General features: G+C 62.3%; 58 protein-coding genes (2 of these 58 running past the window's edge). 38 read left to right on the top strand and 20 right to left on the bottom strand.

Translation table 11 applies throughout. From position 1 onward, the window contains the following. The 7 genes in view from trbJ to GVM20_RS06930 are tightly spaced (at most 5 nt apart) and all read left to right on the top strand, a layout consistent with a single transcriptional unit that may run on beyond the window. Positions 1-387, top strand: the 3' portion of a protein-coding gene (gene trbJ, locus GVM20_RS06960) for a P-type conjugative transfer protein TrbJ (RefSeq protein WP_166546504.1). Its footprint begins 372 nt before the window's first position; only the last 387 of its 759 coding nucleotides appear in the window; its start codon lies beyond the left edge, outside the window; its stop codon occupies positions 385-387. A 4-nt stretch (positions 388-391) separates the two neighbouring features. After that, complete coding sequence (gene trbK-alt / locus GVM20_RS06955; protein ID WP_166546503.1) at positions 392-718, top strand: putative entry exclusion protein TrbK-alt; 327 nt, start codon at positions 392-394, stop codon at positions 716-718. Position 719: 1 nt separating this feature from the next. After that, entirely contained in the window at positions 720-2,045 is a 1,326-nt protein-coding gene (gene trbL / locus GVM20_RS06950; protein WP_166546502.1) for a P-type conjugative transfer protein TrbL, read from the top strand. A gap of 5 nt (positions 2,046-2,050) precedes the next feature. Beyond that, the gene (gene trbF / locus GVM20_RS06945) at positions 2,051-2,734 is read left to right on the top strand and encodes a conjugal transfer protein TrbF (RefSeq protein WP_137776157.1); all 684 of its coding nucleotides are present in this window, start codon (positions 2,051-2,053) and stop codon (positions 2,732-2,734) included. Beyond that, on the top strand, positions 2,731-3,696 hold the full coding sequence (trbG, locus tag GVM20_RS06940) for a P-type conjugative transfer protein TrbG (RefSeq protein WP_166546501.1): 966 nt from the start codon (positions 2,731-2,733) through the stop codon (positions 3,694-3,696). Before trbF ends, trbG begins: the two co-directional genes overlap by 4 nt. Next, the gene (locus GVM20_RS06935; RefSeq protein WP_166546500.1) at positions 3,693-4,865 is read left to right on the top strand and encodes a TraB/TrbI/VirB10 family type IV secretion system protein; all 1,173 of its coding nucleotides are present in this window, start codon (positions 3,693-3,695) and stop codon (positions 4,863-4,865) included. Before trbG ends, GVM20_RS06935 begins: the two co-directional genes overlap by 4 nt. Then, positions 4,862-5,089 (top strand): DUF2274 domain-containing protein, encoded by a 228-nt coding sequence (locus tag GVM20_RS06930; protein ID WP_166546499.1) that lies wholly within the window; start codon positions 4,862-4,864, stop codon positions 5,087-5,089. The genes GVM20_RS06935 and GVM20_RS06930 overlap by 4 nt, the downstream gene beginning before the upstream one ends. On the opposite strand, the gene GVM20_RS06925 is transcribed toward GVM20_RS06930, so the two are convergent. The 10 genes from GVM20_RS06925 to GVM20_RS06880 form a co-directional block, all read right to left on the bottom strand. Next, positions 5,077-5,970: a LysR family transcriptional regulator gene (locus GVM20_RS06925; RefSeq protein ID WP_166546498.1), complete on the bottom strand. Its 894-nt coding sequence runs from the start codon at positions 5,968-5,970 to the stop codon at positions 5,077-5,079. The genes GVM20_RS06930 and GVM20_RS06925 overlap by 13 nt on opposite strands. Positions 5,971-6,177: 207 nt before the next feature. Further along, positions 6,178-6,705 carry a YybH family protein gene (locus tag GVM20_RS06920; RefSeq protein WP_199799496.1) on the bottom strand — a complete coding sequence of 176 codons (528 nt, stop codon included), beginning with the start codon at positions 6,703-6,705 and terminating at the stop codon, positions 6,178-6,180. Between the two features lie 31 nt (positions 6,706-6,736). Continuing rightward, positions 6,737-7,660 (bottom strand): CopD family protein, encoded by a 924-nt coding sequence (locus GVM20_RS06915; protein WP_166546497.1) that lies wholly within the window; start codon positions 7,658-7,660, stop codon positions 6,737-6,739. 7 nt (positions 7,661-7,667) lie between these two features. Next, positions 7,668-8,057, bottom strand: coding sequence for a copper homeostasis periplasmic binding protein CopC (gene copC, locus GVM20_RS06910; protein WP_166546496.1), 390 nt, complete (start codon positions 8,055-8,057; stop codon positions 7,668-7,670). A 16-nt stretch (positions 8,058-8,073) separates the two neighbouring features. Then, positions 8,074-9,186, bottom strand: coding sequence for a copper resistance protein B (locus tag GVM20_RS06905; RefSeq protein WP_166546495.1), 1,113 nt, complete (start codon positions 9,184-9,186; stop codon positions 8,074-8,076). Next, positions 9,183-11,045, bottom strand: a complete 1,863-nt coding sequence (locus GVM20_RS06900) for a copper resistance system multicopper oxidase (protein ID WP_166546494.1) — start codon at positions 11,043-11,045, stop codon at positions 9,183-9,185. The genes GVM20_RS06905 and GVM20_RS06900 overlap by 4 nt, the downstream gene beginning before the upstream one ends. A gap of 6 nt (positions 11,046-11,051) precedes the next feature. Beyond that, positions 11,052-11,624 (bottom strand): RNA polymerase sigma factor, encoded by a 573-nt coding sequence (locus GVM20_RS06895; protein WP_166546493.1) that lies wholly within the window; start codon positions 11,622-11,624, stop codon positions 11,052-11,054. Next, entirely contained in the window at positions 11,621-12,037 is a 417-nt protein-coding gene (locus tag GVM20_RS06890) for a periplasmic heavy metal sensor (RefSeq protein ID WP_353653119.1), read from the bottom strand. Before GVM20_RS06890 ends, GVM20_RS06895 begins: the two co-directional genes overlap by 4 nt. Before the next feature lie 17 nt (positions 12,038-12,054). Further along, positions 12,055-12,312 carry a hypothetical protein gene (locus tag GVM20_RS06885; protein WP_166546491.1) on the bottom strand — a complete coding sequence of 86 codons (258 nt, stop codon included), beginning with the start codon at positions 12,310-12,312 and terminating at the stop codon, positions 12,055-12,057. A 46-nt stretch (positions 12,313-12,358) separates the two neighbouring features. Further along, complete coding sequence (locus GVM20_RS06880) at positions 12,359-12,766, bottom strand: MerR family transcriptional regulator (RefSeq protein ID WP_166546490.1); 408 nt, start codon at positions 12,764-12,766, stop codon at positions 12,359-12,361. A 73-nt stretch (positions 12,767-12,839) separates the two neighbouring features. Between GVM20_RS06880 and GVM20_RS06875 the strand changes: the two genes are divergently transcribed. Then, on the top strand, positions 12,840-13,577 hold the full coding sequence (locus GVM20_RS06875) for a MauE/DoxX family redox-associated membrane protein (RefSeq protein ID WP_166546489.1): 738 nt from the start codon (positions 12,840-12,842) through the stop codon (positions 13,575-13,577). Between the two features lie 16 nt (positions 13,578-13,593). Here GVM20_RS06875 and GVM20_RS06870 read toward each other — a convergent pair whose 3' ends face one another. The 7 genes from GVM20_RS06870 to GVM20_RS06840 form a co-directional block, all read right to left on the bottom strand. Further along, complete coding sequence (locus tag GVM20_RS06870) at positions 13,594-14,514, bottom strand: cation diffusion facilitator family transporter (protein ID WP_166546488.1); 921 nt, start codon at positions 14,512-14,514, stop codon at positions 13,594-13,596. A 113-nt stretch (positions 14,515-14,627) separates the two neighbouring features. After that, a complete protein-coding gene (locus GVM20_RS06865; protein ID WP_166546487.1) occupies positions 14,628-17,870 on the bottom strand; it encodes an efflux RND transporter permease subunit in 3,243 nt (1,080 codons plus the stop codon). An 11-nt stretch (positions 17,871-17,881) separates the two neighbouring features. Further along, complete coding sequence (locus GVM20_RS06860) at positions 17,882-19,081, bottom strand: efflux RND transporter periplasmic adaptor subunit (RefSeq protein WP_166546486.1); 1,200 nt, start codon at positions 19,079-19,081, stop codon at positions 17,882-17,884. A gap of 2 nt (positions 19,082-19,083) precedes the next feature. Further along, positions 19,084-20,301 (bottom strand): TolC family protein, encoded by a 1,218-nt coding sequence (locus GVM20_RS06855; protein ID WP_166546485.1) that lies wholly within the window; start codon positions 20,299-20,301, stop codon positions 19,084-19,086. A gap of 70 nt (positions 20,302-20,371) precedes the next feature. After that, the gene (locus GVM20_RS06850; RefSeq protein WP_166546484.1) at positions 20,372-20,710 is read right to left on the bottom strand and encodes a hypothetical protein; all 339 of its coding nucleotides are present in this window, start codon (positions 20,708-20,710) and stop codon (positions 20,372-20,374) included. A gap of 52 nt (positions 20,711-20,762) precedes the next feature. Beyond that, complete coding sequence (locus GVM20_RS16300) at positions 20,763-21,563, bottom strand: DUF3703 domain-containing protein (protein WP_234031888.1); 801 nt, start codon at positions 21,561-21,563, stop codon at positions 20,763-20,765. After that, positions 21,560-22,186, bottom strand: a complete 627-nt coding sequence (locus tag GVM20_RS06840; protein ID WP_166546483.1) for a cation efflux transmembrane domain-containing protein — start codon at positions 22,184-22,186, stop codon at positions 21,560-21,562. The genes GVM20_RS16300 and GVM20_RS06840 overlap by 4 nt, the downstream gene beginning before the upstream one ends. Before the next feature lie 83 nt (positions 22,187-22,269). Between GVM20_RS06840 and GVM20_RS06835 the strand changes: the two genes are divergently transcribed. From GVM20_RS06835 to GVM20_RS06820, 4 genes are read left to right on the top strand one after another with little or no spacing between them, the layout of a single operon-like run. Continuing rightward, positions 22,270-22,674 carry a MerR family transcriptional regulator gene (locus GVM20_RS06835; protein ID WP_166546482.1) on the top strand — a complete coding sequence of 135 codons (405 nt, stop codon included), beginning with the start codon at positions 22,270-22,272 and terminating at the stop codon, positions 22,672-22,674. Continuing rightward, complete coding sequence (locus GVM20_RS06830) at positions 22,674-23,024, top strand: DUF3147 family protein (protein ID WP_166546481.1); 351 nt, start codon at positions 22,674-22,676, stop codon at positions 23,022-23,024. The genes GVM20_RS06835 and GVM20_RS06830 overlap by 1 nt, the downstream gene beginning before the upstream one ends. Next, complete coding sequence (locus GVM20_RS06825) at positions 23,021-23,365, top strand: YnfA family protein (RefSeq protein ID WP_166546480.1); 345 nt, start codon at positions 23,021-23,023, stop codon at positions 23,363-23,365. Before GVM20_RS06830 ends, GVM20_RS06825 begins: the two co-directional genes overlap by 4 nt. A 13-nt stretch (positions 23,366-23,378) precedes the next feature. Continuing rightward, positions 23,379-23,996: a class I SAM-dependent methyltransferase gene (locus GVM20_RS06820; protein WP_166546479.1), complete on the top strand. Its 618-nt coding sequence runs from the start codon at positions 23,379-23,381 to the stop codon at positions 23,994-23,996. Between the two features lie 321 nt (positions 23,997-24,317). Here GVM20_RS06820 and GVM20_RS06815 read toward each other — a convergent pair whose 3' ends face one another. After that, positions 24,318-25,562, bottom strand: a complete 1,245-nt coding sequence (locus GVM20_RS06815) for a tyrosine-type recombinase/integrase (protein WP_166546478.1) — start codon at positions 25,560-25,562, stop codon at positions 24,318-24,320. Positions 25,563-26,289: 727 nt separating this feature from the next. On the opposite strand from GVM20_RS06815, the gene GVM20_RS06810 reads away from it, so the two are divergent. The 6 genes from GVM20_RS06810 to GVM20_RS06785 all read left to right on the top strand — a co-directional run bounded on the left by GVM20_RS06810 (position 26,290) and on the right by GVM20_RS06785 (position 36,639). Then, the gene (locus tag GVM20_RS06810; RefSeq protein ID WP_166546536.1) at positions 26,290-27,483 is read left to right on the top strand and encodes a DUF932 domain-containing protein; all 1,194 of its coding nucleotides are present in this window, start codon (positions 26,290-26,292) and stop codon (positions 27,481-27,483) included. 129 nt (positions 27,484-27,612) lie between these two features. Continuing rightward, the gene (locus GVM20_RS06805; RefSeq protein ID WP_166546535.1) at positions 27,613-29,685 is read left to right on the top strand and encodes a ParB/RepB/Spo0J family partition protein; all 2,073 of its coding nucleotides are present in this window, start codon (positions 27,613-27,615) and stop codon (positions 29,683-29,685) included. A 71-nt stretch (positions 29,686-29,756) separates the two neighbouring features. Beyond that, on the top strand, positions 29,757-29,972 hold the full coding sequence (locus GVM20_RS06800) for a DUF6117 family protein (protein ID WP_166546534.1): 216 nt from the start codon (positions 29,757-29,759) through the stop codon (positions 29,970-29,972). A 41-nt stretch (positions 29,973-30,013) separates the two neighbouring features. Further along, on the top strand, positions 30,014-34,357 hold the full coding sequence (locus GVM20_RS06795; RefSeq protein WP_166546533.1) for a strawberry notch family protein: 4,344 nt from the start codon (positions 30,014-30,016) through the stop codon (positions 34,355-34,357). Between the two features lies 1 nt (position 34,358). Then, the gene (locus GVM20_RS06790) at positions 34,359-35,417 is read left to right on the top strand and encodes a DUF7146 domain-containing protein (protein WP_166546574.1); all 1,059 of its coding nucleotides are present in this window, start codon (positions 34,359-34,361) and stop codon (positions 35,415-35,417) included. 304 nt (positions 35,418-35,721) lie between these two features. Further along, entirely contained in the window at positions 35,722-36,639 is a 918-nt protein-coding gene (locus GVM20_RS06785) for a DUF2493 domain-containing protein (RefSeq protein ID WP_066479204.1), read from the top strand. A gap of 54 nt (positions 36,640-36,693) precedes the next feature. On the opposite strand, the gene GVM20_RS06780 is transcribed toward GVM20_RS06785, so the two are convergent. Then, the gene (locus GVM20_RS06780) at positions 36,694-37,194 is read right to left on the bottom strand and encodes a hypothetical protein (RefSeq protein WP_166546532.1); all 501 of its coding nucleotides are present in this window, start codon (positions 37,192-37,194) and stop codon (positions 36,694-36,696) included. Between the two features lie 658 nt (positions 37,195-37,852). Between GVM20_RS06780 and GVM20_RS06775 the strand changes: the two genes are divergently transcribed. The 3 genes from GVM20_RS06775 to GVM20_RS06765 all read left to right on the top strand — a co-directional run bounded on the left by GVM20_RS06775 (position 37,853) and on the right by GVM20_RS06765 (position 39,498). Beyond that, positions 37,853-38,017, top strand: coding sequence for a hypothetical protein (locus tag GVM20_RS06775; RefSeq protein WP_156437709.1), 165 nt, complete (start codon positions 37,853-37,855; stop codon positions 38,015-38,017). A gap of 144 nt (positions 38,018-38,161) precedes the next feature. Further along, entirely contained in the window at positions 38,162-38,566 is a 405-nt protein-coding gene (locus GVM20_RS06770; protein ID WP_166546531.1) for a hypothetical protein, read from the top strand. Positions 38,567-39,177: 611 nt separating this feature from the next. Continuing rightward, positions 39,178-39,498: a DUF736 domain-containing protein gene (locus tag GVM20_RS06765; RefSeq protein ID WP_166546530.1), complete on the top strand. Its 321-nt coding sequence runs from the start codon at positions 39,178-39,180 to the stop codon at positions 39,496-39,498. 48 nt (positions 39,499-39,546) lie between these two features. On the opposite strand, the gene GVM20_RS06760 is transcribed toward GVM20_RS06765, so the two are convergent. Continuing rightward, positions 39,547-39,771 (bottom strand): helix-turn-helix domain-containing protein, encoded by a 225-nt coding sequence (locus GVM20_RS06760; protein WP_082731118.1) that lies wholly within the window; start codon positions 39,769-39,771, stop codon positions 39,547-39,549. 220 nt (positions 39,772-39,991) lie between these two features. Here GVM20_RS06760 and GVM20_RS06755 point away from each other — a divergent pair, with 220 nt between their 5' ends. From GVM20_RS06755 to GVM20_RS06675, 17 genes are all read left to right on the top strand, one after another. Next, complete coding sequence (locus GVM20_RS06755) at positions 39,992-40,258, top strand: DNA -binding domain-containing protein (protein ID WP_082731119.1); 267 nt, start codon at positions 39,992-39,994, stop codon at positions 40,256-40,258. Between the two features lie 157 nt (positions 40,259-40,415). After that, positions 40,416-40,709 carry a transcriptional regulator domain-containing protein gene (locus tag GVM20_RS16295; RefSeq protein WP_234031892.1) on the top strand — a complete coding sequence of 98 codons (294 nt, stop codon included), beginning with the start codon at positions 40,416-40,418 and terminating at the stop codon, positions 40,707-40,709. Continuing rightward, on the top strand, positions 40,687-41,190 hold the full coding sequence (locus tag GVM20_RS16435; protein ID WP_166546528.1) for a DUF2285 domain-containing protein: 504 nt from the start codon (positions 40,687-40,689) through the stop codon (positions 41,188-41,190). The genes GVM20_RS16295 and GVM20_RS16435 overlap by 23 nt, the downstream gene beginning before the upstream one ends. Positions 41,191-41,320: 130 nt before the next feature. Further along, positions 41,321-41,593, top strand: coding sequence for a helix-turn-helix transcriptional regulator (locus tag GVM20_RS06740; RefSeq protein WP_066479195.1), 273 nt, complete (start codon positions 41,321-41,323; stop codon positions 41,591-41,593). Between the two features lie 8 nt (positions 41,594-41,601). Then, entirely contained in the window at positions 41,602-42,495 is an 894-nt protein-coding gene (locus tag GVM20_RS06735) for a replication initiator protein A (RefSeq protein WP_166546527.1), read from the top strand. Next, positions 42,492-43,181, top strand: a complete 690-nt coding sequence (locus tag GVM20_RS16285; RefSeq protein WP_234031891.1) for a DUF2840 domain-containing protein — start codon at positions 42,492-42,494, stop codon at positions 43,179-43,181. Before GVM20_RS06735 ends, GVM20_RS16285 begins: the two co-directional genes overlap by 4 nt. Then, positions 43,178-43,756 carry a S26 family signal peptidase gene (locus GVM20_RS06725; protein WP_166546526.1) on the top strand — a complete coding sequence of 193 codons (579 nt, stop codon included), beginning with the start codon at positions 43,178-43,180 and terminating at the stop codon, positions 43,754-43,756. The genes GVM20_RS16285 and GVM20_RS06725 overlap by 4 nt, the downstream gene beginning before the upstream one ends. Before the next feature lie 4 nt (positions 43,757-43,760). After that, positions 43,761-44,090 (top strand): DUF736 domain-containing protein, encoded by a 330-nt coding sequence (locus GVM20_RS06720; protein ID WP_166546525.1) that lies wholly within the window; start codon positions 43,761-43,763, stop codon positions 44,088-44,090. A gap of 3 nt (positions 44,091-44,093) precedes the next feature. Beyond that, positions 44,094-44,795, top strand: a complete 702-nt coding sequence (locus tag GVM20_RS06715) for a lytic transglycosylase domain-containing protein (RefSeq protein WP_166546524.1) — start codon at positions 44,094-44,096, stop codon at positions 44,793-44,795. 247 nt (positions 44,796-45,042) lie between these two features. Continuing rightward, complete coding sequence (locus GVM20_RS06710) at positions 45,043-46,788, top strand: relaxase/mobilization nuclease domain-containing protein (RefSeq protein WP_166546523.1); 1,746 nt, start codon at positions 45,043-45,045, stop codon at positions 46,786-46,788. Positions 46,789-46,867: 79 nt separating this feature from the next. Then, on the top strand, positions 46,868-47,305 hold the full coding sequence (locus tag GVM20_RS06705) for an antitoxin Xre-like helix-turn-helix domain-containing protein (protein ID WP_199799499.1): 438 nt from the start codon (positions 46,868-46,870) through the stop codon (positions 47,303-47,305). After that, complete coding sequence (locus tag GVM20_RS06700; RefSeq protein ID WP_166546522.1) at positions 47,292-47,993, top strand: RES family NAD+ phosphorylase; 702 nt, start codon at positions 47,292-47,294, stop codon at positions 47,991-47,993. The genes GVM20_RS06705 and GVM20_RS06700 overlap by 14 nt, the downstream gene beginning before the upstream one ends. Positions 47,994-48,105: 112 nt before the next feature. Then, positions 48,106-50,094, top strand: a complete 1,989-nt coding sequence (locus GVM20_RS06695) for a conjugal transfer protein TraG (protein ID WP_166546521.1) — start codon at positions 48,106-48,108, stop codon at positions 50,092-50,094. Continuing rightward, complete coding sequence (locus tag GVM20_RS06690) at positions 50,091-50,480, top strand: CopG family transcriptional regulator (protein ID WP_166546520.1); 390 nt, start codon at positions 50,091-50,093, stop codon at positions 50,478-50,480. Before GVM20_RS06695 ends, GVM20_RS06690 begins: the two co-directional genes overlap by 4 nt. Positions 50,481-50,686: 206 nt before the next feature. Continuing rightward, positions 50,687-51,274 carry a recombinase family protein gene (locus tag GVM20_RS06685; protein ID WP_166546519.1) on the top strand — a complete coding sequence of 196 codons (588 nt, stop codon included), beginning with the start codon at positions 50,687-50,689 and terminating at the stop codon, positions 51,272-51,274. 214 nt (positions 51,275-51,488) lie between these two features. Next, positions 51,489-54,710, top strand: coding sequence for a DISARM system SNF2-like helicase DrmD (gene drmD, locus GVM20_RS06680; RefSeq protein WP_166546518.1), 3,222 nt, complete (start codon positions 51,489-51,491; stop codon positions 54,708-54,710). A gap of 3 nt (positions 54,711-54,713) precedes the next feature. Continuing rightward, positions 54,714-56,203, top strand: the start of a protein-coding gene (locus tag GVM20_RS06675; RefSeq protein ID WP_353653120.1) for an Eco57I restriction-modification methylase domain-containing protein. 2,395 nt of this gene lie beyond the right edge of the window; only the first 1,490 of its 3,885 coding nucleotides appear in the window; the start codon lies at positions 54,714-54,716; the stop codon falls past the right edge of the window.

Genomic DNA, 56,203 nt, shown 5'->3' with positions numbered 1-56,203 from the left:
GCGATGACCGGGCCGCAGCGCTTGCTGGTCCAGGGTGCCGAGGCCCGGTGGCAGAATAGTGTCGGCGCGTTCGAGGATGCCCTGCGGGTTCAGGCCGGCGTGGTCGGCAATATCGACGGCACGCGCGGCGCTATCGACAGCCTCGTTGGCTCAAGCCAGTCGGCAACCGGCGCGCTTCAGGCCGCCCAGGCTGGCAATCAGCTGCTGGCGGTGCAGGCGCAGCAACTCGCGGACCTGACCGCCACGGTCGCCTCGCTGGCGCGGGCACAATCGCTCGACGCCGCTGCACAAGCGGCCGCCAAGGCGCAGGCACGCGAACAGCTGCGGCGATTCCTCGGCGATCGCCGTCCCTATGTCCCGGCCAATGCCCAGCTGTTCGGGAACTGAAGCGATGGACAGCAAGCTCTTTGCGCGGATTGGGGCCGGCGCGTTCGTCGCCATTGCCATCACCATGGCCGTGCTCGAATTGCGCGAAGAGCCTGCGCCGCCGCCTAGCGCTGCGATAGCTGCGGCGGATGTATCCGGAGACAATGCAAAGGCCACCCTCGCCTATTGCGCAGCGCTCGGCCTTGAGGCGGCATCGGTCGATATCTGCACCGCAGCATGGGCAGCGGAACGCCGGCGGTTTCTGGGGCAGGCCGAGGCTGATGCGGCGGTCGTGCCCCCTGTGACTGACAACAGCGGGGATCCCACCTTCGATATGGCGAGGGATCGCTGACATGGGTGGCACCGGCGTCGTCGACCGCTTCCTCGACATCTTTTCGCGCTACATTGACAGCGGCTTTGGTCTGCTGGGCGGCGAAGTCGCCTTCATCGCAACCACGCTGATCGTCATCGATGTCACGCTGGCAGCGCTGTTCTGGTCTTGGGGCGAGCAGGACGACATTCTTGCCCGCCTGGTCAAGAAGACGCTCTTTGTCGGGATCTTTGCCTATATCATCGGCAACTGGAACAGCCTCGCGCGCATCGTGTTCGAAAGTTTCGCCGGGCTGGGCCTCAAGGCCAGTGGCACCGGGTTTACGGCTGCCGAACTGCTGCAGCCGGGCCGGGTCGCGCAAGTGGGGCTTGACGCCGCCTATCCCTTACTGGAGTCGATCTCCGAGCTCCTCGGCTTTGTCAGCTTCTTCGAGAATTTCCTGCAGATCGTGATCCTGCTGGTCGCCTGGGCGATCGTCATCATCGCCTTCTTCATCCTGTCGATCCAGCTGTTCATCACCCTCATCGAATTCAAGCTGGCAACGCTTTGCGGCTTCGTGCTGATCCCGTTCGGGCTGTTTGGCAAGACCGCCTTCATGGCCGAGCGCGTGCTCGGCCATGTCGTCTCATCGGGCATCAAGGTGCTGGTGCTCGCGGTGATCGTCGGTATCGGCTCGACCATCTTTTCCGAGTTCACAACCGCGATTGCGGGCGAACCCACGATTGAAGACGCACTGTCGATCGTGCTGGCGAGCCTGGCGCTGCTCGGCCTTGGCATCTTCGGTCCTGGGATCGCCAATGGCATTGTTTCGGGCGGACCGCAGCTTGGCGCCGGCGCCGCAGCCGGCACCGCGCTGCTCGCTGGCGGCGCTGCCGCAGGCGCTGTCGCCGGTGCCAAACTGGCGGGCGGCGCGGTCGCCAGTGCGGCCTCCAATGTCGCGCAGGGCACATCGCGCGCGGCAGGCGGCGCAACCATGGCCTACGCCCTCGGCTCTGCCGGCAAGTCAGGCGGCGCAGCAGTGGCAGGCGGCGCGCGTGCCGTCGGCGAATATGCCGCCAGCGCCGTGACATCGCCGCTAAGGAAGGCTGGTGACGGCGTGAAGCAATCCTTCCGCGAGGGCAGCCGCGACGCCATCACCAAGACGGGCGGCAGCATCACACCCGGACCTAACACGCCCCCGCCATCGCCGCCTGCGCCGTCAGATTCCGGTGCCGACCAGCCAGCCTGGGCCAAGGCGATGAAGGACCGGCAGACGATTTCCCACGGCGCGAGCATCGCCGCGCACACGCTCAAATCGGGCGACAGCCATGGCGGCGGCGCCTCGGTCGACACCTCAGAAAAGGACTGACACACATGTTCCGACGACCTTCGATCCGCTACGGCAAGACCCCCGAGCCGGAAACGCCCTACCAGCGCGCAGCCCAGGTCTGGGACGAGCGCATCGGCTCGGCGCGGATACAGGCGCGAAGCTGGCGCTATGCCTTTTTCGGCGCGCTTGGCCTGTCCGCCTGCCTCACCGCGGGGATCGTCTGGCAGGGTTCGCAGGGCTCGATCATTCCCTGGGTGGTGCAGGTCGACAAGCTTGGCGAAGCCCAGGCCGTCGCCCCTGCGGTCAGCGACTTTGATCCGAGCGACCCGCAGATCGCATTCCACCTGGCGCGGTTTATCGAGCAGGTGCGCAGCATTCCCGACGATCCGATCATCGTCCGCCAGAACTGGCTGCGCGCCTATGACTTTGTCACCGACCGCGGCGCATTGGTGCTCAACGATTATGCGCGGACCAATGATCCCTTCGCGGCCGTAGGCCGCGAGCAGGTCGGGATCGATGTCACCAGCGTCATCCGCGCGTCGCCGACCAGCTTCCGCGTTGCCTGGGTCGAACGTCGCTACCGCGATGGGAGCCTCGCCGAGACCAGTCGCTGGACCGCCATCCTGACGATCACCGTCCAGACCCCGCGCACCCCCGATGCCCTGCGCAAGAACCCGCTCGGCATTTTCGTCAATGCCATCAACTGGTCAAAGGAACTTGGCTCATGATCTCGCCCATTCACGGTCGCCTTGCGGTGACCCTCCTGCCCGTCCTGCTTGGAACAACGGCCTGTCCGGCTTCAGCTCAAGTGGTCGCCTCAGAGCCGGCGTCAGCGGTCGTCGATGCAGGGACCACCGCAACAATGCAGACGCAATCCGAACCGCGGCGGACCCCCTCCCACGCCGCGCGCCGCTCCCACCCTTCCTTGCCCCGGGATCGGGTGGGAGCGGCAAACGCCGCCGCGCGCGTGCAGCCCGAGGGCGAGCAGTTCATCAACGCGATCCAGAACTATGCCTGGGCGCCCGGCGCGCTCTATCAGGTCTATGCCGCGCCGGGACAGGTGACCGACATTGCGCTGCAGGAAGGCGAGCAGCTGGTTGGCGCCGGACCTGTCGCTGCCGGCGATACCGTGCGCTGGCTGATCGGCGACACCGTAAGCGGGCGCGGGGCCAGTGCCCGCGTCCACATTCTGGTAAAGCCGGTCCGCTCCGACATCACCACCAACCTCGTCATCAACACCGACCGGCGCACCTATCATATCGAGCTGCGCGCCAATCCGTCGGTCTACATGGCGTCGGTCTCCTGGACCTATCCGCAAGACGAGTTGATCGCCTTGCAACAGGCGCAGGAAGCCGAGACGCGCGCAGCACCAATTGCCGCCAATATCCCGATCGAGGCGCTCAATTTTGCCTACCGCCTGTCGGGCGACCGGCCTGCGTGGCGACCGGTGCGCGTGTTCGATGACGGGCGGCAGACCTTTATCGAATTCCCCGAAAGCGTTGCGCAAGGTCAGATGCCGCCTTTGTTCGGGCTTGGCGAAGGCAATCAGGCCGAGCTCCTCAACTACCGCGTGTCAGGCCGCTTCATGATCGTCGACCGGCTGCTCGAGCGCGCCGAACTGCGCCTGGGCGACCGCCGTTCGCAGCAGCGCGTCGAGATCCGCAAGGAACGCCGGAGGACGCCGTCATGAGCGACGAAGCTGCTCAAACGCCAGAAGAGGCGGTCAAACTGCGCGGCGATCCGCCGCGCGTCATGCGGCTGTCGCGCAAGGCCATCGGTATTGCTTCGGCCTGCGGCTTTGCCCTTGTCGGCGGTGCGCTTATCTATGCCCTGCAGCCAGCGAGCCAGGCCGAGCGCGAGGAGCTGCTCAACACCGAAGGCGCAGCGCGCCCCGATGCATTGGCCGATGCCCCTCGCGACTATGGTGATGTTCCCAAGCTGGGCCCGCCCCTGCCCGGCGATCTCGGCGCGCCGATCCTGGCGGCACAACAGCGCGGCGATGTGGCCGAGCTTCCGCCAATAGGCGCTGCGCCGCCCAATGGCGCTGCGCCAACGCCTGCGCAAACGGCAGCCGAGACCGAACGCCAGCGGCTTGTGCAGGAACGCAGCGCCGCTCGCGAAAGCCGCCTGTTCTTTGGTGGCGGTGCGGGGGCAGCTGCTGTCGGTGACGGATCGGAAGTTGCCGATGCCGGCGGTGGGCCGCCGGTGCCGCAGCTTGCAGCAGCGGCTCAGCGTCCCGCCTTTGCCGACCGCCCCGCCGAGCGCCGGACGGTATCAGCCAGCCGGATCGAGCCACCTGCGGGCACCCATGTCTTGCAGGCGGGCAGCATCATTCCTGCTGCCCTCATCACCGGCATCCGCTCCGATCTTCCAGGTCAGGTCACTGCGCAGGTGACCGAACCTGTCTATGACAGCGTCACCGGCCGCATCCTACTCATCCCCCAAGGGTCACGGCTGATCGGCGACTATAATGCCGACGTGTCCTTCGGCCAGCGCCGGGTCCAACTCGCATGGAACCGCCTGATTCTGCCCGATGGCCGGTCGATCGTGCTCGAACGCCAACCCGGCGGCGACCCATCCGGCTTTGCCGGACTGCAGGACGGCGTGGACTTCCATTGGGGCGGCGTTCTGCGCGCGGCGCTGGTTTCGACCCTGCTGGGTGTTGGCGGCGAGCTTGGCGCTGGCAATGACGACAATCTCACCCGCGCGCTGCGTCGCGGCTCGCAGGACAGTATCGGCCGCGCGGGCGAACAGGTGGTCAGCCGCGAGCTCGATGTGCGGCCAACATTGACCATCCGTCCGGGTTTTCCCGTGCGTGTGCTGGTTACCCGTGATCTGGTATTGGGAGGAGGGTCATGACCCGATTGAAATTGGCCGATCTGGCCGACGAAAAGCCGGTCAAGGTAACCGTCGAGCTCTCCTCCCGACTTCACCGCGACCTGCTTGCCTATGGCTTGGCGATCAACGGCGGCGATACCAAAAATGCTCCCACACCCGAGCGACTGATCCCGCCGATGATCGAGCGGTTCATTGCGACCGACCGGTCCTTCGCCAAATTACGGCGCTCGGGTCAGGCTGGGTAGCGTTCGCTGATCAGTTCGAAGAAACGCTTCAGCGCTGGGTTATCGTTATCCTCGCGCCAATAGAAAGCATAATCGAGGCGCGCAGCACCGCCTTGATCGATGATTTCGAGGAACGTCAGTTCCGGCCATTGCACCCCGATCGAGGCTTCAGTGGCCAGCGTGATGTACCGGCCGAACGGGACCGTGCTCAGGACACTCTCGAGGCTTGTGTCCTGCATGATCAGGTTCGCACGATAGCCCTGATCCGATAATCGGCGCTTCAGCGTGCGCGCCATCGCGGGTCCCACGCCCTGACTGGGCAGCACGAAGACCTGTCGGCGAAAATCACTCCAGTGAACCCGGTCTGATGTGGCCAGTTGATGGTCTTTTGGCAAGGCGACAAGCAATCGCTCCGACCATGCCGAGCGCCGCGAGATGCCGGCGTCGTGCGCATCCGACGGCATCAGCGCGACGTCGATGATCCGGGCTTTCAGATCGCTGAGCATCCGCTCGGGATCGGCTTCGATCCCGTCAAACTGAATGTCGGGGTGACGCCGCATATACTCGCCAATGGTCGCGCGCATGTTGCCGGCCATCAGCGACGCCGAAAACCCGACCGCGATTCTGCCCTCCTCGCCATAGCTGACGGCGCGGGCTGTCGTCTGAAGATTGTCAATGTCGGTGAGAATGCGCCGGGCAACGCTCAGGAACGCCTTGCCCTGCTCAGTTGGTATTGCGCCGCGTGTGCTGCGTTCGAAGAGCTTGATCCCGAGGCGGGCTTCCAAGGCGGCGATCCGTCTGCTCAAGGTCGATTGCTTGATCCGCATTGCTTCGGCGGCGCGTGAGAAATTCTGGGCATCGGCTGTCGCAACAGCAAACCTGAGCTGACGCACTTCGATCATAGGCTACGCGACCTTTATCATCTTCTCCCCGGCCGCATTATCACCAATAATCAGGATCACCCAAATTTTTCCAATGTCTTCAATAACCAGCGGGCAAGATCGCTGCCGCTACAAGCGCGTATTCGTGCTCTCCGCACCCATTAATCCACTATGGGTCATCTCGCTCGAGACCTCAGATTTCCTGCCCGATGTGAAACGAAGGTCAGTTCAGGATATATCGGCCGACGACCAGTGAATGTGTACGATACGCCATTGCCCATTCACTTGCCGGAGCATCATCGTCTCGACCGACCGGCTGTTGATCGCACGCGTGCGGTACGTTCCGGTCACCGTTTCGACACTCATGACCCAGGCCATATCGCCTTGCATACCATGCGTGCGGCGGACCAGGGTTCGCGGCACTGCGGCGCTGAAGGCAGCATCGGCTTCCAGATGATGGCTGGCATATTCGGCGCGGCTGTTTTCAACGCCGCCAGATTCGAAAATAACGACGTCTTCAGAAAGGTGCATCAGCGCTGCGTCCGTAACGCCGCTGGCAAGTGCAGCGTGGAAGGCCATGACAGTACCGACCGGTGTTGCCGCGTCGATAGCGGCGCTCGGCGCTTCCCAGACTGGCATTCGCGGCGCATCGTGCGCCCCGGGATGCGCAGCCGTCAGACTTAGCCCGATCGCCGCGATAGCAGCGTTACGCGCCACTCGTCGCCCTGCCGATTGACCCCCTTCACCTTTGAGCATGACCTTGTTTCTCCCTGTGTCTCCTTTGCATTTACATCATCATTGGCGACATCATGCCCAGCACGGCAACCAGACCGATTACACCGCCGGCCAGGAGCAGCTCGCCTGCAAGGCTTCTGCGAAGGCGCGACAATGCGTTTAAGGGCTCCGCACTCTCGCGGCGTTGGTCGAGAACCTCCCGGCGTCCGATCGAGGCGTTATGCGCGCCGAACGCCAGCATCATGCCAACCAACGTGACTTTAACGATCAGCAAGATGCCATAAGGCGTGCTCAAAACCGCCACGCTGTTCTCCAGTCCAAAGATCAACTGCGCGTTGATCACGCCCGTCAGTGCAGCTGCAGCGACCAGGCCGACGCCTAGCGGCGCGAACGCGTGCATCACGCGAAGCAGCCGCAAGGCAGGGATGAGCTCGCGCTGCCGATGGGCTTTGACCGTAAGCATCAGGAACCAACATATTGCGCCCAGCCACAGGCTGGTCGCCAACAGATGGACGCCATTGTTCAAGCGGTGGAACAGGCCTAATCCACCTTCGGTTGCAGCGGCATGGCCGCTCCAGCTGAGCGTCAGCAATGCGCCAGCGAAGCACAAGGCCGCGATCAACGAAGTTGGCCTACCTGCTCGGCTTGCCAGCAGTGCGCAAAGGCCGATAATCAGCAGGGCCAAGCGTATCAAAAACGCCATGCCCATCTCGGTGCCAATGATCATCGCTTCGATCATTGGCCAGTCGAGCGAAGCAATCGGCGCGCCCATCATCGCTGCAATAGACACCAGCATCAGCGCGATTGACAACAGCGGCGCACAAATGGAGACGAGGGTCAGAGCAGCCCTGTCCTCACCCTGCGACACCCACTCCGGGTGGCGCAGCTTCAGCAATCGAAACGCCGTCCAACCGAACAGGCCAAGCAGCGCACCATAATGCGCAAGGCGCAACCCCTGTTCGGCCAGACCCCCCACGCTGTGATCAGCTAACGATGAAGTTGACGGTGCCGTTCATGCGATGCCCATCAGCTCCGGCGGCCTGCCAGCGCACCTCATAGGTTCCGGCGCGCAGCGGCTGCCGCAGAGCGAGCGTCATGGTCTTGTTGCCATTGCTCCAGGCCGTCGTGAAATTGCGGATCACCATCTCGCCGTGGTTCGCCATCCCGGGCATCGCGGTCATAACGATGCTGGCGGCGGCGGTCGGCGGCAACAGAGCTTCGCTGAATGTGAGGGTCACCGCCCGCGGGCGCGCAACGGTTGCGCCCTCAGCAGGAGTCGAAGCCACGACGCGCGTATGTGCGAGCGCCGCCGACGGGGCCGCAAGCGGCGCAGCGATCATGGCAATTGCGGCGAGGAGAGGTGCGAATTTCATGAGGTATTCCTTTGCTTCAAAACCAGAAACGGATGCCGACGAGATAGTTGGTAACGCTGGGATCCTCGCCGCGTGCGCGGGCGTAATCGGCGCTGCCGCCGAGGCGCCAGCTTTGTTCGATGCCGATATAGGGGGCAAACTCGCGAATGAATTCGTAGCGCAGCCGCACGCCGACCTCGACCGAGTCGATGCCTGACCCGATGCCGAGGCGCGGAATGTCCTGCGCCGACAGGTTCACCTCGGTGCGCGGTTGCAAGATCAGACGCTGCGTGATCCGCTGGTCGACCTCACCCTCTATCCGCGCCGTGAGATCGCCGCGCTGTGACAGAAACAATGCGGCGTCGACTTCGAACATATAGGGCGAAAGCCCTTGCACGCCGATCACTGCATGTGTGGTGTCGGGTCCGCCGAGGTCTTGCCGCACGCCCGCCTGCAGATCCCAGAAGGGCGCAATGGCCCGCGCGTAGAGCGCCTGAACCTCGGCTTGTTCAATCGGTTCGCCGAACGTGCCTTCACCTTCGCTCTTGAACCACAGCCGGCTCGTCGGGCCACCATAATAGCCCTGAAGATCCCACAGATAGCCCTCGCGGCCGTCGCGCACCTGCGTCTCGAAACGATCTCCCTGAAACCAGAAGACCGGGAAATCGCCATGGGTACGTTGCAGATCCTCGCGCGAGGCCCGCATCGCGTCGGCACCCCAAATGGCATCGGCAGCGCGCGGTGGACCGCTTCCGGCCTCAGGTGGCGGCGGGGTTTCCATGTCAGGTCCAGGAGATGCCGACGCTGCGTCGTCCATCATGCCATGATCCATGGTGCTGTGGTCCATGCCAGCCATCGGATCGGCAGGTGCAGCCGCCTCACCCGTCATGTCATGTCCTGCGTGAGGGTCGATTGGCTCAGGAGTCGCAGACTGCTCAGGCATGACGTGCCCCGCGTGCTGATCGGCAGGATCAGGCGCGGTTGGCGCCGCCGGCATGCCTTGCCCGGCATGGGGATCGCCGGGAGCCGGAGCAGGTGTCGGCTCTGGCGCTGGCGCGGGCATCACATGCCCTTGATGCTGCGCGAAGGCCGGGACAGAGATCAACGCGCTCCCGAGGAGGGCCGCTGACAGGATAGACCGCACGCTCATGCTCCGTCGCCCGGACCGACCACGGTCACGGTCTGCATCATCCCGCCATGCATGTGATACATCAGGTGGCAGTGGAACGCCCAGTCGCCCGGCTCGTTGGCGGTGAGATCAAATTGCGCGCTGGCGCCGGGCTGCACGATCACAACGTTCTTGCGCGGCTGATGTGCAGCGCTTTCCCCGTTAACCAGCTCGAAGAACATGCCGTGCAGATGGATGGGGTGCGCCATCATGGTGTTGTTGATGAGCTTCACCCGCACCCGCTCGTTCCAGGCAAAGCGGATCGGCACATCGCTGACGGCAGAATACATCCGTCCATCGAACGACCACATGTAGCGTTCCATATTGCCGGTGAGGTGGAGTTCGAGCAATCGCGATGGCTCGCGCGGGTCCCGATTGGGCTCAAGCGCGGTGAGCATCCGATAGTTGAGCACGCGGTGCGGCATATCGCGCAGGCCGAGGCCGGGATCGCCCATTTTGTCCGTCGGTGCCATCGACACCATGTCGATCCCCGGACCAATCGCAACGTCAGGCGGCAGCAGCGTGGTGTCTCGCATCATCATGCCGTCCATGCTCATTCCGCCCATCGCCATCCCGTCCATCGCGTCGTCACCCGGCGCTGCGGTTGTACCATGCCCCATGGCGGCATGATCCGCCGCTCCCGCAGCGTCGGCAGCGCTGCCAGCATGCACGCCGTGATCCATCATGCCGTGGTCCATCCCACCGGCACCATGGTTCATGCCCATATCGCCCATCGTCAGCAGCGGCGGATCGCGCAAGGCCGGAACCGTAGCGCGCGCGCCGGGGCGACTGGCCAGCATCGCCAGCGCCATGCCGGAACGATCCATGGACTCAGCCACGATGGCATAGGCTTCGTCGCTGCCCGGCGTAATGATCACATCGTAGATCTCGGCAGTGCCGATCTGGAACTCATCAACCTCGACCGGTCGCACGTTCTGGCCATCGGCAGCGATGACCGTCATTGGCAGGCCCGGAATGCGAACATTGAAGAAGCTCTGCGCCGATCCGTTGATGATGCGCAGCCGCACGCGTTCTCCGGCGCGGAACAGATATTCCATCCCCTCGGACGGGCCGCGCCCGTTGGCGAGGAAGGTGTAGGTCGGCGCGCCAATATCCATGATATCGGTCGGCATCATCCGCATTTCGGCCCACATCCGCCGTTCTTCGCCCGACATCGGATATCGGTCGGTCCAAGTGCTCAGCTGCCGGTTGAAATAGCCTTCGCCTGTGCGCAACCGACTCATGATGAAATGCGGGTCGAGCACGGTGAAGTCACTCAGCAGCAGGATGTAATCGCGATCAAACTGCACCGGCTCGGCCCCTGCCGGATCAATGATCATTGGGCCGTAATGGCCGGATTGCTCCTGCAGACCCGAATGGCTGTGATACCAATAGGTGCCCGACTGGCGGATGGGGAACTCGTAGGTGAAGGTCTGGCCCGGTTTGATACCGGGAAAGCTGATGCCGGGCACCCCATCCATGTGGAACGGCACAAGGAAGCCGTGCCAGTGGACCGATGTGTCGGTCTCCAGGTTATTGGTGACATTCAGGCGGACATTCTGCCCTTCGCGCAGCCGGATCAGCGGGCCGGGGACACTGCCATTGACGGCAATGCCCGGGCCGCGCCGCCCTTCGACAATGCGGTGGCCGCTGCCAACGGTCAGGTCGATGACATCGCCTGATAGCTCGCCAAAGCCTGCAGGAATACGCGGGCCGCCGCGCCCATGGCTGCCGCTGCGGTGGACGCTGTGACCCTGCGCCCAGGCCGGCATGGCAGCGAAGGCTGATCCCGCACCAAGGGCGGCGATGAGGTGACGTCGTGTAAGGTTCGGACTGTTCATACGCTTCTATACGCGCGCGTCCGTGCTACCCCTCACAATGCCCACCAATTTTTGACGCGCGCGAGAAAGCCGCGTCTCGACCGCCTTGACACTGATGCCCAGCGTCATTGCTGCCTCCTGCTGGCTCAGGCCCTCAACCGTGCACAGAATCAACACCTCTTTCAGCATGGCTGGAAGCTCGGCGATCGCACGGGCGGTGGCGGCAAGCTCGGCGCGGTCTGCAGCAAGTGTTTCCGCCGAAGGCGCATCATCAGCAATCCAGTCCGCCGTGTGCTCGGGCATCGGCAGACCGATAAACCGCCTGACCGCGCGGCGACGAGCCCAGTCCCGGCATTTGTTGAGCGTGATGGCGCTGATCCATGCCTTGAAAGGTCGCTCGGGATCATAACGGTTCAGCGCAGCAAATGCCGCGACGAACGTTTCCTGCGCGATATCGAAGGCTTCCTCAGGATCACCCGTCGCGGAGCGCGCAAGCCGGTACACGGTCTCACGGTAGCGCTCGACGAGAGCACGTTGCGCGCCCGACAGGCCAGCCCGCGCGTCGCGTATAAGCGCCACATCCAGATTGTCTGAGGTCACTGCGGCTGTGTAGCGAGGCTCTTGCTAACCACCGCATCGAACCGCGCCTGTTGATCGGGACGAAGAATGGCCCGCATCGCGAAAACATGCTCGAGCGTCGCCTTCTGGAGATCCCCCATAGCATCATGCGTATCGTCCACCGCCGCAGAAACGCGGGGACCATATTCATGTTCGGCGGCGATGGCGTCGCCGAGGAGTGCATTGCTTCGCCTGAGCCGGTCTTCCAGCGCCTCGCGCCGCGCAGCAAACTGGCGCTCCAGTGCGGTCAGTTCTTGTTCCTGGGCCGGATCAAGGTCGAGCTCACCATGAATCAAGGCATGGAGTTCAGCCCCACCATGGTGCGGTGCGGGTTGAAGCATGCGCCCAAGCCACACCCCGACCAGCGCGAGCGCAATGATCAGGCCTGCCGCCAAGGCGATACGACGGAGGTTCATTCCTGACCCAGTGCAATCAAGGGCGTAAGCGAAGAAGGCGGACCGAAGGCAGCCAGGGGCACCTCGGCGCGTGCCGGCACTTGGAGCCCGCCGACGACCCCTATCCCAAGCGACATCACAAGCCCCAATCCGAGCATCGCCCGCGTCTGCCGCACCTCGTTCTGCGCGCGGGCCGCCAGCCTTCCGCCGTCAAGGGCGGAAAGATCCGGAACGGGAAGCCTAGCCAGTCGGGCGAGATTTGTGTCGAGGTCCATCAAGAAGCTCCTTCGACGTAGTATACGCGGGCGCGGCAAAAACCCCTCATGTTGCCACCTTCGATCCTGCATTTTCTTGCGCAAAGCTGAAAGCATCGATGATGGGACAGGGTCCGGATTGTTCCGACGCACAGTTATCGGCGAGCCTGACGAGGGCTCCCCGCATGGTTTGCAACGTCGCGATTTTCTCATCGAGAGCCGCGATCCTAACGCGTGCCAGATTCTGCGCCGCTGTGCGATCGCCCGTATCGAGAGCAAGAAGGGTCGCGATCTCGTCAAGCGTGAAGCCCGCAATCTGCGCCGAGCGGATCGATTGCAAACGGCCAAGATCGATGCGCGTATAGCGGCGTGGCCCCTCATGCCGCGCAGGCTGCGCCAGCAATCCGCGCCGCTGATAATAGCGGATCGTCTCGACATTGACCCCGCCTGCGCGGGCAAACTCACCGATTTTCATTTTGAGCCTTGATCCCGTACCATGGTACGGAACTTATATGGGTGGTATTGCATCGATTCAAAGGAATTCACCAATGCCCTCACCCACCAAAACCGCGGTGCTCCACCGCATGGTCATGCCCAATCACACCTGCCCTTATGGCCTGAAATCCAAGCATCTGCTCGAAACGCGCGGCTACAAGGTCGATGATCGGCATCTCACCACGCGCGAACAGACCGACGCGTTCAAGGCTGAACACGGGGTTGCAACCACACCTCAGACCTTCATCGACGGTGAGCGTATTGGAGGGCATGACGACCTGCGGCGATACTTCGGGATCAAGGTCCCCGATCCCAATGCGACCAGCTACCGCCCGATAATCGCGCTCTTCGCCATGACCGCAGCGATGGCGATGGCAGCTGGCATCGCGGTCGATGGCACGGCTCTGAGCGTTCGCGTTGCGGAGTGGTTTATTGCCTTCAGCATGTGCGTGCTGGCGCTGCTCAAGCTCCAGAATGTCGACAAGTTCGCAACGATGTTCCTCAATTACGACCTGTTGGCAAAGCGCTGGGTGCCTTATGCGACCCTCTATCCCTTCGCCGAGGGCTTGGCCGGCGTGCTGATGGTTTCCGGCCAGCTGCATTGGCTCTCGATACCGGTGGCGCTGTTCATCGGCACAATCGGTGCCATCTCGGTCTTCAAGGCAGTCTATATCGACAAGCGCGAACTCAAATGCGCCTGCGTCGGCGGTGACAGCAATGTGCCGCTGGGCTTTGTCTCATTGACAGAAAACCTAATGATGATCGGCATGGCAGTGTGGATGATGACGTAGGGTGGAAATCGCCAATTTAGCGATGCAATACCGTCTCATCGGTGCATGGAACAGTTTCTGTCTGGATTGTGACGTGATGGATCGCGAACTGCGCTGCCAGCATGTCTGCCACATCACGCCGCACTACTTCTGCATCCTCCCCGCCATCAATCGCAACATGCGCGGTCAGGCTAGCGTCGTCGCCCGCGACCGACCACAGATGCAGGTCGTGAACCCCGTTCACGCCCTGCATCTCGGCCATCGCCGTGCGGATGGCTTTGAGGTCAAACCCACGCGGCACGCCTTGTAGGAGGATATGCATGGTGTCGCGCAGCAATATCCACGTGCGCGGCAGCACCCAGAGACCGATCGCGATCGCGACGATCGGGTCGATCCAGTTGAGGCCGGTGAAATAGATTGCAATGGCCGCACCAATGACGCCAAGCGAGCCGAGCATGTCAGCCCACACCTCGAGATACGCCCCCTTGATATTGAGGCTGTCGTCCTTGCCACCAGCAAGGATCCGCATGGCAATAAGGTTCACGAGCAACCCGAGCGTTGCGACAATCAGCATCCCGACCGATTCAACGGGCTGCGGTGCAAAGAACCGCCCAATCCCCTCGATCAGAATGTATCCGGCGACCGCAAACAGCAGGATCGCGTTGAAGGCAGCAGCCAATATCTCGAATCGCCGATAGCCGAAGGTACGCTGATCATCGGGCGGACGCTGACCGATCTTGACCGCCGCCAGCGCAATCGCCAGCGCCGCACTGTCAGTAAACATATGCGCAGCGTCAGAAAGCAGCGCCAGGCTGTCAAAGACAAAGGCCCCGACCAACTCGGCGATCAGGAAGGTCGTCGTCAGTCCGAGCGCAATGGCAAGGCGCCGGGTGCTGGCACCAGCGCCATGGCTATGGCCCTGGTGACCGGCATTGCCATGATCATGACCCGCGCCCATCAGCTTGCCACCAAGGAGCCATTGCAAGGGCCGCCAAGAGCCGATGCACTTCGCTTACCGCTGCTGTTCATTGCGTCTCTCCTGAGCTTTGGTCTATTTTCTTGGTCATTCGTCTAAGCCATCACGGGCGAAAGCGGCTGAGGCTCTTCGTCCGGAAAGCGCCTGGCTTCCCGGTCAAGCACAAGCCGGGCCAGCGCCGGCAGGACGACCAAGGTCAGCAAGGTCGCCGAGATCAATCCGCCGATCACCACCGTCGCGATCGGTCGCTGCACTTCCGCACCTGTGCCGCTCGCCAGCGCCATCGGCACGAAACCAAGACTGGCCACCAATGCCGTCATCAGCACGGGTCGCAAACGCATCAGCGCCCCTTCGCGCACCGATTCCAGCACGCCCTTGCCGTTCTGACGCAGCGCAAGGATGCTCGACATCATGACCAGCCCATTGAGCACTGCCACGCCCGACAGAGCGATGAAGCCAACCGCTGCAGAGACCGAAAAGGGCATGCCACGCAGCCATAGCAGCAGCACGCCCCCGCTCAGCGCGAGCGGGACGGCGGAGAAGACCATCGCCGCACGGCTTGCCGACCCCAGCGCTGCGTAAAGCAAGGCGAAGATCGCCGCGAAGACAAGTGGCACCACAATACTGAGGCGATTTTGCGCACGTTCGAGATTCTCGAACTGGCCGCCCCAGTCGATCCACAGACCCGGAGGAATCTGCACATCATTGGCGACCGCGGCTTGCGCATCGGCAACGAACGAGCCCAAGTCCCGCCCGCGCACATTAGCCTGCACAACAACCCGACGCTTGCCGTTTTCGCGGCTGACCTGGTTGGGTCCGTTTTCAATGCGGAAGCGAACGAGCTGGCCAAGCTGCACGGACCGCGCCGTGCCATCTGCCGATGGCAATGCAACTGGTAAGGCCGCAAGCGCATCGAGATCGCGCCGCTGCTCTTCGGGCAGGCGCACCACGACATCAAACCGCCGATCGCCTTCGAACACCAGCCCGGCCTCGCGGCCGCCGAGCGCGATCTGCACCACATCAGTCACGTCGCCAACCGACAGACCATAGGCTGCAATCGCTGCCCGGTCGAAATCGATCACAAGCGCCGGCAATCCTTCGGTCTGCTCAACCTTGACATCCGAAGCACCGTCGACCGCGCGCAGCGCAGCTGCAACGCGCTGCGCCGTGGCATTGAGTGTTTCAAAATCATCGCCATAGACCTTGACCGCTACATCGGATCGAACGCCCGAAATCAGCTCGTTAAAGCGCATCTGGATAGGCTGGCTCAACTCATAATTGTTGCCGAGCAGCGTGTTCAGCCGGGCTTCCACCCGGGCAATCAGCGCGGCCTTTGTTTCGGACGGATCGGTCCACTCCTCTCGTGGGTGCAGGATCACGAAAGTGTCGGACACATTGCCGGGCATCGGGTCAGTCGCCACTTCCGCCGTGCCCGTCTTTGAAAAGACCGTCGCGACCTCCGGAAAGCCAGCAATCACCCGCTCAACCTGCAACTGCATTGAGGCCGATTGCTCGACACTCGTCGACGGGATCCGCATCGCGTGGAGCGCGAAATTCTTCTCGTCGAGCTGGGGAATGAACTCGCGACCAAGGCTGGTGAAAGCGACGAGCGCGACAAGGAAAATCGCCGCTCCCGAGCCGATGGCCACCCATGGCCGGGCAAGCGCCTTGTCGAGCAATGGCTCATAACGGCTCCGCGTTGCCGCCAGCACGCGCGGCTCCTTCTCCTCGACCTTGCCAGTCACGAGCAGCGCCACCATCGCTGGTACGAAGGTCAGCGAGAGGACAAAGGCTGCGGTCAGTGCCAGCATCACGGTGATCGCCATCGGCGCGAACATCTTGCCTTCCACCCCGTCGAACGCGAGCAGCGGCAGATACACCAGGATAATGATGGCCTGACCGAACACCGATGGGCGGATCATCTCGCGCGCCGCAACCATCACTTCGTGAAGCCGCTCCTGCAAACTGAGCAACCTGTCTTCATGATGCTGACGCTCGGCCAGACGGCGCAGGCAATTTTCAACGATGATGACCGCACCATCGACAATCAGACCGAAATCGAGCGCGCCGAGACTCATCAGATTGCCTGAAACACCCCCTTTGACCATCCCGATTGCCGCCAGCAGCATCGACAGCGGGATCACCAGCGCCGTGATGATGGCAGCGCGGAAATTGCCGAGCAGCAGAAACAGGACGACAATAACAAGGAGCGCGCCCTCGGTCAGGTTCTTGGCCACCGTGCTGATCGTCGCATCAACCAGCACCGAACGATCAAGCACCGGCGTCACGACAATACCGGGCGGGAGGGCCGCGCCGATCTCATCGAGCTTCTCGGCGGATTCGGCCGCCACCGTGCGGCTGTTGCCACCTGCAAGCATCAGGGCGGTGCCAACCACAGCGCCATGACCATTGACGCTGGCTGCACCCGTGCGGACCTCGCGACCCGACGAAATGGTCGCCACATCAATGACCCGCACCGGCGCCCCGCCCCGCTGGGCAATCACGATATTGGCAATCTCAGACCCGCGTGACACCCGGGCATCGGCGCGAACCACCAGTCCTTCCCCGCTGCGCTCGACCACGCCGGCACCGCTCGACACATTGCCACGTTCGAGCGCGTCGACGAGATCGGTCATCGAAAGACCGGCGGCGGCGAGCCGCACCGGATCAGGTGCGACTTCATATTGCTTCACGAAACCGCCGATGGCGTCGACCCCTGCGACATTGGCAACCTGACGCATCTGTGGCCGAATGATCCAGTCCTGGACCGTACGCAGGTAGGTCAGCCGCTCTTCCGGCGTCGTCAGCCGCTGTCCCTCAGGAGTAAGATAGCTGCCGTCAGTTTGCCAGCCCGGCTGCCCGGCCCGCGCGCGCGGAGCCCCGCGCCCGTCGGGATGCGCGAAGTCGACCGTCCACATCAGCACTTCGCCAAGGCCGGTAGATACCGGTCCGATCTGTGGATCCACCCCCGGCGGCAACGTGCCCGCCGCCTGCGTCAAGCGCTCACCTACTTGCTGGCGGGCGAAATAGAGATCGGTATCATCGGTGAAGATCACCGTGACCTGCGCAAACCCGTTGCGCGAAATCGAGCGGGTTTCAACGAGGCCGGGCATGCCCGCCATGGCAGTTTCAATAGGATAGCTGACTTGGCGTTCCATTTCCGTCGGCCCGAGCGAGGGCGCAACGGCGTTGATCTGCACCTGCCGGTTGGTGATGTCGGGCACCGCATCGACAGGCAGTTGTACAAGCTGGGTCGCACCATAAATGGCGGCAAACGCGGTCAGGAGGACCACCAGCACCCTTCGCTCGACGGCGAAGGCGAGGATTTTTTCAATCATGGTTCGTCCTCTCAATGATCATGTTCGGCCTCGGCCTTGCCGAGTTCCGCTTTGAGGACGAAGGCATTGACGGTCGCGACGCGTTCGCCGACGCGCAGACCCGAGATGATCGGCACGGCGGAATCGCTGCCAGTGCCCACCGTCACCGGCCGCACGACAAAGCCGCGCGGCGTGCGCACGAAAACAACACTGCGCCCCTCAACCTCCTGGATCGCGCTGCGCGGCACCACTGGCACCCGCTGGCCATCGCTCCCGGGCGTCGTGACCCGCGCACTGACATTCTGGCCGACACGAAGGTCGCCATCGCGATTGTCGATGGTGGCGATCGCCTTGGCCGCCCCGGTGGCCGGATCAACAGCGGGAGAGAGGAACCGGATACGGCCCGTGTGCGGGTGATCGCTACCCTGAACAGAAAGCATCATCGTCTGGCCGACCCGAACGCGCTGGATATCGCGCGCAGGGATCATCAATTCCGCCCAGACCGTGCGCGGATCGGCAACCTGAAACAGCTCGCGCTCGGGCGGAACATATTCACCCGGCGTAACGGTCACCGAAGTAACCTCACCCGCAACCGGCGAACGCAGCGTCATCAGCCGGGTGGTGCCTCCTCCCGTCCCTGCACCCAGCGCACGCAAGGCTTGCTCGGCTTGCTGCGCATCAATTCGCGCCGCATCGTAGGCGGCTTGCGCTGCTTCATATTCCTGACGTGCCGTGACACGTTGGCGGAACAGACTTTCCTCTCGCGCAAGAACAGTGCGTGCGGCTTCGGCTGCGCGCCGTGCGCGTGCCGATGCGCCCTGCGCCTCGGCAACCTCGCGGCTGTCAATGACAGCGAGCGCATCACCTACCGCGACCCGGTCGCCGAGCTGGCGCAAGATCCGCACGACAACGCCCGACGTGCGTGCGGTGACATGACCGACCGACTGTGTCGGCGGCACGAGCACGCCCGCCGTTGTCACTTCGCCCCCGGCAAAGCCTTCTCCGACTGCCGCAACCACGATCCCTGCTGTGCGCAGCTGCGCTTCGGTCACCATGATGGTGCCTTCCCCTGGCGCCACCTCGGCCTCCGCATCGCCGCCAGACTCAGCGCCTTTAGCAGCTTCATCACTCTGTGCAGCGTCGCCGCGCAGCACATAGCCCGCGCCGCCACCTACAAGGGCAATGATCGCGGCCCCGCCGATCAGGGCCAGCATTTTTCGGTCAATCGTCATGATCAGTTCTCCTCGCGCGCATAGGCGCGATTGAGCGCGGCAATCGCGCGGGCCCGGTCAAGCCGGGCTTCAATGATGGAACGGCGCGCCGTCGTCAGCGCGCCCTGGACGTCGAGCAATTCAAGCAGCGAGAAGCGCCCGGCATTGTAGCCGACCTGCCCCAGCCTCACTGCCTCCTCGGCTTGGGCAAGGCCAGGCCCCTCAAGTGCGGCCAAGCGCGTCTCGGCAGCTTCGACCAGCATTTGTGCCTGCGCCCTGTCTCGCCGCGCCTCGGCTCGCACACGCTCTGCCTGATATTCGGCTGCGGTCTCGTCCGCTCGCGCCGCCTCGATCCCGCCGCGATTGCGGTCACGGATCGGAATTGGCAGCGATAGGCCAGCAACAAACGCGGTATCGCGCCCGTCATTGAAACGCCGCAGACCGCCGCTGACCGTGACATCAGGAACAGCGGCCGACTGCGCCAGCGTCACCCGCGCTGCAGCCACGCGGCGTTCCGCCTCGGCAAGCCGCTCGTCGATGCCGATGAAGGCAGGATCGTTGGTTGTTCGTCGGGGCTGCGGCGAACCGGCTGCGACCGTCAGATCCGGATCATCTGACCCAACCAGCACTGCGAGGTTCCGCCGTGCGGCAAGCATGAGACTGAATGTTTCAACCTCGGCGGCACGGGCCTCGGCAAGCGCCGCTTGGGCACGCAATTGCCTTAGCGGCGGATCGCGGCCCGCTTCGACCAGAATGCGCGCGGTGTTGGCAAGCGATGACGCTTGCGCAGCATTGTCGCGCGCCAGCGTTGCCTGATCCGTCGCCGCTGCCAGCTCGGCAAAGGCCAGTTCAACGTCGCGAACCAGATCAATGCGCTCGCGCAGCAGGGCCAGGGCCACCACGTCACGCTCGCTTGCCGCAACGGACCGCCGGGCGCTTCGCTGACCCCCGATCTCGAGCTGCTGGCTAAGCGCCAGCGTTGTTTGTGTGCTGTCCAAGCCGCGGAAGGGACCGCTTCCGGCGAAATCCTCGACCTCGAGGCTGACCTGCGGATTGGGACCAACATTGGCCTGACGTGCGCGCGCTTCGGCAGCGTCGACACGCGCCGCAGCTGCAGCAAGGCGCGGTTGGCTTGCAATGGCACGCTCGATCGCAGTCTCGAGCGTTATGGGTTCGGCCAAGGCCGGAAAGGCAGTGGCCAGCGCCGCAGCCATAAGGGCGGCGCGCAAGGATATGGGCATGAAAGACTCCTGAACTTGGCATGCGTTCGTCGCGCGAACCCACAGGTCCGTGCGCCGTTACGGTGCAAGTTCAGGCAGAAGGTGGCTGAAGCGGCGGGGCTTGCGCCAAAGAGCTCAGGATGGCGCTGTCTTGTGGCCGCATCGCGACACGGGCCAGCGACAGGCTTTCGACCATGACCGGCGCGCCGGCATTGAGACCCACGCTGCAATGGTGATGAACCACGGCGTGGCAGGGAGAATTTTCATCGTCGGGAGCATGGTCGCGATGCGCTGCTTCGGCATGGCCGCTTACGTCTGACGAAGCAATGACAGCACTAAAAGGCAAGGCATCATGCGCCATCGACGGCGATTCTACGCCGCCGAATGCCAGTCCAACCGCCAGCCAAAACAGAAGAAGCACGCGCGCCATTATGGCCGCACTAGCTTGAAAGGGTTAATCAAGCAATCTGACAGCTGCGATGTCACGAAATCAGTTCCTGCTGGCGCAACGCTTCCGCCAGATCGGGAGGTATCGGCATCGGCGCAAACGCGCTCACATTAGATCGCCCGGAATTACCCACCGGCAACCGGCCCGTCAGCGAACCCAGCGGAGCCAGCAAAATCCGGATGACTTGGCCCAGCATTTCGCTCCAATCGCGCCGTCGGATCGCAAACCCCAGCATGGCGCCATGACTGGCGAGATGTGGGCCAAGATAGGGCTGCGAAACGATATGCACCCGCTCCAGATGGTGCCAGGCACGATCCTCGTCGCCTTCTTCCAATGCTGACCGGTATGCCGCCATTTCATCCGCGATCACCCGCCGCGCAGCAAAGCTGTTGGCAAGCCCCCGCCAGCGCCGCTGCCGGTGCCAATAGAAGATTTGCGCGAAGGCCCAGATGAACGGGGTCAGGGCTCCGGCCGAAACTTCGACCTCGTCGCTGTAATGCGTCCCGCCGTTTGGTTCCGGCATGACGGTGATCCAATGATCCCACCTGGAAATGAGGGCACTGTGCCCGTTGTCACGCAGTCGTTTGGGCCAGTCGGTGCCGTCAGCATCGTGCATGGACGTCACAATCCACTGTGTCCCGAACGGAATTATGCCAAAGAGGCGGAGCTTGACCTCGCAGCGCCCGCCCGGTCGAAAGCTTTCGAACGCCGCGTCGTCGACCGGGATGAAGCGCACCAGCGGCCAAGCAATATGCTGCAACAGGCCCGCCTTCTGGACTTCTGCCCAGACAGTTTCCGGCTTGAGCGCGATATGTGTCGAACGCGAAACTTTCATGCCGCCACGCTCCCCAACTCACGTCGTGCCTGCCGGACAATCTGAACGCCGCCGCTGATCCCGAGCAGGGCCAGGATCGCAGCGACAATAAGATCGGGCCAGGCGGTGCCAGTGCCGAACACGCCGAGCGCGGCCGCCATAACGGCAATATTGCCGATCGCGTCATTGCGCGAGCATATCCAGACCGAGCGCATGTTCGCGTCTCCGGTGCGAAAGCGATAGAGCATGATGGCGACCCCGGTGTTGGCCGCCAGCGCGAGCGCGCCAATGATCCCCATCAGTTCAGGTTGGGGTGCAGCCCCGCCCAATGCCGCCAGAATGGCTGTGATCATCACCCAGCCACCCAGACCGATGAGGGTGAAACCCTTGGCCAGCGCGGCCCGGGCCCGCCATGCCAGCGCCATCCCGGCGACCAGCAGGCTGATCGCATAATTGGCGGCATCGCCCAGAAAGTCGAGCGCATCAGCCTGCAATGCGCGGCTGTCAGCAGCGGCCCCTGCCGCCATTTCCACCGCGAACATGCCGGCGTTGACGCCGAGCGCGATCCACAACGCCCTGCGCCAGCGCGGGTCGTTCAGCGTTGCCGTCGTTCCGCACGCGGCCTTGCAGCAATCATCAGCCATCTTCTTGCCTCCTCGACAATCTGCGAGTCGGCCCTCTATCTACACCCTGTAGCAACTACAGGGTCAAGCCCGGAGGATTGGCGATGAAAATTGGCGAACTGGCAAGCGCCACGGCGACCAAGGTCGAGACCGTGCGCTATTATGAAAAGATCGGGCTGTTGCCGGCGCCTGCGCGGACAAGCGCCAACTATCGTGCATACGGCCATGATCATCTGGCGCGCCTGTCGTTCATCCGCCGCGCCCGCGATCTCGGTTTTACGCTCGAAGCGGTGCGCGAGCTGCTCACGCTGTCCGATGACAAGGCCCAATCCTGCGATGCAATTGACGGGATTGCGCGCGTCCACCTTACCGAAATCGACCGCAAGATCGCCGATCTGAGCGCGCTGCGCGGCGAACTCGACCGGGTGATCGGTTCCTGCCGTCACGGGACCGTGGCCGATTGCAAGATCATCGAGACCTTGGCTCCGCGCAGAAAGGACACAGCTTGATGTATTATCTGCTCATCAAGGCCGTAGCATCAGCAATCATCATTGTGATCGTTTCAGAAACCGCCCGGCGCAATCCCGGTACCGGGGCGCTGATCGCCTCATTGCCGCTGATTTCAGTGCTCGGCATGATCTGGCTGTGGAGAGACACTCAAGACGTGGCGCGACTGGCCGAGCATTCCGCCGCGACGTTCTGGTATGTGCTCCCGAGTCTCCCGATGTTTCTCGTCATCCCTGCCCTACTCAAGCGTGGTGTCGGATTCTGGCCCGCGCTGCTTGCGGGGTGCGTTCTGACAATGGTGCTCTATGCGTCATTGGTCTGGGCCGGCCCGAGATTTGGATTGAAGCTATGACAATGCCCAACCTGCCAACGGCAATCATTTATGCCTTTGCCGCGCTAGCCGAGATCGCGGGCTGCTTCGCTTTCTGGGCATGGCTGCGCCTCGACAAGCCCGTGTGGTGGGTGTTTCCGGGCATCGTCTCCTTAACACTGTTCGCGTGGCTTCTTACGTTCGTTGACACGCCCGTCGCGGGGCGCGCCTACGCAGCCTATGGCGGTGTTTACATTGCTGCTTCGCTGATCTGGCTCTGGACGGTGGAAGGTGCCCGGCCCGACCGTTGGGATGTCATCGGAGCCACAATTTGCCTCGCCGGGGCTGGATTGATCCTTTTTGGGCCGGGACGGACAGCATGATGAGGACAAGCCTTTGAGCGACGAGCCAAGTTCCCACTGGGAAAACGTGTATGCAACCAAAGATGCCGCGCAGGTAAGCTGGTTCGAGGAAACACCCGCGCTGTCGCTTGACCTGATTTCCGCTGCCTATCCGGGGCATGGCGGCGTGATCGACATTGGCGGCGGCGCGTCACGGCTAGCGGGCGCGCTCGTCGATGCGGGATATGCACCGGTGGCGGTTCTCGATTTGTCAGCCAGTGCGCTGGCCGTTGCAAAGGCGAGGCTTGGGGCTGCGTCCAACTCGGTCGAATGGATCATTGCCGATGTTACGCGGTGGCGGTCAACCACGCGATACGATGTCTGGCATGATCGCGCAGCGTTCCATTTCCTCACCGATCCCGTGCAGCAACAGGCCTATGTGGAAGCGATGCGTTCGGCTCTCGCAAGTCATGGCATTGCTATCATCGGGACTTTCGCGCCCGATGGCCCGGAGCGGTGCAGCGGCCTGACCGTCGCGAGGCATGACGCAGCGAGTATCGCCACTATTCTTGGCTCCGACTTTGAATTGGTGAACGAACAGCGCCACGAACATCTGACACCTGGCGGTTCGGTTCAGCAATTTCAGTTCAGTACGTTTCGCCGAGTGGGTTAGGAGCCAGATCGCCCTCGCGTGCCTCAGGCTCGATGCAGGACAGATGCGCGATCACGGTCCAAAGGAAAGCGAGCGCCCTGTCAATGACCGGACGCCCGCCCTCATGCTCTGGTCATTCGCTTACGGGCAGCAGCTCATCGCCGCATCGCAGCAAGCGAATACGAGGTCGCAGCAGGACATTGCCAGCGATGCAACCTGATCCGGTGCAGCGGCAAATGTTGAAGAACTAGAACCAGGCAGCACGCCTGTTCCGCTGCGTTCGTCGCGGGTTCAAAGCCTTAGCAAGCCATGGTCTCGAACCTTACCGCGCCTTGCAATGGCCTATGTCGACAGGAGAGACCGCAGCTTCGCATCCCATGCATCAAGAGCGCTCCGCTTCTCGTCGTCATACCTGTAACGGTTGTAGATCCCGGCGACCCCTGCCCTTGTTCCGCTGATATGGTTGAGCACGCTTTCGGTCACCTCAACCGGGACTCTCAGCGACTGGAGATGGGTTGCCCCGGTTCGGCGGATATCGTGCAGTCGCCAGTTCGGAACATCGACGTCCCCCGGATCTCCACCCTCCTCGATCTGCTTGGCCTTCAGGTAAGCGATCATATCCTTGTGGAGCGCCGCCCGTCCCTTGAAGAAGCCCGACACAGGGGTGGTCCCGGTCGTGGTGAACACGAGGCCCTTCCGCTTCGGACCCAACAGCTGGAGCTCTGCGAGCGCGAGGCTTGTAAGCGGTATGACGTGTTCCTGGTCATTCTTCGCCCGATCGGCTGGCAAGGTCCATCGACGCGCATCGAGGTCGATTTCGGACCAGTCCATTTCGGCAACTTCCTGGCGCCGTTGCATTGTCAGGATCAGCATCCGGACAAAAGGCCCCCACGGCCAACCGGAATTCTCGGTCGCCCTCCACAAAGCGACAATCTCCTCGTCGCTCAGCACCCTGCGGCGAGAGGGGACGGCCTTTGGCGCCTTCATCCCGGCCAGCGGCGAGACATCGATATCCTGCCGGTCGGTCGCCCAGTTGAATAACTTGCGCAGGAGCGAGTGGATCTCCTTGCGGCGCGCCGGGCGATCGGAATACTCGTCCAGCACCTTCACGATATCGGCGCGGGTGATCTCATGGACGGGACGGTTGCCCCAGCGGGGAATAAACACGTTGTTGATCGTGCAATTCGCCGAGCCCCACGTCCCCCGCCAGTTCGGCTTGAGATAGAGCTCTACGAACCTTTCGCTGTAGGTCCGAAAGTTTAGCGTCTCCTTTTTCCGCTTGGCTTCGCGCTTGGCTTCGACCGGATCGATCCCCTGATAGACTTGGACCAGCAGCCGCTCGGCTTCTTTGCGCGCTGTTGCTGGGGTCCATGGACTTCCGACAGGGCCGATAGTCTTGCGGCGTGCAGGCCCGCCGTCGACCCGATACTGGAACACAAAGGACTGCGCGCCTCTTGGCGTGATACGGAGTCCGAAGCCCTTTAACCGGGGGTCCCACACGTAAATGTCGCGGTGCGGGTCCGGTGTGATGGACTGGATTGTTCGCAATGTGATTGACTGATTCGGCATGATCTGGCGCTCGTCCACGTAATCGCCACGTAATCAGATGTCGGGATTACGATGGCGTAGCGAAGGGTAATCCACGGCGGATTTATTCCAACCGTTTCAAGCCCTTGAGCGTAGTTTGGCGTAGTATTGGAAAGGAACGAAAAGGGCACAAAGCTCCGCTCTTAATCAGCGGGTCCTTGGTTCGAGCCCAAGTGCGTCCACCAAACTTCTCAACGGCTTAGGTGCGAATATACACCCCTCCCAAGGGGCTGTCGAGAGCCACGTAATCGCCACGTAATCAACGTGTTTCGTAGCATGGCGTAGAGGCTTGATTTTCGATGTGCGGGAGGACGTTTCCTCCCTGGTCGAAGCCGCTGCGCGGCTTCTTCACACCCACCTCAGCGGGGACACCCCGCAACGCCCCGAAACGAGGAGTGGGGCTGCTGACGCGCTCTGTCCCGCAGGGCTGCCTGCCCTGCTCCTGAGGGCGCGGTGTCTGACGCATGGGGCCCCGCACGCACTCTGATCCGGCGGACATGGCCCAAAGCGCAAGCCAGGAAAGCCGACAGGCCCCGGCTTTCCGCCTGCGCGAGCGATGACGCGATGCTCCGCCTCGTTCAGGGTGCAGTTTCTTACTTTGGCGATCTCGCTGGCCGCTCGCGCGGTTTTAAGCGTTGAGGGGGGAGAGTGAGAGTCTGGCGGGCTTCGCCGTGACGGGATGAGGGTCGAGAGAGAGGCTCCCGGCCAGCCGTCATGGAGATTTACCATGGATATGCAGGTTCTCGATACGCGCCGCGACTCAAGCGGCGGTTACAAGGTCGATGTCTCGCGCGGCTCGCGCGTGGGTCGGGTGTCGTCGGAGTGGTTCTCGCGCCCAGATGACGAGAGGTTTTTGTCACTGGGCGATCTGGCCCGATCAGTGCGCGGTCGGTCTGACCGGAGCCGGACGCGCGTGGTCGAGACGGCGCTGATCCATGTCGAAGCAAACCGCAATGATCCGGAACGCCTGACTCTCATGTTGCCGGGTGCCGAGGCACCGGTGACGCCAACTCACTGGAGCTTTGGGCAATTGGCCAGCCAGGTAGGCGCTCCTGCTGCCTATCTGCGCCAACTTCCGGCGCCGCTCGCCGCGATCAATCTGCAATACGGGCTGACCTCCAACCGAGCCGAGCAGATCAAGACGCTCGAAACCAACAATGGCCGCCTCGAACTGCGCGCAGTGACAGGCCCCGACTACGGCCGGATCTACGACCATGAGCTTGTCGAAGCGGTGCAGAAGATCGCTGGCAACGGCACCGGCGACACACGCTGGAAGGTTCCGGGCGTGCTCGACTGGTCGAGCGGGGTCTACAACCCTAACGTCGACATCTCGAAGGAGACGACCACGCTCTATGCGTCGGATCGCGACGTATTCCTGTTTCTGGTCGATGATCTCAACCCGATCGAAGCCGGGCGGCTGCCCGACGGATCGCCCGATCTCTACTTCCGCGGGTTCTACTGCTGGAACTCCGAGGTTGGCGCAAAGACGCTCGGCATGGCGAGCTTCTACCTGCGCGCGGTCTGCCAGAACCGCAACCTGTGGGGGGTGGAGGACTTCGAGGAGATCAGCATCCGCCACAGCAAATATGCCGCGAACCGCTTTGCCCACGAAGCTGAGCCGGCGCTGCTGAACTTTGCCAATTCGTCGGCGCAGCCGTTCATCAACGGCATCAAGACCGCGCGGGAGCGAATTGTCGCCCGTAGCGACGAAGACCGGCAGGATTTCCTCCGGGCGCGCGGATTCTCCAAGGCTGAAACCGGCCGGATCATCGAGACCGTCCTCGCCGAGGAAGGCCGCCCGCCGGAATCGATCTTTGATTTCGTGCAGGGCATCACCGCATTGGCGCGGTCCAAGGCCCATCAGGACGCCCGGCTCGACATGGAGGGCAAGGCCAAGAAGTTGCTCGACCGGTTGCACTAAGCCTCCCCGGGCCCAGCGTGTTACTCTTGCGTTGCGCTGCCTTCTCAGAGTGAGAGGGCGGCGCTTCGCTTCGTGACGGGTTCGAGCCTGAGAGAGAGTCTTTCGGGCAGCCCGTCATGGAGAAACCCCATGACCAAGACATTGCCCAAGCTCGTGCTTAGCGCCTCGCGCGACATCCCGTTTTCGCAGCTGGTGCTGAGCCAGAAGAATGTCCGCCGCGTAAAGGCCGGCCTTTCGATCGAGGATCTGGCCGAGGACATTTACCGCCGGACCCTGCTCCAGAGCATCAACGTCCGCCCCGTGCTCGATGCCGACGGCAAGGAAACCGGCATGTTCGAGGTGCCGGCCGGTGGCCGCCGTTTCCGGGCCCTCGAACTGCTGGTGAAGACCAAGCGGATGGCAAAGGATCAACCGGTCCCTTGCGTCGTGCGCGAAGCCGGGATCGCCGAAGAGGACTCGCTCGCCGAAAACGTCATGCGCGTTGCGCTGCATCCGCTCGATCAGTTCCGTGCCTTCAGCGCGCTGATCGAAGCGGGCCTGTCCGAGGAAGACATCGCCGCGCGGTTCTTTGTATCGGTGTCGACTGTACGCCAGCGCCTACGGCTTGCCTCGGTCTCGCCCACCCTGCTCGAAATCTATGGTGAGGACGGCATTACGCTCGAACAGCTCATGGCCTTCTCGGTCACCGACAACCACGCGCGCCAGGAGCAGGTCTGGGAACAGGTCAATCAGGGGCACCATGTGCCGGCTTACCACATCCGCCGCTTGCTGACCGAAGACGCGATCTCCGCAAGCGACCGCCGCGTCCGGTTCATCGGCATTGACGCCTACACCGAGGCTGGCGGCTATGTGATGCGCGATCTGTTTTCGTCGGACGAGGATGGATGGTTGCAGGATCCCGCATTGGTCGAATTGCTGGTGAGCGAAAAGCTCTCGGAACTCGCACAGGAAATCGGTGCCGAAGGCTGGAAATGGGTCGAGGCCGCCATAGACCTGCCCTATGGATGCGAGCGCGGCAAACGCCGGATCGTCGGCACGACCGTTCCGTTGACCGACGACGAGCAGGCACGGCGCGATGTGCTGGTCGAGGAATATGACCGCATTGGCGACGAATACGGCGATGGCAGCGACCTTCCCGGCGAAGTCGATGCGCGGCTGACCGCAATCGATGCCGAACTGACCGCCCTGAACAGTCGTCCCACGGTTTACGATCCAGACGACATGGCGCGCGCCGGCGTGTTCATTTCGCTGACCCATGATGGTCGCCTGCGGATCGACCGCGGCTATGTCCGTCCTGAAGATGAACCCCTCGCTGATGGCCAGAATGACAGTGCGCACGATGCCAACGCAGACGTGTCCGATGGCCCGACTGTCACCGTGGCAGGGCAAGCGGCGCAGACCGGCGGTGACGACGACGAAGACGAGGCGATCAAACCGCTACCTGACAGGCTCGTTTCCGAACTCACTGCTGAACGCACGCTCGCTCTGCGCGATGCACTGGCCAACGCTCCGCAGGCGGCTTTCCTCGCCCTTCTCCATGCGCTCGTCCTGTCGGTGTTCCGTCCCCACGGGACTCATGGTTGTGTGCAGATCGGCGTCACCCAGGCCTGGCTCGGCAATGTCGCACCGAACTTGCGCGAGAGTGTCTGGAGCCAGTCGATCCAGGCGCGGCACGAACATTGGGGTGAAAGGCTGCCGGATGAACCACAGGCGCTGTGGGACGCCCTCGCCGCAATGCCGCAGGATGAACAGATGGCGCTGCTCGCCCACTGTGTCAGTCACGGCGTCAACGCGCTGTTTGAGCCGAGCAAGGGCTATGACGGACGCATCTCAGCGCACGGTGTGGCGCAGCGCATTGCCGCCGCCGATGCTCTGGCAGCAGTCGTCGGGCTCGACATGGCCGAGGCTGGCTGGACGCCAACAGTCGACAACTACCTCGGGCGGGTGACCAAACCCCGGATTATTGAAGCGGTCCGCGAAGCGAAGGGCGATGCGACCGCAATCCTGATCGAACATCTCAAGAAGGGTGACATGGCACGCGAGGCCGAACGGCTGCTGAGCGGCACCGGTTGGTTGCCGGAACCCCTGCGGTTGCCGGTGATCGAAGCAGATGAAGCTGAAATCGCCGACCTGCCCGATTTCCTCGCGGATGATGCCGAACAGGCGGACGCCGACGACGCCTTCGCAATCGCTGCCGAATGAACTTCGCTCGCGCGGGGCGGCCCGGGTCGCCCCGCGCGTCTTTCCCCCCTCACCGATGAAGGAGCCTTGCCATGGCAATTCCTGACCATGCCCGCGCCAATTTCGAGACGCTGCTGAAAGCCGCACAAGCGGGCGATCTCGCGTTGATGGAATGTACCGAGGTTGCCAGCGGCGAAACCCGCTACGTTCTTTGCGCCGTTGGCCGCGACGACGGCGAATATGTGATGACACCGTTCGGGCACCTCGCGCCGGGCGATCCCTACGAGGCCTATATTCCGCCTGCCTGATCCGGCCACCACCTCCCCAACTTCAAACAAGGAATTCCGACATGACCAACTCGCCTTTGGCGGGTGCCTCCGCGCGCCCACTTGCCGCTGCTTGCCCGCAGCAAACCGCTACCGCGATCATCGCCGCAGCCCATGACCTGCTCGGCCACCTTGCCGCCGGTCGCCGGATCGACACGCCCGCCATTCGCACCGCCATGCAGTCCGCCTTTGGCGCAAGCGATGCGACAGGAGCCTGGGACTGGAAGATCGCCTACGAAGCCGTCGAGGTCGCGCAATTGCTGTTCATGCGCCGCTACGGCCTGGCAATCCATGCCAGGACCGCCGATCCGTTCGAACGCCTGAAACTGGTCGAACGGATTGCCCGGCTCGCCCCCACGCAAACCCGGCGCAGTGAGGAAATGCAGGCCTACCAACAGTTCTCGACGCCGCTGGGGCTGGCATGGGTGGCCGGGTTTGCTGCAGACTTCCTCCCGGGCGAGCTGGTGCTCGAGCCATCGGCGGGCACGGGACTGCTGGCGGTACAGGCTGAATTTGCCGGATGCAGATTGGCCGTGAACGAGGTTGCCGAAGTGCGTGCCGCCCTGCTTGGCAGCCTGTTTGCAGGCTCGCACGTGTCGATGCACGACGCAGCACAGATCCACGACCGGCTCGATGCCAGCCTCGTGCCGAGCTGCATCATCATGAACCCGCCGTTCTCGGCAGCGCTGAATGTCGAAGCCCGTGTGGCCGACGCAGCCATCCGGCATCTGTCATCGGCAGTGGCGCGGCTTGCCGACGGTGGACGGCTCGTCGCGATCACCGGGGCCAACTGCGCGCCAGATCACAAGGCATGGCGTGATGGTTTCGTCCGGATGCAGAACAACGCCCGGGTCGTGTTCAGCGCGAGCATTGTGGGCAGCGTGTTCGCACCGCACGGCACTACGGTCGAAACCCGGCTGACCGTGATCGACAAGGTTCCCGCAGACGATGCGGCGCAATTTCCGGCGTCGCCAGGCATTGCTCCCGATCTTGCGACCTTGCGGCGCTGGTTGGCCGACAGCCTCCCGCCACGTCAGCCCATCGCCGCATCAGCTCTTCAGCCACTGGTCGCTGCCCGGAATTCAAAAGCGATCAAAGCCAGCCCAAAGCCGAGACAGGCTGCAGCCCCGATCGCTGCGACATCCGGCGTGCCGCTCGGCTATGATGTGATCGACTGGTGTGCTCCGACCGACGGCAAGCTCACGAATACGCTCTATGAGCCCTACACGCTCCAGTCGATCCGCATCGCTGGCGCTGAGCCACATCCGACGCGTCTGGTGCAATCAGCCGCGATGTCCTCGGTCGCGCCGCCCAAGCCGACCTATCGCCCGCATCTGCCCGCTGGCATCGTCGAACAGGGACTGCTGTCCGATGCTCAGCTGGAATCGGTGATCTATGCAGGCGAAGCCCATGCCGACCATCTCGCCGGCAGCTGGTCCGTCGATGCAACCTGGGACAGGGTGGAAGCTGCGCCCGATGACTGCGACACGGCCGTCCGGTTCCGCAAGGGCTGGTTCCTCGGCGACGGTACCGGCGCCGGCAAAGGGCGTCAGGTGGCAGGGATTGTGCTCGACAACTGGCTGAAGGGCCGAACGCGCGCAGTCTGGATTTCGAAATCCGACAAGCTGCTCGAGGATGCCCAGCGCGACTGGAAGGCTCTGGGGCAAGAGCCCTTGCTGGTCACCCCGCTCGCCCGCTTCCGTCAGGGCACGCCGATCCGGCTCGAGCAGGGCATTCTTTTTACGACCTATGCCACGCTACGCTCCGACGCGCGCGAAAACCGGGTTTCCCGGGTGCAGCAGATCGTCGACTGGCTGGGGACCGACTTCGACGGGGTCATTGTTTTCGACGAGAGCCATGCCATGCAGAATGCCGGTGGCGGCAAATCCGAACGGGGCGATTCCGCCCCCTCGCAGCAGGGACGTGCTGGACTGCGCCTGCAGCATGCACTGCCCAATGCCCGGATTGTTTATGTCTCTGCAACCGGGGCGACCACGGTCGAGAACCTTGCCTATGCTCAGCGGCTCGGCCTGTGGGGCGGCGCTGACTTTCCCTTCGACAAACGCACCGATTTCGTCGCGGCCATCGAAGCGGGCGGGGTCGCAGCGATGGAGGTGCTCGCCCGCGACCTGAAAGCTCTCGGTCTCTATGCAGCCCGTTCGCTGTCGTACGAAGGCATCGAATATGAGCTGCTCGAGCACCAGCTCACCGCTGACCAGGTTCGCATCTACGATGCCTATGCCGGGGCGTTTCAGGTCATCCACAACAACTTGGACGCAGCGCTGGAGGCCGCCAACGTCACGAGCAGCGAGGGCACGCTCAACGCACAGGCGAAGTCAGCAGCCCGTTCGGCGTTTGAATCCGCCAAGCAGCGCTTCTTCAATCATCTCATTACGGCGATGAAAACGCCAACGCTGATCGCCGCGATCGAGCAGGGCCTCGCCGATGGCCACGCCGCTGTGGTGCAGATCGTCTCGACGGGGGAAGCGCTGCTGTCGCGCCGCCTCGCCGACATCGATCCGGGCGAGTGGAACGACATTCAGGTCGATATCACACCACGCGAATATGTTCTGGATTACCTCCTCCACAGCTTCCCGACCCAGCTTCATGAGAGCTTCACCGAAGGCGACGGCAATCTCGCGTCGAGGCCAGCCTATGACGAGGATGGCAATGTCGTGCAGTGCCGCGAGGCTTGTCAGCGGCGGGATCGGCTGATCGAACAATTGGCATCGATGGAACCGGTACAAGGCGCACTCGACCAGATCGTGCAGCGGTTCGGGACAGATATCGTGGCCGAGGTGACCGGCCGTTCGCGCCGGATCGTCCGCAAGGTCGATGCGAATGGCGACCGGCTCGCGGTCGAGAACCGGCCTGCTCATGCCAACCTCGCCGAAGCGCAAGCGTTCATGGAGGATCGCAAGCAAATCCTCGTATTCTCCGATGCCGGGGGCACAGGACGCAGCTACCATGCCGATCTGGGCGCGAGGAACCAGCGGCTCCGCCATCACTATCTGCTGGAAGCTGGCTGGAAGGCCGATACCGCGATCCAGGGCTTGGGCCGCACTAACCGCACCAATCAGGCGCAGCCGCCGCTGTTCCGACCTGTGGCCACTAATGTGCAAGCCGAGAAGCGCTTCCTGTCGACCATTGCGCGCCGGCTCGACACTCTGGGTGCAATCACGCGCGGGCAGCGGCAGACCGGTGGTCAGGGGCTGTTCCGCCCCGAAGACAATCTCGAAAGCCCCTATGCCCGCGATGCCCTGCGCCAGCTCTATGTACTGATCTATGCCGGCAAGGTCGAGCAGTGCTCGCTCGCCACCTTCGAGAGCATGACCGGCCTGTCGCTGACCGACAGCAGCGGGTGCCTCAAAGACGAGTTGCCGCCGATCACGACTTTCCTGAACCGGCTGCTGGCACTCACCATCGACATGCAGAACGTGCTGTTCACGGTATTCGAGCAGTTGCTTAGCGCCAAGGTCGAGAGCGCAATCGCGGCGGGCAGTTACGATCTCGGGCTGGAAACGCTGACAGCCGAAAGCTTCACCATCACAGCCAGCGAGCCGATCTACGTCCATCCGGCCACCGGCGCAGAAACCCGGTTGCTTACGATTGCAATGCAGGAACGCAATCAGCCCGTATCGCTCGAAAAGGCGCTCAAACTTCGGCGTGAACCCAGCGCGCGGCTGTTGGTCAATGCCCGCTCGCGGCGCGCTGCAGTCCAGCTGCCGGCTCGCAGCCTCATGCTCGACGATGGCGAGGTTGAACGCCGTGTCCGGCTGATCAGGCCGATGGAGCGGCTGAACTTCGCCCTGACCCACCTTCCCGAGACCCACTGGGAGGAGGTGGACGAGCGGACATTCGCGACAATCTGGCAGGACGAGCTGGCACAAGTCGATGAGTTCACGACAAGCGAACTGCACATCGTCACCGGCCTGTTGCTCCCCATCTGGAAACAGCTTCCCGAGGAATCGACCCGTGTCTACCGGCTCCAGGCCGATGATGGCACCCGCATTGTCGGGCGCAGGGTGTCCGCAGCATGGGCAGCGGGTACGACGGCCAAGCCCGAAGCACCCTTGCTTTCGCCACCACAGGCACTCGCATTGCTTCGTGAAGGCCAAGCCATGCTCGACCTTGCCGATGGGCTGCAACTGCGCCGGTCGCGGCTGATGCAGGTGAACCGGATCGAACTCACCGGGTTCGGATCCTCGGCGGTCGACCGGCTCAAAGCCATGGGGCTGTTTTCCGAGATCATCAGCTGGAAACTGCGTCTGTTCGTGCCTGACGACGTGGTGACAGGGTCGGCTGTGCTCGAGCGGCTGTTTGAACGGCACCCCTTGGCCCGAATTCTTGATCGAAAGGCTGCCTGAGATGGCAAAGCTCTCCACGCGTGCGGCAGAATTGTCCGAGCACCTTGCGCAGAACGTGCAGGCCGTCTGCCGCCATTATCTGCCCGCAGGCAGGCGCGAAGGCCGCTACTGGATGGTTGGCGATGTCGCGGGAACGCCCGGGCGCAGTCTCTACGTTCGCCTCTTCGAAACCGAACGCGGCGCGATTGGAAATTGGGTCGATGCCGCAACCGGTGAGCATGGCGATCTCGTTGATCTCATCCGGCTCAACCAGCGGCATGGGCGTCTGTCCGAAACCATTGAGGAAGCCGAACGCTTCCTCAGCCTGCCGCCCTCGGCTTCGGACGATCAGCGCAGTGCCGCGTCATTCGCCAAGCCGGCGCGCGCAGGATCCACGACCGCTGCCATACGCCTGTTTGCCGCCTCGAAACCACTGACTGGATCAATGGCGAGCACCTACCTGCGATCACGTGGCATCACACGCGTATCTGACCTGCCAGCCCTGCGCTTTCATCCGCGATGCTACTACAAACCGAACGAGGACGATGATCCAGCAACACCAAGCGCTTTCCCGGCACTGATTGCAGCAGTAACCGACAACGACGGCGTGCAGACCGGCACCCATCGAACCTGGCTCGATCCATTCGGCAGCGCGAAGGCCAAAGTCGCATCGCCGCGGAGGGCGATGGGCAACATCCTCGGCAACGCCGTAAGGTTCGGAACTGCGGGTGATGTCATGATCGCAGGCGAAGGCATCGAAACCATGCTGTCGTTGCGCGAGGTTCTGCCAACCATGCCGATGGTCGCCGCAACATCGTCAGCCCACCTCGCAGCGATCTTGTTCCCGCAGACACTCCGGCGACTCTATGTCGCGCGCGACCGCGATGCTGCAGGCGACGCAGCGTTTGGTGTCCTCGCTGAGCGCACCCAGGCAGCAGGGATCCAACTCGTATCACTTATGCCTGACCTCGCTGACCTCAATGACGACCTCCGCCAGCATGGCGTTGCTGCACTGGCGGAACGGGTCCGCCATCATCTCCGAGAGCAGGATCAGACACGCTTTTCCGTCGACATTGGCTGAGCCGATACGGGGTTGAACGATGGGCGATGGCGGCGTGCATAGGACTTGAGCCAAGACCTGGCCCAGCCCGGCCTTCTTCGAGCGGCGTCCGAGAGACCGGCTGCCGCGAGGCCGCAATGGCGGTCATGCGGCTATTTTCCGGCGGCGCATCCGCGCCTTTCCATCGCGAACCAAAATAGCCGCCCGTCCGCCATCCTGCGCTGCGCTTCGGTCCATGCGGATGCAGCCTCGCAGCAGCCGGTCAGAGGGACGCCCATGAAGGCCGGGCAAGGTGCCCGGTCCCATGGCCCCAAGGACCGACGCAATGACCATCACGCCCGATTCAGAACCCGAACACGAAACCTCAGCCACCGCCCATCTCCTCGATGAAATCGCCCTCTACGGCTATCGCCCCTTCTCCGACGAAGCCGACCCGCGACCGCTCCCCGAAGAGCGCATCGCCGCTGGCGCCGTCGCGGACATGTTCGATGCTCTCATCGCCACCATGATAGACACCAGGCTTGAACCCGATCTGGAGGACCTGTGCTGGTCGCTCGCCAACCTCTTCCACCGCGCCGAAGGCCGGATCCAACGCGAACTCGACGACAACGAAGATGCCCAGAAGCGCAGCCAGCGCGAGCAGGATGGTTCGGAAGTCAAATCGGTCGAACTTGAGCGCCTGCTTCGCGAAGGCATCGGTCTGATCGAACGCCGCAATGCGATGGAATTTATGCGTGATGCCGCCGGACACCAGTTCGAATTGCATTTCCGCAAGGCCTGGACCCCGCGCACCGGGTCACTCGTAAATCATCGCACTATGACAGCCGCCATGATCGACAGCCGGGATTTTCTCGCTGCGAAGCGTCGTTCAGAGACTGAGCCGCTGCTTCCGGTGGGCACGCGCATCGCGTTTACGTCCGGTCCTGACTACCAGAACCACAACCGGATATGGGCCGTCCTGGACAAGGTGCTCGCCAAATATCCAGACATGGTCCTGTTCCACGGCGGCAATCCCACCGGCGGCGAACACATCGCTTCGCTATGGGCGCGCAATCGCAAGATCACACATGTCGCGTTCCGGCCAGACTGGAATCGGTTCAAGAAGGCGGCACCATTCCGGCGCAACGATCAGATGCTGGAAGCGCTGCCCAAGGCCGTGGTCGCCTGCCCGGGCAATGGCATCAATGCCAATTTGGTCGACAAGGCGCGCAAGATGGGGGTTTTGGTATGGGCGATTGAGTAAGGCCCTTCCGTTCCTGCAGGAAGCTGAATTATCGGCTAATTGTTGAATGAACGATCAATTATTGCAGGACAGCTTGGGGCCAATGATTGCTTCAATTTGTGATATGTCGGCGGACTTATGGATCAATAGGAATTCAGCAAGTTCATCCACCGCCGACCAGTTTTCTTCAAGAGTACTACGCGTTGCTACTTCCAAACGATCGAACTTTTTCGAAAGACCGGCATTCATCAATTGTTGACGCATAAGGTCGTGGTCAGGCCGCGCACAAGTAGGGTCTGGGGTGAGCGACTCGTCTCTTTCGGCAGCAATTAATTCGGCCAAAAGGCCTGCGACCAAAACACGCCCGAGATCTATCGCGACTTCGGGCAGTTTCGCCGTTTCTGCCGTCGCGGGCACTCCTGCAGAGACGCATTTGCTCTTAAGTAGACCGACATAGATTTCGCCAGCACCATAATCCTTAAGATCGATCCCGGCGACCAAACCATGGTACGTCGCAAGATATGCCATAACTGCGTGCCCAGCCTCATGAAAGGCCGCCTCTTTTTTGATATCCAACCAGTTACCTACCTCGATCTAGGAATGGAGTTTGCCCCACGCGCCGCGCTCTTTCCAAGCTGCGAGTTCATTGAGAGAAGTGGCTAGCTCGCGCAGCAAGACCGGATCAGTGGGGATATCGAAGAGCGGACCTGCTTCTGCATCGACAGACCCTGCCAAGTGAAAAATGGCTCGTGCTGCTGTTCCAACAACATAAATGCCGTCCGCTGTGCCTTGGTCGGTGGCCCAATTCTGGCCATTCGCGCGTTGCGCCACCCAACCTGTCTTAACACGCCTCATATAAATACCCAGTCAACAGCGAGCCGAAAGCATTGATTCTATAGGCTACGCTAGCACGATCATCACTTCGTTGCCTATGCAAACGCATACCCAAGTGGCCTCGGCAATTCGGCATACGTCTAACCGCTGATTAAGCACCGCATATTCCGCATTTTCGCGACGCAGTGATTTCGCCGACTACCTTAACGCAACATCCACCCCGCTCTTTGAGGCCAATCCGTTGGCCGACCCCAAGCCTCCTTCAATCAACCCGTAAAGGGTCCGCTACGCTCTGCGTGCGGCCACTGCGGCTGCACCTTCGTGGTGATTGCGGCTTTGCGCCGTCTGTCCGGGGCCTGTCGAGCGGGGATGGTCCCTGCTCCGAGACAGGAGCTCGAACATGTCACTCACCGTCGCACAGCGTCACGCTTGGAGCCTCGCCCGCACACTAATGGTCTGCGTTACCCTGTTCCAAGCCGGTAATGGCTATGCCGCCGTTCCCACCGCCGAATTCGATGGCGATGCCGACAGCGTCATCCATGAATATGACCCGTTCAACCCCTGACCGCGCCAAATCGCGTTGCGCCGCATGGCTGGATGTCCTTCAGGCATTCCAGCCGTCGCGCATCTCTGCTATTAATTTCCTGCACATTGCGCTGCGGTGGAGGTGGAGAGCGCGTCCCTTACCCTTGGTTCCAAGGAGGACGCCATGCTGATCGGCTTTGCCCTAATAATCGTCGCAGTATTTCTGTGCTGCGCGCTTCTATTTCGCCTTTCGATCTACGCCCTGCCGCTGTTCGTCGCGTTTCTTGCCGGTTCGGCGACTTATCGCACCGACAGCGGCATTCTCGCTGCGCTCGCCGCCGCAGCCATATCGGCGATCATCCTGCTCGCTGCAGCCCGGTTAGCACTTGCGTTCGCTAAGTCCGACTTGACACGTGCCGCGGTCGGCGTCGCCTTTGCCGCGCCGTCAGCAATTGCAGGCTATCACGCAGTCCATGGCATCGCTGCAGCGACTATGCCGCCGAGCGCATGGCAAATTGCCTTATCACTGCTTGGCGCTGCGATAATCGCGGCAGCATCCTGGACGCAATGGAGCCGAGCCCGCCCTTAGCTTTGCCATTTTCCAAGCCCCGCCCAGTGGTACCGGGCGGGGCTGGCACGGCCGATTCAGCCGGTACGAGGCAGGCGGTGTGACCAAGTGGCAGTTTCTGCCTGCCTCGTCTTGGGTCAGGTTGGTCTGGGCGTTTTCAGGGGCAGAGCGAGACCGGGAATTCGCAGCCAGTTTCAAGCTAGCCAGTGGTGGACCGATTGGGCGTAGCTCGATCAGGCGCGAAGTGGCGCATGGCCGTTGCCGGTATCTGCGATTGCAGCGACGCCCGGCAAGCACCCCGTGTGACGACACCTTTCTCATCGCAATTCGGTCTTGAAAGTACGGGAAGTGCCATTTCTCCCGGACAAGTATGACCCGAACCCAATGCCGCCTCTTCAATGGCTTTGGTTGGCAGGGGATGGCTTCGCCGCTTGATCCCTTGCTGCAACGCCGTCTGCGCCGACTTTCTTCCCCTGCGCGTGCCGCCCATTCCTCGCGAAACAAGAAAGCCGTCTGGCCGCCGTCCTCCACTTCGTTTCGGCCGTCCCGGTGCAGCGGGCGCAAGCCCCTGCCTTGAACCAGCCATCGAGGCCGCGATGGGCGCGGGTTCGACCAACTTGAAGGAAATCATCATGGCCAACATCGGAACTTTCACCAAGACCGGCAACGAATACAAGGGCGAGATCGTCACTATGTCGGTGCAGCAGAAGAACGTCCGCATCGTCCCCGAAACCAGCGATAACGAAAACGCACCGTCGCACCGGGTATTCGTCGGCCGCGCGGAAATCGGCGCCGCCTGGACCAAGACCTCGAACGAAGGCCGCGACTATCTCTCGGTGAAGCTCGACGACCCCAGCTTCACCGCCCCAATCTTCGCCAACCTCTTCGACGACGAAGACGGCAAGAGCTTCAATCTGATCTGGTCGCGCGCCCGCCGCACCAACGGCGACTGACCACAGCCAGCCCCGCCCGGCACCTGCCGGGCGGGGCTTCCGGCATTCTCATTCGTTTGCTGACGTCACTCTCACAAGGAGTTCTGACGCTTCAATCCCGAGCGCAGTGGATAGATGCTCAAGCTTGTCGACCGAGGCACTGTAGCGTCCACGCTCAAGGCTGCTGACATAGGTTCGATCGAGATGTGCCCGATGTGCAAGCTCTTCTTGCGACAGGCCAGCAGCCAACCGATAGCGTTTCAGATTCGCAGCCAGGACCTCGCGCAATTTCATTGCACGAACTCACCACCGTTGCAGAGTATTTAACCACGGAGTATACTCTTCACGACTGGAATTCGGCTGAGTTCAGCAGGCTTGCAAGGCGCACGGGTTATCCGCGAAAAGGTACAATTCTCTGCCCGTTGTCGAACAAGCCAAGTTTTCCCCATTTTGGTGTGTCTTGGTGCTAAGAGACTGTGGATGCAGAAACGAGTCGGAACCAAAGGCTCGGACCATGACGATTGCTTCTTTCGAAAACAGCCCGCCCCTCTTGGATACGGTAACGCCGTATGACGAACGCCATTTTGTCACGTATTTACGGCTGCTTGACGCCGCCGACGAAGGCGCGGAATGGACTGAAGTTGTGCAGATCGTCTTTGGGATCGATCCTGCCCTGGAACCGGTCCGGGCGCATCAGGTCCATGAGACCCACCTCGACCGAGCACGCTGGATGACGTCCCACGGCTACCGACATCTGCTTGAGAAAGAACAAAAAGGCTGAATTCTCGGACACAGATCGGCCCCCTTGCCCTAAACGCTCCGTCAGAATTTCTGCGCCTCCGGGCATAAGCATCCCCAGATTTTGATACTTGCGGCTTACCGTTGGTTAACAAAGACTTGATGCTTGGCCTTTTTGCCTGTGCTTTGCAGGGGTCTTTATGCCCGGTGGTTCGTCATGGCGGTCACCATCGACCGCGTATCAATATCGCGATCACGACCATGCGGACTTCGCGCAGGAATTCCTGCACCGTAATGCTGATTACCGCCGCGATTATGCCGAAACTAAAGAGCGCATTGCTCGCTTCCCATCGGTCGAACACCATGAAAAGGAGGGCCTGTCCCGGCGATGGGGCCTGAGCTTTCCCCACCGATCCGCAAGCAAATCCGCGCCAGAGCCCGGCCCATTGGTCGCCCAGCGCATCGCCCGACGTGATCATCGTCGAAACTTCTAAACCGGACCTCCCGCTGATGTGGCTGTCGAGCTGGAAGCCGCTGGCAGAGATATCGACATCAGTCGGCAAATATCTCGTTTATACGAGGGGCAGCTGCAGGCTGCGACTTTGCATTCGATACCGAGCCGCCCTGCCCGTTCCCGCCGTCTCGATACCGTGCGATGAGACCTATGAACTGCGCATCGCAGCTGTCACGCGTATGCATCTGATAACGCGCGCCTCCAGCTCCACATCCCAAGGCGCTCACGTCATCACGCACAATCAACGGCTGCGGTTGAGCCGCTTCCTTGCTATTCACGATGCGCTCGGGGCGGGTGCGTCTTCTCGTGACCTCGCCTACGGCCTGATCTTCCCCAACCACCGTCCTCTTGTCGGAGCGACCTGGAAAGCCTCGAGTGAGCGGCGGCAGGTTCTTCGGCTGATCGCCCAAGCGCGTAGCCTCGTCTTCGGCGGATATCGCGATATTCTCTTACACCGCTGACCGAGACATCCGGGGTGACAGATTGCGTCACCTGCATTCGGTCACTCCCTGCCCATGCCAATCCTCCGCCAAAGCTCGCGAACCCCAGCAACAGCCCGCTGCTGCTGCCAACCTTCGCCGGAGCCTTGCCATGGATGCCAGACCCACCCCCGTGACTGCACGATTTTTGCGGACGCCTGATGCTGCAGTGCACCTCGGACTTTCGGCTCGCACACTCGAAAAGCACCGCTGTTTCGGGACGGGGCCGGTCTATCGCAAGCTCGGTGGCCGGATCGTTTATGCGGTGACAGATCTAGATGCATGGGCAGAGCAAGGGCTGCGGCGGTCAACCAGCGATCCCGGCAAAGGCATCGTCCACCCAGCCAAGCGGCTTGATGGTTATACTCCGCCGGTCCGGCGCTGAGCCACGCAATGCGACACCTGTCCGCCTTCCCAGCCAAGTCTGCGCAACTTGACCTGTTCGTGTCCCAGGGCCGCGATATTGCCGCGCGCGACGCGCAGGACCTGATGGCCTGGCCGTTCTTTAGCATCGCCAAATCGAAGCGGGTCCGTCCGATCGATTTCCGGATGGGCGATGTTTCGATCCTCGTCGAGGCAACTGCCGAACATGGCATGGCAACCATCTGGGACGCTGACGTCCTCATCTGGGTGGCGAGCCAGATCGTCGAAGCGCGCGATGCCGGTCGGCCTACCTCGCGATTGATCGCCGCGACCCCGCACGAGATCCTTGCCTTCACCCGGCGGGGCACAGGCAAAGCCAGCTATGAGCGGCTGAAGGCCGGGCTGGATCGCCTGCAATCCACCACCATCGCGACCTCTATCCGCCAGCATGACGCGCGGCGGCGGCACCGCTTTTCTTGGATCAATGAATGGAAGGAGCGTCTCGACCATTTCGGACGCGCGCTCGGGATCGAGATGATCATTCCTGACTGGTTCTACGAAGGCGTGATCAATCAGGCGCTCGTGCTCACCATTGATGCCGACTACTTCGCACTGACCGGTGGTCTGGAGCGCTGGCTTTACCGCCTCGTGCGCAAGCATGGCGGCAAGCAGCGCGGAGGCTGGAGCTTCGACTTCCAGCATCTGCACATGAAGTCAGGTGCGCTCTCCCCGCCCAAACGCTTCGCATTCGAGCTGCGCGACATCGTCCGCCGCCAAGCGCTGCCGGGATACACGCTTACCATCGAACATGCGCTCGGCCGCGAACGGCTGAACTTTGTCGCTGTCCGGCCCGATCCGTTCGACGCCGCAATGCGCCGTCTCGGTCTGCGGACCACCAACCGTCACCCTGTGGATATGTCATGATGCAGCACGGACTATCAGGAACCGCCACACTCGGACCATCAGGAACCGGAAGTTCGGACTATCGGGAACCGAAACGCCTTCCAAAGCCCCGGAAAACCTCAGCAATTTGCGCCCTTAACTATCCTAACAAAGAATCCTTCGGATTCTTGCTAACGGCTGCGCGGCTGTGGATAAATAGCGGCGGATCGTCCGATAGGCCTTCCGATACGAAGACCAGCGATGACCCGCAGCTGACCCATGTGACGCTGGTCTGGCGCGAAGGCCAGCATGAGGATTGGATCAAATTCGGTAAGCCCGTTGCCGAACGGATCTTCAGCCGTAGCAAACGGATCGAAAGTTATATGGCGGGCCAGGTGTTCGCCTTGGTCCGCTGGGCGTCCAACGATTATGGCACCGTCCGTTCAACCTTGGACATCGTACAAGCTGTCAGCTTAGGCGAGCATTGCGCAACCGTGCCGCAGGTCGACCCCGGCGGCGCGCTGCTGCTTTCGGTCCATGGCTGGCCCAAGGTCGCGCAAGTTTTCCGGCTAATCGATGCCATCGAAGCGTCTGGCATAGACCCCTGCGATGTTGCTCCGGAACATTGGAGACACATCCACAACAGGATGGCGGGCCGACTAACTTCGCGTGATTACACGCCCGCGCGGCACCAAGCCTGGCTCCAGCGCAAGGCACTTCGGCCATGAAGCGGCGCAGCATGATATTTGCAGCCATCGTAGGTTGCGCAACGCTCACGACATTGGCCGTGCCAGTCGCGCGCTTCGCCTTGTGGAATGCGACTGCCTCGGTCCCCACCGGACTCTACGCCATCCGTGGCAAGGCGAGCCTGCACGTCGGCGAGCGGATCGCCATTGAGCCGCCGCCCGAACTGCGCCGATTGCTCGCCGAGCGGCATTACCTCCCGACAGGCATCCCGCTGCTGAAGCGCATCGCGGCTGTCCGCGGTCAGCGCGTCTGCCGTGATGCTTTGAGCATTACGATTGACGGCCAATATGTCGGCGCGGCGCGTCCGTCGGACAGTCTGGGGCGCCCACTGCCGACCTGGGCCGGCTGCCATGTGCTGCGCACCGGCGAGCTATTCGTGATGAACCCGGCAGCGCCCGACAGTTTCGATGGGCGCTATTTCGGCGTGCTGCGCCTGACCCATGTCATTGGTCGCGCAACCCCAGTCTGGACCGATGAAGCGGGCGATGGCGACCATGTCTGGTTCGCCGACCCGCGCGCCTCCGACACTTCCTTACGCTCAACCCAAGGAGATTGAACCCATGCGTATCGGAACTTTTCGTGCCGCCGACGGCGGCTACAGCGGGCAACTGCGGACGCTGTCGCTTAGCATTGAGATCTCACTCGTCCCGGCAGACCCGTCGGACAGCGAGAATGCTCCGGACTTCCGTGTGGTTGCTGGCGAAGATGAAGACGCGCGCGAAATCGGCGCAGGCTGGAAGCATGTCGGGGAGAAAGCGGGCGACTATGTCAGCGTGCAGATCGATGATCCCTCATTCTTGCAGCCGCTGCGGGCCAGCCTGTTTAAGGGCGATGACAACGGCCATGTTTTGGTTTGGTCGCGTCCGTCGCGGCGCGAAAAGGCGAACTGAGCCATGCAGCTCCGCCGCTTGGGCTCCGCTGCCTTGGCTGCGCTCGCTTTGTTCGGTGCCGCACCTGGCTTTGGGCAGGACGCTGCCGACCCGACAGCGCCGCGCACCATCGACGTTGCAGCGCACGTTGCTGAGGCATCGCTGCGTTTCGGCATCCCGGAGCAATGGATCTATGCGGTCATGCGGGCCGAGAGCGCCGGCCGCATCGGCGCGGTATCGTCGGCCGGAGCGATGGGACTGATGCAGCTCATGCCCGGAACGTGGGCGCGCCAGCGCGCCCGTTTCCGTCTCGGCAGCGACCCGTTCGACCCGCGCGACAACATCTTGGCAGGCACCAGCTATCTTCGCGAAATGTACGACAGTTACGGCGCCTACGGCATGCTCGCCGCCTATAATGCGGGCCCCGGGCGCTATCAGGAGTGGCGCGATCGCGGCCGCCCGCTTCCTGCCGAGACCCGCGCTTATGTCGCAAAGATCGCACCTATCCTGCAATCGGACAGCACAGCAAATGTCGTCGCCAGCATGTCGCCTGTGCAGCAAGTGCGCATTGCGTGGACGCAAAGCGGGCTGTTCGCGGCGCGAACTTCCGCAACTGAGGCAGCGCCCAGCGCAGACATCGGCGAAGAAACAGCGGCTGCGCCGTCTGCTTCGCTGCGTCCGCACGGCGGCCTGTTCGTCCCTGTCTCGGGGAACCGCGACCAGTGAAGGGCCCCCTACCCATCTGGCACGTTATGGCGTGGCCTGGCGCAAAATTGTGCGGAAGCGGAGTGACAGGAAAGGATGGGTCAAGAGGATGGCAAGATAAAAGCGGAGCCAGCCGCTGGGGTGTGGGGCCGCAGAATTGCTCAGGTTTCAGAGCCAGCTGCTACATCACCCGGCTGGCTCTATTTAGAGAAATCCTCGCATTTCCGCCGCCCAGCGAGCCAGCCGTCATTTGCTTGGCCGTTCAGCCGTGAGCGACGATGATTTCGAAATCCGGCCCGGCCGCATCCGCAATCGCGGCCCCGGCCAGAGCAAGGAGCGCACTCTGAAGGCGCAGTTGCGCGCTCTTGCCAACCGGTCTGGCCGTGGCGGCAGGGCGAGTGCTTCCGGATCTCGGCGCGGGACGGGTCGCCTCGCGCGGGGGCGGATCGCCAGCCTGCGCGCAACCTCGCGCGCCAGTCAGCGGCGCGTGATCGTCAAGGCGCGGATCGTGCGGCATCAAGGAAACCGCTTTGCCGCGGCGCCGCTCGCCCGGCACCTGACCTATCTCAAGCGTGACGGAGTCACCCGGGACGGAAAGGATGCCGAGCTGTTCGGCAACGGCGATGGCCCTATCGACGGCGATGCTTTTGCCGAACGCTGCGCCGATGATCGGCATCACTTCCGCTTCATTGTCGCGCCTGAAGATGCTGCCGAACTTGCCGATGTCCGGACCTTCACCCGCGAACTGCTGACCGACATGGAAAAGGATCTCGGCACCCGGCTCGACTGGGTGGCGATCGATCACTGGAACACCGACAATCCTCACATCCATATCCTGATGAGAGGCAAGGCCGATGCCGGCGACGATCTGGTGATCGACAAGGACTATATCCGCGAAGGCATGCGCGCTCGTGCCGAGCAGCGGGTATCCCTCGAGCTAGGCCCGCGTACTGAGCGGGAGATCGACGGAGCGCTGGCGCGCGAGGTCGATGCCGACAGATGGACCAGCCTCGATCGTCGGCTGCGCGCGATCGGCAACAAGCTGGACGGCGTGGTCGACCTGCGTCCGGATCCGCAGCGGATCGCCAATCCGGCCAACCAGCATCTCATCGGCCGCGCCACGAAACTCGAACGCATGGGACTGGCGGACAAGATTGCATCTGGCTGCTGGCGGTTAAAGCCCGGGCTGGAGCAGACGCTGCGCGACCTTGGCACCCGCCGCGATATCATCAAGACGATGCACCGGGCCATGACGGGGCAAGGTCTCGCCGCCGAGTCCGGCCGCTTCGCGATGCATGATGGGGCGGCAGGCGAACCTGTCATCGGGCGTTTGGTCGAGCGCGGCCTGCACAATGAACTGACGGGAGAGGCCTATGCCGTGGTCGACGGCGCCGATGGCCGGGTCCATCATTGCAAATTCTCCGACATCGACATGACCGGTGATGCTGCCTCGGGTGCAATCGTCGAGCTCCGCTCCTGGACTGACCGGCGCGATCGCGAACAATCCTCGCTCCTGACCCATTCCGATTGCGATCTTCCTACCCAGGAGCGCAGCCGCGGAGCCACCTGGCTCGACAAGCAATTGATTGCATCCGAGCCGCTGCCGCTCGGTCCAGGCTTTGGCAGCGAAATCGAAGCAGCGAAAACGCGCCGGCTCGATTATCTGGAAAGCGAAGGTCTTGCCCAGCGGCGCGGTGACCGCTTCGCCCTGTCCCGCAATCTGCTTGGCACATTGCGCGAGCGCGACCTTGCCGACGCTGGTGCCGCACTTTCGCGTGAGCACGGCCTGCCGCATCGCCAAAGCCGATCATCCGGTGAGGTGTCTGGCGTTTATCGCCAGCGCATCCAGCTCGCTTCGGGCCGGTTTGCGATGATCGACGATGGCCTTGGGTTTTCGCTTGTCCCTTGGTCAAAGCAGCTCGACCGGCATCTCGGGCAATATGTGAGCGGCCAGCCGCGGTCTGGTGGTGGCATCGAATGGACACTGGGCCGAAGCAGGTCGATCGAGATATGATGTGTCAAGCTGACCGGTATCAGCCCAATCTTGACAAACGCACCATGTGATGCGTATATTCGCGTCAGGAGAAACGACCATGGCAAGCGCAGCAATCACCCATCAAGCGGCCCCGGCAGCAGCAGGCCTGCAGACCTTTTCGAGCGACGGCGACCGCAAGCGTCTGACCGGCGCGGCGGTCAAGGCAGTGTTGCGGCTCGTCGATGCCTGGGGTGGCAGCAATGCCGAAGGCGCCGCGTTGCTCGGCGTATCCGAGAGCACGTGGGACCGGATCAAGGCCGGCAAATGGGACGGCACCTTGAGCCAGGATCAGCTGACCCGTGCCTCCGCCCTGATCGGTGTGTTCAAGGGGCTGCATCTGCTGTTTGCCGACGCGATGGCCGACCGCTGGCCGCGCCTGCCCAACCGTGCGCCGGTGTTCGGCGCGAAGTCGCCGGTCGAAGCGATGATCGAAGGCGGCATTCCCCGGATGCTTGAGACCCGGCAGTATATCGACGCGCTGCGTGGCGGGCTCTGAACCGGATTCCGCGCTGCCACTGGTGCGTGAGGCATTCCCCCGCACCATCAGGCTTGTGGCCAGCGCGCGGCTGCGCGAAGCTGTGCTCGCGCCGCTGGCCGACGATCCCGACGAGTTGGCGCTGCTCGCCGAGATCGAAGGCGCGACCAGCGGGCGGTTGGTTGCGGAGGAACGCGGGCTTGGCGCGCTCAGCCCCGAAGAACTGGTTCACGGAGTCCCCCATGCCCGCTTCATCAATGCCAGCTTCGCTTATGCCAAACCGCGTGAGCCGATGCGCTTCAACCCTGCAGACCGCGGTGCATGGTATGCCGCCCTCGCGGTTGAAACCTGTATTGCCGAAGTCGGGCATCACCTGACCAAGGCACTCGCTGACGCAGGCGATTTCAACGCGGTTGTCGAATATGGCGAAATGCTGGCGAGTATGGCCGGCGTGTTCGTCGACCTGCGCGAGGCAGCGGGTCATCCGGCGCTCGATGCCGACCCCGCAACTGGATATGCCGCTGGCAATGTTCTCGCCGCACAGGCACGCGTCGAGGGCCACAATGGCATCATTTATCCTTCGGTACGCCACGCCGGCGGCACCTGCATCGCTGCGCTCTGGCCAAACGTGGTGCAGTCGGTGGTGCAGGGTGCGATGGTTCGGCTGACTTGGTCAGGCACGCCGGTATATACGTGGGAGCCGATCTAGCGATCTGCGCCAGCCTGTCCGTTTCTACGCCAAAGGCTGCAAGCCCCAACTCCCCCCTTGCCAACTTCTCCAAAGCTCACCGACCTAGGCGTGAACGAAGCGGAGTTGCGCCATGTCGGCTGCCAAAATCCTGTGGGGTCAGATCCTCGCGGTACTGATCATCATTGTTGCAAGCGTCTGGTCGGCAACCCAATGGACGGCCTCGGCGCTCGGTTTCCAGCCAGAGCTCGGCGTGCCTTGGTTCCACTTGTTCGGCCATCCGGTCTACCGCCCCTATGACCTGTTCTGGTGGTGGTTCTCGTTCGACGCATACGCTCCAAAGATTTTCGATACCGGGGGGATGATCGCCACCTCGGGCGGGTTCGCGGCAATTGTGGTCGCCATCGCGATGTCCGTCTGGCGCGGCCGCGAGAACCGCAACGCCAACACCTATGGCACTGCTCGGTGGGCGACACGCGATGACATCCGCAAAGCGGGATTATTGGCCGACACCGGGGTAGTGCTCGGACAGTTCCAGAACAACTATCTTCGCCACGACGGGGCTGAACATGTTCTGTGCTTTGCTCCGACACGCTCGGGCAAAGGCGTCGGCCTGGTAATCCCGACCCTGCTGACCTGGCCGGGCTCGGCGATTGTCCACGACATCAAGGGCGAGAACTGGGATGTCACTGCCGGTTTTCGCAGCACGTTCAGCCGTACGCTGTGTTTCGATCCAACCAGTCTTGAATCGTCCGCTTACAACCCGCTGCTTGAAGTGCGCCGCGGCCTCAATGAGGTGCGCGACGTGCAGAACATTGCAGATATTCTGGTCGACCCCGAAGGCAGTCTCGAAAAGCGCAACCACTGGGAAAAGACCAGTCACGCGCTGCTCGTCGGCGCAATCCTTCATGTGCTTTACGCCGGCGCTGACAAATCGCTCGCTGGCGTCGCGGCTTTCCTCTCCAACCCCGACGAGACCATTGAGAACACGCTTTATGCGATGATGGACACCCTGCATCTCGGTGAAGCGGGCCCGCACCCGGTCGTTGCCAGCGCGGCGCGCGAGCTGCTCAACAAGTCTGACAACGAGAGATCGGGCGTGCTGTCGACCGCAATGTCCTTTCTCGGCCTCTATCGCGATCCGGTCATCGCCAAGGTCACCAGCCATTCGGATTGGCGGATCGCCGATCTCGTCAGCGGGCGTCCTACGTCGCTCTATCTGGTCGTGCCGCCGTCCGACATCAGCCGCACCAAGCCGCTGATCCGCCTGATCCTCAACCAGATTGGCCGCCGCCTTACCGAAGAATTCGATCCTGCGACCAAGCGCCAGCGTGTGCTGCTAATGCTGGATGAGTTCCCTGCCCTCGGCCGGCTCGATTTTTTCGAAAGCGCCCTTGCCTTCATGGCGGGCTACGGCCTCAAGGCCTTTCTGATTGCGCAGTCCCTGAACCAGATTGAGCGCGCCTATGGACAGAACAACGCCATCCTCGACAATTGCCATGTTCGCGTTGCGTTCGCGACCAACGACGAGCGCACAGCCAAGCGGGTCTCCGAAGCGCTGGGCACAACCACCGAACAGCGATCGATGAAAAATTATGCCGGGCACAGGCTCTCACCCTGGCTTGGCCACCTGATGATCTCACGCTCTGAAACGGCGCGCGCACTCCTTACGCCGGGCGAGATTCTTCAACTGCCACAGACCGACGAGGTTGTGCTCTTGTCAGGGTCGCCGCCGATCAAGGCCAAGAAGGCACGCTATTATGCCGACCGACGGTTGCAGTCTCGAGTGTTGCCCGCCCCCGAGAACTGCGGCCAGCCTGCGGATGCGCGCGCCACCGACGACTGGAGCGCTCTGCCCCCGATTGAGCCAGACCCCAAATCATCCGAAGACGGTAGCCGTAGGATCGATCCCGCCAATGGCGGCTTGCGGCGCGAGCCTGACCTGCCCGAACATGTCGAAGTGGTTGCGCGGCCCAAGTCTCCTGTAGCGGAATTCGACTTTGCCGAAGCTGACAGCGCAGACGCTGACCAATCAGCCGCGAACAACGAGCGGATCCGGCGCACGATGGAGCGCGGCGCACGGCAGGCCTCGCTCGACCTCGGCGACGGGATCGAACTGTGAAGCTGAAGCGCACTTTCCGACTGCCACCCGATGTGATCGACCAGCTTGCCGAGTTCGCGATCCGCAGGCGTGTCGGTCAGCCCGATGTCGTGGAGGCCGCTCTCAGGTCATTCATGTCGCCAGACAACCCTGAGCAGCTCGAAGCGGCGCTCAGTCGCCGCCTTGACCGCATCGACCGGCGGCTTGGACAGCTCGATCAGCAAACCGAGATCACCACCGAGGCATTGGCATTGTTCGTACGGTTCTGGCTTACCGCCAATCCGCCGCTGCCGGATAGCGGCCTTGCCGCAGCGCAAGCGCAGGGCAAGGAGCGGTATGAAGGGTTTGTCGAGGCGCTCGCTCGAAGGTTGGAGGGCCGTGCCCGATTGGGCGATTTTCGACTTTAGAGGACGGGAGCAATTTCCAACATTGTTGCCTTCCGGTCGACGGACAATTGCGATGTTTGCCCGAAAAGGATCGCTCACCGGACACATTGACCCCGGGAAACTCGAAAGCGCCAGAGACCCCCATTCCCGTCTGAAAAGGTCCTTGCCGCAATTCTCATTAAGATGGTACGCTTTGATTTCTCAAACAGGGGCCTTAATCGGACGAAATGACAGTCACTATCATCGGGTATGCCCGCTGCTCCACCGACAAGCAGGACCTCACCGTCCAGCGCCAGGCGCTGATCGAACTCGGCGTACCCGAGGACCGCATCTACACAGACCGCGGCCTCACCGGCCGCAACCGCGACCGCCCCGGCCTCGCCCAGGCACTGGCCGCGGTCCGGGCCGGCGAAACTCTGGTGGTGCCGAAGCTTGATCGCCTCGCCCGGTCGGTGCCGGACGCGCGGGCGATCGCAGATGAACTGGAGAAACGCGGCGTCAGCCTCGCGCTGGGCAAGCAGGTTTACGACCCCAATGATCCCATGGGCCGGATGTTCTTCAACATCCTCGCGACCTTCGCCGAATTCGAGAGCGACCTCATCCGCCTGCGCACCCGCGAGGGCATGAAGATCGCCCGAGACAAGGGGAAACTCCGCGGCAAGCCGCCCAAACTCTCCGACCTCCAGCAGCGCGAGCTGCTCAAGATGCACGCGACGGGCGAATATTCGATCAGCGACCTCGGCAAACTGTTTAAGGTCTCGCGGCCAACGGTGTATCGGACGATCCGACGCGGTGATAGGGCTGCTAACCCCTGAAATGCGACCAAGCCTCATCTCAACGGGCGACCAGCGCAATCAAGGCTAGACCTAACGCCGGTTCTCAACGCTTTATGGCACTGGCCTGTTGAATGGCGAATATCAGGCTCGCTGAGGCCCATACAGCGTGCTGTTTTGCAAGGTAAGACAAGAGTTTCGTGGTATTGCCTCCATGCAAACGCTAGAGGCCGGGAAATCGGATGGGGCAGGATGAATGAAGGCATTGCCAAAGGCGGGTGAGTTTGTCGATTTGCGCGGTCGGCTATGGTTAGTCGAAGAACAACTGCGCGATGACCCGTCCTTTCCCTCGCTGCGTCTGAGTTGCGTCGATGATGACGCTCAAGGCGAAATCGCATCGATTATCTGGGACACCGAGATTGCCGCTCGCTCTCGAGATGATGAGCTGTGGGACCTAATCGGTGATAGCGGCACCGACGACGCCAAATTGTTCGCGGCCTACCTTCGCACTATCCGCTGGAATAGCTCGACCGCTTCTGATCGTGAGCTTTTCCAAGCCCCATTTCGGGCAGGCATCCGGATGGACGCATACCAGCTCGCCCCACTTAAGAAGGCGCTCCAACTTCCGCGTGTGAATCTGTTGATCGCGGATGACGTCGGCCTCGGTAAAACGATTGAGGCAGGCTTGGTGGTGCGTGAAATGCTGCTGCGGAAGCGGATAGATTTCATCGTAGTGTTAGCCCCGCCTTCGATGACGATACAATGGCAAGACGAGCTTGCCGCTAAGTTCGGCCTCTCTTTCGAAATCATCGACCGCGATCTTTTGGCCGAATTGCGCCGCAAACGAGGCTTTGGAGTCAACCCTTGGGCGGCAGGATCGCGGTTTATCCTTTCACACAAGCTCTTGGGTGACGAAGCATACACGTCGGGACTGCGCGAGATTTTGGGCTCTTTTCAGGCTCGATCTTTGCTGATTCTCGATGAGGCCCACCATTGTGCGCCTGCTGGTGGCGGTCGTTATGCGATCGAAAGCCAGTTCACCAAGGCCGTGCGCGATATTGCAGATCGATTTGAGCACCGGCTCTTCCTGTCCGCCACCCCACATAATGGGCATGCGAACAGCTTCGCGACACTACTTGAGATCCTCGATCCACAGCGGTTCACACGTGGTATGGATGTGCGAGAAGACGAGCTGAAGCCGGTCATGGTCAGGAGGCTGAAGGCTGATTTACGCGCCTTGGGCGAGGCTTTTCCTGAACGCATAGTCGAACGCGTCGCCCTCGGAGGTCTCCGCGAAGATCAGCCTGAGCTAGTTCTTGCCAAGATGCTGTCCGACTATGGCGCGTTACGTGAGCGACGGATTGGCGCGCTGCGTGCAGGCAAAGCCGCACAGGCGCGGCTTTCCTTTGTCGGCTTGCAGCAGCGCCTCCTGTCGTCAATTCCTGCCTTTGCAAAAACTCTCCAAGTCCATCGCAAGAGCCTACAAAAGGTCTTGGAGCAGGGTTCGGATCACATACCGCTCGCCGCAGCAGCAGCCTTTGTCCACGCTCAGCTCGGGGAAGTCGACCTGTCCAGCGGCATGGACGAAGACGCGGCCCTCCGACTTCTCAGCGACGAAGAAGATCAGGGCGCTGATGCCGCTGCAGCACTGGGTACTGCTGAGGCATCACGTGGTCAGCTCGATGGCGAGCTCGCGGCGGTCGATGCCATGATCGCAGTTTCGGAAAAGGCCGCGACTAGCGCAGACGCACGCATCGAGTGGCTGGAAGATTGGATCAATGGAAATATGGTGGCAGATGGTCAGTGGGGCGAGCGCCGTCTGATCATCTTCACCGAGTACGAAGCGACTAGGATCTACATCGAGCGCCAGCTGCGCCGGATCATTATGGGTACGCCCGATCACGACAGTCGGATCGCGACCTTCACCGGCATCACATCGTCCGAGCGTCGAGAAGCAATTAAGCGTGCCTTCAACGACGCAGATTCGTTTTTGCGCATCCTGATCTGCACAGACGCTGCCCGCGAAGGCATCAACTTGCAGCAGCAATGCCATGACCTCGTCCATTTCGATTTACCTTGGAACCCATCGCGGTTGGAGCAGCGAAACGGCCGCATCGACCGTAAGCTTCAACCTGCACCTCAAGTGTTCTGCCGCTACTTCGTGTATGAGCAGCGCCCGGAGGATATTGTTCTCGAAGCACTAGTCAGAAAGACAGATCTCATCCAGCGTCAGTTGGGTTCAGCAGGACAGGTGATCGAAAACCGTGTTGCCCGGCGGATGGCCGATCGAGGCATCCTCCGCTCGGATGCGAAAACCCTTGCCGCTGCGATTGCGAGCGAAGAGGCTGACGAGAAGGTCAACGCCGCAGTTCAGGCCTTGGGCGACCAGCCCAACCAGCGGTTGGCCCGGATAAAGGACGAGCTGGACGATCTGAAGTCGTCACTCGAGGCCGCGCGAAAGCGTGTTGGTGTAGATTCCCATGAACTGGAAGCCGTTTTCGGCCTAGCCCTGTCGAGGGCCGGTGCCGATATGGGGGCTGCGACGGCAAAGTCTGTCCAAGGCACTCGAACCTTTGCGCTTTCACCCGATCTCCCTACATTCACGCAGGACCAAAGCTGGCAACCCGTCTTCGATGAGCTGCGCGAGCGGCGGCAAAAGCCGGGAGAGCGACCCGGTCAATGGCGGACTTCGGAAGATGCCCAAGTTCGCCGGATCAGCTTCTCCCCAGCCATCGACGAACAGGGGCGCGATGCCCCGGGGGTCGTGCAGGTCCATGTCGAGCATAGGTTGGTGCGCCGCCTGCTTTCCCGCTTTCTGACCACGGGGTTTCAGTCCGGCCTCAATCGCGCTTGCGTCATTCGCTCTGCCGGGACGGGGGATCGTGCCGTCCTGCTAGGACGATTGGCCTTGTACGGTCCCAATGCGACCCGCCTTCACGAGGAAATTATCCCGATCGCCGCGGATTGGATTGGCAGCGAAGGGCGGACCGCGTTGCAACCACTTGCAGCCTCGGACGAAGCCGGCGCCTCGGTGATTGCCGAGTTGGAGGCTGCTCTACATGGGATCGACGCCGTTCCCGAGCGCGCCATCGCCCGTTTCACTCCTGGCATTCACGAAGACGTTTTGGATCTTCGCGTCGCTCTAGAGGCCCACGCACAATCGCGCAGAACTGAAGTCGAAAAGGAGTTGACGCAGCGCGGTAAGGAAGAGGCTTCTGCCCTTCGTTCCCTCCTCAAGAGCCAGATTGACCGCATTCGGTCCGAACAGAAAAAAGATGATCGCCAGCTTACCCTTGATTTCGATGAACAGCAGACCCGCCAGCGCGATGCCGATCGCAAGAGCTGGGAGAAAAAGCTCGAACGCCTCACCCACGACCTCGAGACCGAGCCGGAGCGGCTGCGGAACAGCTTCGACATTCGTGCGGCCAGGATCGAGCCGCTCGGTATGGTCTACCTCTGGGCAGGCGAGGAAGGCTAAGTCGTGGCACAACAACTGAAGCCCGAACACGAGTGGCTCGGCCATGTGCAGCCGACCGGCCTTGTCGTCTCGACCCTCGTGCTGGACGAACTGTCGCTGGTTCCGCAGCCTCAGGACGCTGTCGATACCGCGCAGTTTGCCGAGGTTCTCGATGAAACCGGTGGCCCGCTTCTTCCTGATGTATGGGCGCTGCTTCGCGACGTTCTGAAGTGGCCAGAAGCCATGGTCGCCGGCCTCCCCGGCACCGATCCCATTCCGGTAGAGCTTTGCTTCAGCCTGGCCGATCATGAAACCCTGCTTCAACCGACATATGCCCTCAAGGGCCCGCGCGGCGAAGGCTGGCAACTGCTTGTCCGGGTTGAGGACCACGACATCGAGCCTGACAAGCGCGGTGCCCTCTCAGGATGGGAAGCCACCCCGCACCAGCGGTTCGAAAGGCTGCTGCGCGAGACGGGCGTCGGCGCAGGCATTCTCATTACCAACTTCGTGCGCGGCGAACTGGAACAGACCGAACTGCGCCTGATCACCGCGCCGCGCGGGGAAACTTCAGGCTGGATCAGCTGGCCGCTGCGCTCGCTTGCCAGTGTCGCGGGCCGTCCCATGCTGGGCGGGCTCAAGCTGCTGCTCGGCAGCTTCACCCTATTCAATGCGCCGGAGAATGCCCGGCTCCCCGCGCTTTTGCAGGCGAGCCGCGAGCGACAGGCCGAGGTATCGACCAAGCTCGCCGGACAGGTCCTCGCCGCGCTTTATGAGCTGCTTCGCGGGTTTGACGCGGCAGAGGGCGATCTCGTGCGCGAATTCGCCTCGGGCAAGCCTCACCATCTCTATGAAGGGCTGCTCACAGTTCTGATGCGTCTGGTTTTCGTGCTTTATGCCGAAGACCGTGATCTGATGCCGTCTCGCCGCAGTGACGGCGGGCTGGAGCTTTACGAACAGGGCTATTCCGTCCGCGGACTATTTGCCCGGCTCGAAAATGATGCCGCACTCAATCCCGATACGATGGACGAGCGGCGCGGCGCCTGGGGCCAGCTCCTCGCCCTGTTCCGCCTGATTGATCGGGGCCATCCGTCTGGCTTCATGCAGGCACGCGGGGGCAAGCTTTTTGACGAGGCGGTGTTCCCGTTCCTGATGGGCAAGCAATCGGCAGACGAGCCCGATCGCGTGCCGCATGTCTCCGATGGCTGCATTCACCGCATTCTGCAGTCACTGATGATCGTGAACGGTGAGCGGCTGTCCTACCGCACGCTCGACGTGGAGCAAATCGGCTCGGTCTATGAAACGGTGATGGGCTTCACCGCCCAGCTCGCGCAGGGGCGCAGCATCGCGATCAAGGCGGGCAAGAACAACAAGACCCCGGTCTATGTCGATTGCGAGACTCTGCTGGCCGCCGCAGCCAAGGAACGGGAAAAGACCATCAAGGAAACGACCGGGCGCGGCCAGTTGCCCGCTGGGGTCAAGCGCGACCTCAAGGACGCTGACACCGTCGCCGCGAT

The sequence above is a fragment of the Porphyrobacter sp. SLTP genome (assembly GCF_009905735.1).
GTDB lineage: Bacteria > Pseudomonadota > Alphaproteobacteria > Sphingomonadales > Sphingomonadaceae > Erythrobacter.
This window is presented reverse-complemented; position numbering and strand designations above follow the sequence as displayed.

What these genes read in the sequence shown, in the direction of transcription:
- trbK-alt (WP_166546503.1), top strand. Translation starts at nt 392, where the DNA reads ATGGACAGCAAGCTCTTTGCGCGGATTGGGGCCGGCGCGTTCGTCGCC.
- trbL (WP_166546502.1), top strand. Translation starts at nt 720, where the DNA reads ATGGGTGGCACCGGCGTCGTCGACCGCTTCCTCGACATCTTTTCGCGC.
- trbF (WP_137776157.1), top strand. Translation starts at nt 2,051, where the DNA reads ATGTTCCGACGACCTTCGATCCGCTACGGCAAGACCCCCGAGCCGGAA.
- trbG (WP_166546501.1), top strand. Translation starts at nt 2,731, where the DNA reads ATGATCTCGCCCATTCACGGTCGCCTTGCGGTGACCCTCCTGCCCGTC.
- GVM20_RS06935 (WP_166546500.1), top strand. Translation starts at nt 3,693, where the DNA reads ATGAGCGACGAAGCTGCTCAAACGCCAGAAGAGGCGGTCAAACTGCGC.
- GVM20_RS06930 (WP_166546499.1), top strand. Translation starts at nt 4,862, where the DNA reads ATGACCCGATTGAAATTGGCCGATCTGGCCGACGAAAAGCCGGTCAAG.
- GVM20_RS06925 (WP_166546498.1), bottom strand. Translation starts at nt 5,970, where the DNA reads ATGATCGAAGTGCGTCAGCTCAGGTTTGCTGTTGCGACAGCCGATGCC.
- GVM20_RS06920 (WP_199799496.1), bottom strand. Translation starts at nt 6,705, where the DNA reads ATGCTCAAAGGTGAAGGGGGTCAATCGGCAGGGCGACGAGTGGCGCGT.
- copC (WP_166546496.1), bottom strand. Translation starts at nt 8,057, where the DNA reads ATGAAATTCGCACCTCTCCTCGCCGCAATTGCCATGATCGCTGCGCCG.
- GVM20_RS06905 (WP_166546495.1), bottom strand. Translation starts at nt 9,186, where the DNA reads ATGAGCGTGCGGTCTATCCTGTCAGCGGCCCTCCTCGGGAGCGCGTTG.
- GVM20_RS06900 (WP_166546494.1), bottom strand. Translation starts at nt 11,045, where the DNA reads ATGAACAGTCCGAACCTTACACGACGTCACCTCATCGCCGCCCTTGGT.
- GVM20_RS06885 (WP_166546491.1), bottom strand. Translation starts at nt 12,312, where the DNA reads ATGGACCTCGACACAAATCTCGCCCGACTGGCTAGGCTTCCCGTTCCG.
- GVM20_RS06880 (WP_166546490.1), bottom strand. Translation starts at nt 12,766, where the DNA reads ATGAAAATCGGTGAGTTTGCCCGCGCAGGCGGGGTCAATGTCGAGACG.
- GVM20_RS06875 (WP_166546489.1), top strand. Translation starts at nt 12,840, where the DNA reads ATGCCCTCACCCACCAAAACCGCGGTGCTCCACCGCATGGTCATGCCC.
- GVM20_RS06870 (WP_166546488.1), bottom strand. Translation starts at nt 14,514, where the DNA reads ATGGGCGCGGGTCATGATCATGGCAATGCCGGTCACCAGGGCCATAGC.
- GVM20_RS06865 (WP_166546487.1), bottom strand. Translation starts at nt 17,870, where the DNA reads ATGATTGAAAAAATCCTCGCCTTCGCCGTCGAGCGAAGGGTGCTGGTG.
- GVM20_RS06860 (WP_166546486.1), bottom strand. Translation starts at nt 19,081, where the DNA reads ATGACGATTGACCGAAAAATGCTGGCCCTGATCGGCGGGGCCGCGATC.
- GVM20_RS06855 (WP_166546485.1), bottom strand. Translation starts at nt 20,301, where the DNA reads ATGCCCATATCCTTGCGCGCCGCCCTTATGGCTGCGGCGCTGGCCACT.
- GVM20_RS06850 (WP_166546484.1), bottom strand. Translation starts at nt 20,710, where the DNA reads ATGGCGCGCGTGCTTCTTCTGTTTTGGCTGGCGGTTGGACTGGCATTC.
- GVM20_RS16300 (WP_234031888.1), bottom strand. Translation starts at nt 21,563, where the DNA reads ATGAAAGTTTCGCGTTCGACACATATCGCGCTCAAGCCGGAAACTGTC.
- GVM20_RS06840 (WP_166546483.1), bottom strand. Translation starts at nt 22,186, where the DNA reads ATGGCTGATGATTGCTGCAAGGCCGCGTGCGGAACGACGGCAACGCTG.
- GVM20_RS06835 (WP_166546482.1), top strand. Translation starts at nt 22,270, where the DNA reads ATGAAAATTGGCGAACTGGCAAGCGCCACGGCGACCAAGGTCGAGACC.
- GVM20_RS06830 (WP_166546481.1), top strand. Translation starts at nt 22,674, where the DNA reads ATGTATTATCTGCTCATCAAGGCCGTAGCATCAGCAATCATCATTGTG.
- GVM20_RS06825 (WP_166546480.1), top strand. Translation starts at nt 23,021, where the DNA reads ATGACAATGCCCAACCTGCCAACGGCAATCATTTATGCCTTTGCCGCG.
- GVM20_RS06810 (WP_166546536.1), top strand. Translation starts at nt 26,290, where the DNA reads ATGGATATGCAGGTTCTCGATACGCGCCGCGACTCAAGCGGCGGTTAC.
- GVM20_RS06805 (WP_166546535.1), top strand. Translation starts at nt 27,613, where the DNA reads ATGACCAAGACATTGCCCAAGCTCGTGCTTAGCGCCTCGCGCGACATC.
- GVM20_RS06800 (WP_166546534.1), top strand. Translation starts at nt 29,757, where the DNA reads ATGGCAATTCCTGACCATGCCCGCGCCAATTTCGAGACGCTGCTGAAA.
- GVM20_RS06795 (WP_166546533.1), top strand. Translation starts at nt 30,014, where the DNA reads ATGACCAACTCGCCTTTGGCGGGTGCCTCCGCGCGCCCACTTGCCGCT.
- GVM20_RS06790 (WP_166546574.1), top strand. Translation starts at nt 34,359, where the DNA reads ATGGCAAAGCTCTCCACGCGTGCGGCAGAATTGTCCGAGCACCTTGCG.
- GVM20_RS06785 (WP_066479204.1), top strand. Translation starts at nt 35,722, where the DNA reads ATGACCATCACGCCCGATTCAGAACCCGAACACGAAACCTCAGCCACC.
- GVM20_RS06775 (WP_156437709.1), top strand. Translation starts at nt 37,853, where the DNA reads ATGTCACTCACCGTCGCACAGCGTCACGCTTGGAGCCTCGCCCGCACA.
- GVM20_RS06770 (WP_166546531.1), top strand. Translation starts at nt 38,162, where the DNA reads ATGCTGATCGGCTTTGCCCTAATAATCGTCGCAGTATTTCTGTGCTGC.
- GVM20_RS06765 (WP_166546530.1), top strand. Translation starts at nt 39,178, where the DNA reads ATGGCCAACATCGGAACTTTCACCAAGACCGGCAACGAATACAAGGGC.
- GVM20_RS06760 (WP_082731118.1), bottom strand. Translation starts at nt 39,771, where the DNA reads ATGAAATTGCGCGAGGTCCTGGCTGCGAATCTGAAACGCTATCGGTTG.
- GVM20_RS06755 (WP_082731119.1), top strand. Translation starts at nt 39,992, where the DNA reads ATGACGATTGCTTCTTTCGAAAACAGCCCGCCCCTCTTGGATACGGTA.
- GVM20_RS16295 (WP_234031892.1), top strand. Translation starts at nt 40,416, where the DNA reads ATGCCCGGTGGTTCGTCATGGCGGTCACCATCGACCGCGTATCAATAT.
- GVM20_RS06740 (WP_066479195.1), top strand. Translation starts at nt 41,321, where the DNA reads ATGGATGCCAGACCCACCCCCGTGACTGCACGATTTTTGCGGACGCCT.
- GVM20_RS06735 (WP_166546527.1), top strand. Translation starts at nt 41,602, where the DNA reads ATGCGACACCTGTCCGCCTTCCCAGCCAAGTCTGCGCAACTTGACCTG.
- GVM20_RS16285 (WP_234031891.1), top strand. Translation starts at nt 42,492, where the DNA reads ATGATGCAGCACGGACTATCAGGAACCGCCACACTCGGACCATCAGGA.
- GVM20_RS06725 (WP_166546526.1), top strand. Translation starts at nt 43,178, where the DNA reads ATGAAGCGGCGCAGCATGATATTTGCAGCCATCGTAGGTTGCGCAACG.
- GVM20_RS06720 (WP_166546525.1), top strand. Translation starts at nt 43,761, where the DNA reads ATGCGTATCGGAACTTTTCGTGCCGCCGACGGCGGCTACAGCGGGCAA.
- GVM20_RS06715 (WP_166546524.1), top strand. Translation starts at nt 44,094, where the DNA reads ATGCAGCTCCGCCGCTTGGGCTCCGCTGCCTTGGCTGCGCTCGCTTTG.
- GVM20_RS06705 (WP_199799499.1), top strand. Translation starts at nt 46,868, where the DNA reads ATGGCAAGCGCAGCAATCACCCATCAAGCGGCCCCGGCAGCAGCAGGC.
- GVM20_RS06695 (WP_166546521.1), top strand. Translation starts at nt 48,106, where the DNA reads ATGTCGGCTGCCAAAATCCTGTGGGGTCAGATCCTCGCGGTACTGATC.
- GVM20_RS06685 (WP_166546519.1), top strand. Translation starts at nt 50,687, where the DNA reads ATGACAGTCACTATCATCGGGTATGCCCGCTGCTCCACCGACAAGCAG.
- drmD (WP_166546518.1), top strand. Translation starts at nt 51,489, where the DNA reads ATGAAGGCATTGCCAAAGGCGGGTGAGTTTGTCGATTTGCGCGGTCGG.